The sequence below is a fragment of the Chitinophaga qingshengii genome (genome assembly GCF_014529935.1).
GTDB classification, from domain to species: Bacteria; Bacteroidota; Bacteroidia; order Chitinophagales; family Chitinophagaceae; genus Chitinophaga; species Chitinophaga qingshengii.
In genome coordinates, this window is the sequence record NZ_JACVFC010000001.1 from 807,399 (window position 1) to 865,069 (window position 57,671).

The following is a 57,671-nucleotide window of genomic DNA, read 5'->3' on the forward strand; positions in this document are numbered from 1 at the left end:
GACACATGGCTTCTGATGACCAGCGTATTAATCAACAGTCCTATCATGCGCTGCAAATCCGGATGATCCCGCAAAGACACAGGAGTGCCTACCAGTACATCTTCCTGGCCACTTAAGCGGGACAGAAAGATATTATATGCGGTAAAAAGCCATATAAACAGCGTAGTCTTATGTCTGATAACATCCTGTTTGACCGCTGCGGTTGTATGACGGTCAATATTGAAATAAACTTTGCTGCCTTCATATAGTTTCACCGGTGGACGTGGGAAATCAGCCGGTAGCTGTAACGCAGGTATCTCTCCTTCCAGCTGTGACTCCCAATATTCGCGCTGTTGTACGACCAGGGCGTCCGGCAAATGCCGCTGTTTCCATGAAGTATAATCCCGGTACTGAAGCGTTACCGGCGGAAGTGATACGCCATTGTACAAACGAAGCAGTTCTTCCATCAGCAATGCCATAGCCATGCCATCTGCAATAATATGATGAAGATCCACCACCAGCAGGAATCCGCCCTGTCTCTTTGTAATCAGCGCCACGCGTACCAGCTGAGGCCGATCTAACCGGAATGGTTGAATAAAATGTTTTACCTGTTCATCCGTATTCCCTACAGGCAGTCGGGCCATAGAGAAATTCACTTCCTCAGACACTTCCTGCAGCAACACACCATCCTCCATCACAAATGCCGTTCTCAGCATCTCATGCCTACGAATAAGCGTACGGAAGGCATTCTCCAGCAAGCCGGCATCTATATCTCCTTTCAAGGCTATTACCTGGGAGATATTATATACCACCGCATCGGGGTACATCTGCTGCAGTACATATAGCCGCTGTTGCGCCGCTGTTACAGGATACCTGGCATTTTTTTCACCACCCGCTGTTTCCGGCTGTACCTCCCTTCCATTGTCAAAGAAAGCCGCCATAGAGCGGATATCAGGATACTGGAAAAAATGCACCAGTGGTATACGCATATGAAAGGCTTTATAACACATGCCAACCAGCAGGCTGGCTTTCAGTGAATTTCCCCCCAGTTCAAAGAAATTGGCCGTTGTCCCGATTTTCTCTGCCGGTATTTTTAATACTTCTGCCCAGTAAGACTGCAGCAGCTTCTCCGAATCATTAACTGGTGCGCTATAATGTATATCCTGTACCTGTACGGGTTCAGGGAGCGCTTTCCTGTTTACTTTGCCGTTAGCGGTAAGCGGAATAGTATCCAGCTGAATAAAATAAGCCGGTATCATATAAGCCGGCAATACTTCTCCCAGCCTGTCTTTCAGAAACTGTGCGCTCATTTCTTCATCTGCACAGAAATAAACTGCCAGCGCCTTATCTGTTGAATTAGTTCCATGTACCACTACCACAGCAGCTTTCACTCCTGGTATTTCCAATAGTTGTGATTCAATTTCACCGGTTTCTATCCGGTGCCCGCGAATCTTTACCTGCTGGTCTTTCCGTCCCAGCAATTCCATATTACCATCTGTTTTCCAACGGGCGAGATCCCCTGTTCTGTAGATAATGTCACCCGCAACAAACGGACTTTTAATAAATTTTTCTGAAGTAAGTAATGTATCGTTAAAATAACCGGATGACAAACACGGTCCCCCGATGTATAAGTCGCCTGTAATTCCAAAAGGGCAAACATTCAGGTCTTCATCGAGAATATAGTATCTGGCATTTTGAATGGGTTTTCCATAAGGAATACTTTTCCATTGCGGATCAACCGTATCTATCGGGAAGTAGTTGGACCATACAGTTGCCTCTGTAGCGCCACCCAGGCTTATTACCTGTGCCAGTGGGTATGCCCTGCGAAGCAGGTCCGGCAGGTTAACCGGTATCCAGTCTCCACTAAAGAATACCAAACGCAGCGTGGTTATTTTACCCGGTTCAGGAAGGAAAGAGATGCCTTGCAGAAAGGCCGCCGGAGCAGAATCCCAGAAAGTGATGCTTTCCTTTTCAATGAGAGATATCAGTACAACCGGATCTTTCAGCTCCGCTGCGGTCACGATCCTGATACAACCTCCGGAGGCGAGCAGACCAAAGATATCATAAACAGACAGGTCGAATCCGAGGGAGGTAACAAATAACAAACGCGTTGACTCATTTATTCCGAAATTACCATTTACCCACTCTATCAGGTTAATGACCGGCCTGTGTTTCACCATTACCCCTTTGGGCACGCCGGAAGAACCGGAGGTAAAAATAATATAAGCCAGATCGTCTGCCTTACCAACACAAGCCGGATCGGTAATTGGCTGGCGGTTCATTTCAGCAGCTCCCAGCCAGGTAAACGCAGCCAATACACCGGTACCTTCTGCGGCGTCGGGCACGTACACCAGCGGAGTATGCTCCAACCCTGTTAATACTTCGCCAACAACAGATACCACTCCCCTACTGGTAAAAAGAAATTTCGTCTCCAGCTGTTGTACAATATTACGCAAACGGCTACACGGCAAATCAGGTTCCAGTGGCACATATGCTCCTCCTGCTTTCAGAATGGCCAGTACAGCCATAATCATATATTCTGACCGTTCCATAATAACCGGAACAAAATCTCCCGGTTTTAATCCCCTTGTCATCAGGGAATGAGCCAGTTGGTTAACCCGTTCATTGAGCAGCCGGTAAGTGATATGCAACTGATCTGTTATGACTGCAATCCGGTCTGGCGAATGTCGGGCTGTATGTTCAAACAGCTGGTGTATCAACAGATCCTGTTCATAAATGGCCTCAGTATCATTAAACGTGTCTACCAGCTGCGACCGTTCACTTTCATCCAGTATATCCAGTTGTTTCACCGGGCACCAGGGCGCTTCTGCAGCCGATTCCGCCAGTCTTTGCAGAAAGGAGGCAAAACGTACAACTGTTTCCGCACGGAAAAGCGCTGCACAATACTCCAGTTCACATACCAGGTGGTCCCCTACTTCGGTTACATGCAAGTTCAGATCAAACATCGCTGTTCTGCGATGGAAATGTTCGTCATTACCCAGTTGCAGCCAGTTGTCGACAGCATACCGCTTTTCATTATGGTAGTCGAACATGACGTCGAAAAGCGGATTCCCTGCCATATTACGCTCTACATTCAGCTGATCTATCAGTTCTTCAAAAGAAAATTCCTGGTGATCATATGCATCCAGTAATAATGTTTTGAGCCTGCCTATGAAACCGGTAAAAGTTTCTTCTGCGATCCCCTCACTCCTGATAGCCAGCGTGTTGATAAAACAACCTACCACCCTTTCGAGTTGCATATCATTCCTGCCGGAAACCGGAATTCCCACCACTACATCACGCTGACCGGTGATCCTTTGCAGGAATATTTTGTAAATAGCCAGCATGGCCATAAACAGTGTAGCTCCTTCTTCTGTAGCAATTTTCCGGAGTGCGGCGGTGACAGCTGCCGGTATTTCAAACACTACTGTGGCGCCATCAAACTGCTTTACCGCAGGCCGTTCATAATCGAGCGGCAGATTTAATTTTGGTATTTCGCCACTGAAGCGTTCCAGCCAATAAGCGGCCTTCCGGGAATCAGGCTGCTGCCACGCTGCATAGTCTTTGTATTGGATCGTCTGTTCCTTCAGAGGCTTCTCTGCCAGCAGCGCATTAAAGTCTTCAATTAGTATTTCATTGGAGATACCGTCGGATATAATGTGATGCATTTCCACAAAGAGCAGTGCATCTATTTCTCCTGTATCCAAACAATACATGCGGATAAGAGGAGGTGTGGAAAGCTCAAACGGACGCATTTCACGGTACACCCAATCTTTCAGCGCTGCTTTGTCTATCTTTAGTACCGGTACCGCTATGTTAACAGCCTCCGCTACTTCTACGATCTGTACCAATTCACCATCTTTCAGTTCAAACGAGGTACGGAGTATCTCATGTCGCCTCAATAATTGCCGGAATACGCCGTTCAGTTTTTCTGCATCCGGTTTCCCCTGTAGGCGGTACAATCCATACATATTGTAAGCAGTAATATCTTTATGGATCTGTTGTAACAGGTAGAAGCGTTTCTGTGCAGGAGATGCTTTATAATGAGGTTGCAGTGCTAATGGTAACAACTGTGGCACATCCGATTTTTGCGCGCCTGCTATCAATTTTGCCAATTCTCCCAATGTGGGATTTGCAAATACATCTTTCACCGACAGGCTCACTCCAAATACGTTACGAACCTTGCCCAGCAACTGCATGGCAGATAAAGAATGTCCTCCGGACGCGAAAAAATCAGTTTTCCTGTCGAGGCTTAACAAGCCAACCTGCAACAAATCGGACCAGATGCGTGCCAGCGTTCTTTCATCGGCCGACAGGCGGTCATACTGTGCATCTTCCCGGTCGGCCACTACCATTCCTGCCAGTTTTTTCTTATCAACTTTGTTGTTAGAGGTTAGTGGCAATTCATCCAGTAATATGATATGACGTGGTACCAGGAATGAGGGTGCCGCCTTTTTGAGGAAATCCGCGATTACTTCACGGCTTACGGGCTGGCAAAGTACCACAAATGCGGTCAGTTCATAGTCGCCCTGCTTGTTTTTTGCTGGCACCACAGCAGCCTGTAATATGGCTTCATGCTGCAGGCAAAGGCTTTCCAGCTCCCCGGGCTCTACTCTGAACCCGCGTATCTTTACCTGGTCATCTATCCTGTCGAGGAATACAATTTCACCGCTTCGCTTACGGAACACCCGGTCCCCCGTGCGGTAACATCTTTCTCCGTTGCGGAATACAAACCGTTCCGTTGTCAGTTGTGGCTGGTTTATATAACCGATGCCGATACCGGCTCCGGCAATGTAAAGCTCCCCGGGAATACCCCAGGGTTGTTCGTGTCCATCCCTGCCAATAATTACGGCCTTTGCATTGTACACCGGTTTTCCTATAACCGGTTGCTGCCGGTAACGGTGCCAGTTGCTGCTGGTCAGCATACAAAAAGCCGTTCCAATAGTTGTTTCGGTAGGTCCGTAATGATTCATCACCCGGATACCTGGTTTCACAGCAAACAAAAGATCTATATCACCAGGCTTTATTTTCTCGCCGCCGCACACCAACAGTCTGAGTTGAGCAATACTGCCTGTATTAAAATCAGGATGATGTAACAACGTAGCCAGTAAAGACGGCGTAAGCTTCAGGATGGTGGCGCGCTCATTCTCTAGCGCTGCCAGCAAACATTTGGGATCTGAATAAGTCTCATAATCCGTAAGATGAACACATCCACCGGCGATCAACAGGGGAAATACGCCTGTAAACCCAAGGTCAAATGCCAAAGAGCTAACCACCAGGCTACTGTCGTTATGGCTTACATGGGCCTCCGTTTTGAACCAACCGGCATAATTGAGCAGATTGCCGTGCGATATTACCGTGCCTTTAGGAACGCCGGTAGTGCCCGATGTCGCAATCATATAGGCACCATCTGTATGGTATACAGGCACGCCGGGGTTTTCCGCTATCGGCTTAAAGCGGGAATCAGACAAAGACAGCACAGTAAGGTCATCGTAAACGACACCCGTATCTCCCGGGTCCAGCACGTATGTTACACCGGTCTCCCGAGCCAGCGGCATAAATCTCAGTGGAGGCTGTGTATTATCTATGGGAAAAAAAACTGCACCTGTTTTCAGGATTCCCAGTATGCCGCTGATAACAGCGGTACAGGGTTTTACCAGGACACCAACCCTGTCGCCTTTTTTCACACCCAGCTGGATCAATCTATGGGCAATACCGTTGGCCTGTGCATTCAGTGTTGCATAAGACATACGCTCCTGCCGCCATACCACAGCCAGGTTACCGGGGCGGGCGGCTGCCTGTTCTTCAAATTGGCGGTGATAATTCCCAGTCAACAAAGCGTATTGCTCATAGCCGGCATGCTGCCGTTGCAGCCTGCGCCGGTTATTTTCTGACAACAGCGACATTGATGCCACCGGTATGTCTACATCTGCAATTACCTGATTAATCAAACAGTCTAACCGGTTACTAATGTCATTGATATATGTTTGGGAATAACGATTCCTGTCGAATTTAAATATAATCTGCAACTGATCGCCGGGTACAATCGTGATACTGAATTTATAACTGTTGCGCTCAAAGAAATGTTCCTCTTTCAGCTTCCAATTCCAGTTAACATCTTCATTTACAGACAACAAGCTTTCCAGGTCCTGTTCTGCAGGATAATTTTCAAATACCAGTATGTGATCGATCAGATCATTTTTCTGTGCGGTCCTGCTTTGTATTTTAGCCAGCGCGAAATACTGATGGCTTTCCTGCTGCAACACCTGCTGTTGTCTTTCCTGTAACAGGGTTGAAAAGCGGGTATCCTGCCGATAGTTTATCCGGACAGGAACAGTATTAATAAAAAGGCCCAGCATTTCCTCAATGCCCGGCACTTCAGCGGGTCTGCCGGAAACAACTGCACCAAATACCACGTCACGTGTGTTATTATATTTAGCCAGTAGAATTCCCCACAGGCTCTGGACCAGGGTACTTAATGTGACCTGTTGCTTTGCAGCCAGGTTAGTCATTGCAGTTGTCTGCGCGCGGGATAACCTGTGCGCGACGGCCGACTGCCCCGGTGCAGTGGTATGGATATCCGGCCTGATACCTGCGCCGGTCTCATAACCTTCCAGGTAGTTATCCCAATAGGCCTGCGAAGCCTGTCTGTTTACTGCCGACAACCACTGAATATAACTCCTGTAAGGAGGAGCAGCCGGCAATATAACAGGCTCCCCGGTTGCCAACGCCCGGTAGCAGTGTACAAACTCACGTTGCAGTACCTGAAGGCACCATCCGTCGAGGATAATATGATGAAAACTCCAGATAAGGCGAAACCGCTGTTCATCTATTTTTATAACGGTAAGCCGCAGTAACCTGTCTTTCGAGGGATTAAATCCTTTTGACAGGTCTTTTGCCTGCAGCCGGTTACATTCGGCAGCAGCGGATATATCGTCCATTTCCGGCAATTCTTCATACACCAGCTCTGCTTCCACCGATGCGCTTACCACCAGGCACGGCACCGGATCTGTAATAACATTTGCCCGCAATATCTCATGGCGCTCCATCAACAGTTGCAATGCACGCCTCACCAATGTTATCTGCAGTGTTCCTTCGATCAGGTAGGATGCCTGCTCAAAATAGGCACCGGCCACATCATCATAAAGCGTATGAAACAATATTCCCTCCTGCATGGGTGACAGCGGGTATAACTCCTGAAGGTCATATTGTTTCTGTAAGATCTTCAGTTGTGAAGCGGTGAGCTGCTGATAGGTGAGATCAACCGGCATAAGCATTTTCCGGGCGGCAGTAGTTCCGGTGAGCCGCAAAATTTCCTCCAGCCGCTTGTCGACCCGCTCCAGTAGCTGTCTGATAGCGGCTGCCCCGTAAGCCTTCTTCGGATAGGTAACTGTGATTTCCAGACGACCATTCTTCACCGCGGCTACTATATCCAGCAAGAAGGGCCGTTTACCGGTTACAGATTGGAAACTACCGGCTGGCTCACTGGCCAGCTCAAACAATGGATTGTCCCAATCAGCGTATATCTCCCCGATATAGTTAAACGAAATATCAGGATTAATAGCCGGAATGGCTATATTATTTTCATCAAATCTCCACGATCCATATGCAGCTCCCTTCTCCGGTACACGCCTCAGTATATCTTTCACGGCGGCCAGTTGTTCCAGCGGGTCGGCCAGGAGCGCGGGCACCAACACCGGGTATATACTGGTAAACCAGCCCACGGTTCTGCTGATATCGATATCTATATTAGCAGCACGGCCATGATTTTCCATGGCTATCAAAATCTCGTTCCGCTGGTGTAATACCCCCAGTTCCGCCGCAACAGCCGCGAGGATCATTTCCTCTATAGTAAAACCAGGCTTGGCTTCTGCTCTATTTAACAACGCCTGAGTTGCTGTCGTTCCCAGCGAACAAACAACGTAGTCACTATCCCCCACCAGGTTATCTCCGGCCAACAATTTCTGGGGTAACGCCGGAACATGCCTGGTAGCAAGTGTTTCCCAATAGGTATGTTGTTGGTGTAGCACTGCGGCACTTAACCGCCCGAAGGCTTCTTTCGCCATCCCGTAGGGGGCAGATTTAGGCGGCAACGAAATATTCCTGTCCAACAACAACGCCTGTAAGTCTTCCAACAATATCTTCCAGCTAACGACATCAACAATCAGATGATGTGCCACCAGCAGCAGTCTGTCGCCCGCTTCCAGATGAAACAACCCTATTCTGAATAGCGGGGCCTCTGCGATATTAAAGCGTTGTAATGCAGTGGCAGCGTCTTCGAATGCTTTTGTTTCCTCCGCTGATGCTCTCAGGTCTGTTTCATATACTTTTATGGGAGGCATATTACCCGGATGTAACAGCTCCTGCACTACAGTATCATCCAGTATGGTAAAGGTTGCCCTCAGCATATCATGATGCATCAGCAATTTCTCAAAAGCGTGTTGCAAATCGGGCAGCAGGAGCCGTTTTTTGCTCTTCAGAACAAGTCCCTGGTTATAGTGTCCGCGATCATGCCGGCAGAAAGAGAAGAACCATTGCTGCACCGGCATCAGCGGGAGGCGGCCGATTACCGCTCCCTGTTCATACTGCGGGCCGTTCTGTTTTGCGATCTGTGCCAGTGCGGCGATCGTTGGATATTGAAAGATATCCTTCATCCGGATGCTGATCCCCGCAGCCTGCAGTCTTGATATGATGCGAACCGCTTTAATGGAGTCGCCCCCAATAGCAAAGAAATTCTCTTGTATTCCGTGAACCGGCTTATTGAGTATCTGGCTCCATATTTTCTGCAAACGCTCTTCAACCGTATCATTCGCTCTGCTGTCCAACGTATCTGCAACAGCAGGTGTCACCAATCGTGCAATGGCCAACGCTTTACGATCCAGTTTACCGCTGGCATTTAATGGCAATGCCTCCATCTTCAGGAATGTCGAGGGGACCATATAATACGGCATCACCTGAGACAAATCCGCTGCAATATCCTGATCGGCCGGCAGTTGTGCACCGGTAATACAGGCCGTGAGAGAAGGCATATCTGTGGGACCATCTACTACAACTGCAGCATCCCTGATATAAGACAATTGTTTCAGGTGGGATTCAATCTCCGCTATTTCAATGCGAAATCCCTTCAGTTTAATCTGATGATCAATCCGACCCATGAAATGAATGTTACCGGATAGCCCTTTCCTGGCGTAGTCCCCTGTCCGGTAAAAACGCTGTCCGTTCAGGAAAATGAACTGTTTAGCCGTCAGTTCGGGGTTATTCAGATACCCTTTCGCCAGGCCTGCGCCGGCAATAAGCAGCTCTCCCGGTATCCAGTCAGGCTGCTCACGGTTATTGCTGCCCATGATCACGGTCCGCACACCATGTAAAGGTTTTCCTACAGGTATATCCGTGGTATTATCATGTAACGCCGGCAACTCATAATGTGTAGCATATATCGCTGCCTCCGTAGGCCCGTATACGTTCACCAGTGTGGCCTTGCGGAACAGCTCTCTGAACCGATCCGCCACCGGCCAATACAGTGCTTCACCGGCAAGGAAAATATATTGAAGTGACCGCAGTTTTGCTGCATCATCCACTGTCAGTAGCTCCGTAAAGAGGTTAAACATGGACGGCACAAAATTAATGTGCGTAATATTAAACCGGCTGATGGATGCTATGATAGCATGCGGGTCTTTTTCCCCGTCTTTTTCCAGAACAGCCAGTTTCCCTGTTCCATACATCCAGCCAAATAATTCCGCGACGGAAACGTCAAAGGCAAAGGAAGTTTTAAACAGGAAAACGCCATCTGGCCCCAGCGGATAAGTATACTGCATGGCCGTTAGCGTGTTCATGGCCGCCCCATGGGACACCAACACTCCTTTGGGGATACCGGTAGTACCGGAGGTGTAGATGATATAAGCAGCATCCGTAGGCATAACCCCACCTGTCAGCGAACTGGTATCCGGATCAGCTGTCCGGTACCTTCTGCCTGTGATATCCACGTGTGACGCAGCAGCAGGCAATTTTGCAGTATCGCCGCCTGCTGTTATGACCATCCCGGCGCCGCTGTCTTCCAGCATGTAGGCTATCCTTGCTGCAGGCAGCGCAGGATCTACCGGCAGGTATGCCGCACCTGCTTTCAATATACCCAGGAGAACGATGATCATCTCCGGACAACGGTCCATCATAACAGCCACTACTTTATTGCGACCTATGCCCTGTTTCCGGAGGTAGTTTCCCAGCATATTGCTTTGCTGTTCCAACGCAAGTGCACTCAGTGCCCCCCCATTCCATACCAATGCGGGTAGTCCGGTTTCTCCCTCCGCCAGCCGCTGATACCACAGATCTATCAGTACGCCGGTCGGTACCTGAGCTACCGGAAGCAGCACCTGCGGTGCAACCATTGCAATATCCCTCATACGACGGCTGGGATTAGCAGTAGCTTCATCAATAAACCGTTGCAGGTATCCTGCAAAAGCCGTCACCGATTCTTTTCTGAAAATGGCGGCGTTATACTCCAGTACAATGGATATCCCGCTTTCACGCACACGCGCCTCCAGCAGCATGTCGAACTTAGCATTGGTACTCTTCAAAGTACAGGGTATCACAGACAATTCCGGCAGATCAAAATCAATAGCACCTTCTTCTGTTAATACAAACATCACATCAAACAACGGGTTCCTGGCCGGATCCCTCACTGGTAATACCTGCTCTATCAGTCTTTCAAAGGGATAGTCCTGAAATCGAAATGCCTCCTGCAAAAAAGCTTTTATATTCCTCAATGCGCCTTTAACAGTCGCCGCATCATCCAATGTATGCCGCAACGCCAACGTGTTCACGAACATGCCGATAAGTCCCTGTAATTCCTGCTGGCGACCCGAAACAGGCACTCCTATAATCAGATCCTGTTGTCCCGTAATTCTGCCAAGCCAGGCATAACACATTTCCAGCAATACCATAAACAATGTAGCGCCTTCATCCCTGGCCAGCTGCCTGATATTTTTTACTGTCGCCGGGGCGATATCAAAAGAAACCACATCTCCTGTAAACTGCTGGAACGCAGGCCGGGGGAAATCCAGCGGCATTTGCAACACGGGCAGGTCTCCCTGCATCTGGTCTAACCAGAATGCCTCCTGCAACTGTATCCAGTTGCGATAGGCGGCTGTATGCTGCCATACCGCATAGTCTTTATATTGCAATGGTAATGGAAGCAGTGGAAGGTCTTTATAAAAGGAGATGAATTCCTTTGCCAGAACTTCCTGGGAAAGGCCATCAGAAACAATATGATGAAGATCTACCAGTAACAGCCATTTATTATGTTCCAATTCAAATAATATTGCCCTGATCAAAGGTGCAGCCGACAGATCAAATGGTTGTATGTAAGCGGCCAGCTCCTCCATTACAGTGGCCCCGGCTTTCACTTTAGGTATGCTGAAATGGAATGACTCATGTACCAGCTGCCTTACTTCTTCTCCCTCCATGTAAAAAGAGGTGCGTAATATCTCGTGCCTTTCTATCAACGCTGTGAAAGCGTTTTCAAGCCGGTGTTCATCCAGCTTTCCCTCGAGCCTGAATAACTGCGGCATATTATAGGCGGTACTGCCCGCCGCCAGGTTATGCAGGAGCCACTGTCTTTGCTGGGGAGAAGACAAGGGATAAGCATTGCTCCGCGCAGTCGGCAACACAGGAGGGCAGGCCGTCGTATTCCGCTGCCGAATCAGTGTGGCCTGGGCGCGGATAGTAGGATAAGCGAAAAGATCTCTCAACGAAACTTTCACATCAAACTCCCGCATCAACAGGGAAGCCAGCGTCACGGCATGTAGTGAGTGTCCTCCTGATGCAAAAAAGTGCGTATCGGGCAACAAGGTTACTTTCTCCAGTTGCAGAATAGATGTCCATATGGCAGCGATCTTTCTTTCTGTCTCGTCTGTGAGTTCAGTTGCCGGTACCGGCCGGCTCATCTCCGCAGCAATGTACCGCAGCAATGCCAGATCAGGCTTACCGTCTTTTCCCGGTAGCGGCTGGTCTGTCACGATATACATATCCTGAGAAGTACGCATCACTGCTTCCAGGAAAGATAGTTCAAAAGTACTGTCGGTTTCCAGCCACCAGCAGCTTACTGTACGCGCCTCATCAGGAGGTAACTGCACGATTCTCCGGATACCGCCGCAAGATGCCTGCAGTAACTGTTCCATCTTACCGGATGTACTGGCAGGATACTGTTTTCCAACATAGGCATGCGGGTCATTCAATCCTTTTTCCAGTATGTCGACCAGGTCCTCATGAATCTGTAGAATATCGGCGGCGGAAAACTGATTAGTCTGGAAACGCCAGTCCAGTTCCAGTAATCCGTGAATATCCTTATTGGAAGGATTGATCTGCATGGAAAGCGCATTGGGCTCATAGAACGAATAGTTATGCTCTATCTCGTAATGCGTATCCGGGATACCAGCGATATCAATCAGGAAGATATCTGCCAAATATTCCACGTATTGCCTGGTATGATCTGTGATTTCACGGGCTATCAGGTCGAACGGATACCGCTGGCTTCTGAGATTACCAAACAACGGCACCGAACAATTATTTTTCACCAGCGAAAGAAAAGTACTGTCTTCATCCAATGTTATCCTCACCGGCAGGAACCTCAGGAACATTCCCTGTGTAACGCGTTGTCTTTTTGATGTTCTTCCATGACTTACGCTACCAATCACAAGATCATTGCCACCATACTTCCCGGATACATATATCGCCAACGCCCCCAGGTAAAGCTTGTATAAAGAACTGTTATGCTCCTTACAAAAGAGGTGCATCTTGGTTCTCAGTGAATCCGGTACTGGTAATACCCGGCGGTCTGACCGGGGATCTTCCTCCGCATTTTTCCGCATAGCATTCAAGGGCGACGGGGGCAACGGATAAACAGCCTCCATCCAGTAAGCCCGGTCTGTAGTACATTGTTCCGACGCAAGATACTCTTCTTCATCAGCCAACGTATCCAGGTAAGAAGCATTCGGCGTTTCATCAGGAGTGATATGATTAAGCAGCTGTTGATAAATATCGTCCAATTCCTTATATAAAAGCGAATATGCCCACCCATCGGAAATAATGTGATGCATTTTCAAATAGTATCCGTATTCATTATTCTTAAACCGGATGACTGCAAAATAAAAAAGGTCTTTGTCGATGAGCTCGATATGCGCTTGTGTTTTTTCATTCACCCAGGTATCATAAGCATGATCTGGTGCATCGGTAAAATCAAGGTAATCAGCCTGATAATATTGTGGTGCTGCCACGTATTGAGCGGCCAGCTGTTCGTTTCCGTCGTTTATTTCAACGATCCGCAATCGGAACCCGTCATTTTTCTTCAGTACAATATTAAATGCCTGTTCCATTAGTTCATGGACCAGTTCATATTTGTATTTCACCGTCGCGGCATTGATCTCACATCCAGACTTTACAAATTTCTTCTCATTAAAATATATCATTCGCTGTGAACAGCTAAGAGGCAATAGGGGTTGTTTATAACCGGTATAACTGCGGATAAATGCATTTTCTGTTTTCAGTTTTTCCCATAGTGGCCTTGCATTGTTACTGTTAAAAAGCGTTGCATTGATATGCTCAAACGCTTCCTGATAATATTGTATGTCGGTATCAGTAAGCTGTACAAAAGAAGTAGCCTGCCGGTCCCTCGCTATATCCGCCGCCATGCGCTGTAACCGTTGCCGGTCTGTTTTCCCGTTCCCGAGTAGCGGAAAGGAGGTCATGGTCCTGAACCAAACCGGCACCATGTAACCTGGAAGTTTATCTACCAGGAAAGTGCGCAGCGCTGCCACATCCGGGGTCTCAACCGCCTCCAAAAACGCTCCCAGTACTGTTCTGCCATCCTGCTTAACGGCAAGCACCACTGCATTACCTATCTGCGGGTACAGCAAAATGGCCTGCTCTATTTCAGGTAATTCGATACGCACACCGTTTATCTTTACCTGCTGATCTTTTCTACCGGTAAAAGCGATAGTACCATCCGGCAGCCAGTGACCAGTATCGCCGGTCCTGTATATAACACGATCTTCCCAATAAGGGTCGGGCACAAAGCGCTGACGGGTTGATTCCGGGTCATTGAGGTAACCCTCCGCTACACCTTTCCCCCCAATATATAGCTCCCCGGGGATACCTGCCGGCTGCAACCGCATGTTTTCGTCACAAATGTATATATAGTATCCATCAATAGGGCGGCCGATATTGGCGGCGGTATCCGAATCATTTATCTCATGATATGTTGCACAAATAGTAGTTTCTGTCGGTCCGTAGGTGTTATACAGTTTCACACGTCCCGGCAGCCGGTCCACTTGTTCTTTTCTCAATACATCTCCACCACTTACCAATACCCGAAGATCCGGTAAACTATCAATAGTCTGGTTAATGGTTTCCACGACAGATGGCAACGTGCTTAATAAAGTGATACGCTCTCTTTGCATCAGGCGTACCAGCCCTGTGCCACTCCGGCTCTCTTCCGGAATAATCACCAATGTACCGCCGGTTGCGAGCACCGGAAAAATCTCTTCTATGGCTGTATCAAATGTGAGCGATGCCTGCTGCGCCACACGGTCTGCCGGCGATAGTTCCATCGTCCGGATAAAATTACCGGTATAGTTAGACACCGCGCCGTGCGTTATCACCACTCCGCGCGGCCGCCCTGTGGTGCCACTGGTATACATTACGTAACAGTGATCATCCGCCGCAGCCTGGTACGCGTCTTCACCTGCTTCTGGCAATTCGGGCAATTGCCGCATATGCAATATATGTGGCACTACTGTTTGCAGGCAATCTGCCGCTACTGCATTATATCCCGGCACATCATCTTCCACTATCAAAACTTTAGGGACCACATCTTCCAGCAGCTGGCAAACCCGTTCTGCAGGAAAGCGGGGATTGATCATCACAAATGCACCGCCGGCATGGAGCACTGCCAGCATCCATATTATCGTTTCATCGCTGTGAGAAGCCAGTATACCAATATAATCGCCCGGGCTTACATTCAACTGCTGCGTTAGTATTGATGAAAAGACGGCTACACGTTCGTGCAGCGCTGCATAGGTAATATGATGATCCTTAAAGGTGAGTGCCATTTTGTGCGGCGACTGCCGCGCTTGCCCGGCTATAGTGCGCAGCAGCGGCAACACAGCAACTTCTGCAACGTCGTTGTGTGTTGGTGGCGCACCTGTATTGGCCAGGGTTAGCGTTGTCCTGGGAGCAGTAGCATCCGTCTCCACCAGCCTGTTCAGCAGGCATAAAAAATGCGACGTCAACTGTTCTGTATACTCCGCTGAAAAACGATGATCATTAAAAATAAAATTAAACTTTATGTCGGCGGCATCAACATAAATCGCCAGCGTCAGGTCGTAGTGAGTGCGGGAGAAAAACTCATACCCGGTTATTTCAATCTCCTTTTCACCGGTATCTTCGGGTAAGGGATAATTCTGGAAAACAAGCAGCGTGTCAAAAAGATAATTGGTTTCCGCACAGGCCTGTATATCCGGTAATGGCATCGCGCTATGCCGGGAGTGATTGGCGACGGCAGCGCCGGTAGCCTGCAGGCAGTCGACGATGCTATCACCTGGTCCGGTTTTTAGCCGGAGTGGTAGTGTGTTAATAAACAATCCAACTGTATCCCCAATGGCCGGCAACTCCGGCGGCCGACCGGAAGTAGTGATACCAAATACTACATCGTCTGTATTGTTGTACAACTGCAATAATATTCCCCAGACCGTATATACCAGGGTAGCAAAAGATACCTTATTCCGCCGGGCATAAGCCTGTAAATGATCATATAGCACCTGCCCGGTACTCACCTGTTTCAATACTGGCACACCTGTACTTTGGGTTTGGAGCTGTGGTAACAATTCCCGGAATCCGTAACCATCCAGGTACTGTTTCCAGTATATACCGGCAGCCTGTTTATCGGCCGCCTGCAGCCATTTGATGAAATCTTTAAACGGCGTCTTCTGTGAGCAGGCAGCCCCGGGACTATTATAATAGTAGAAAAATTCACGTATCATGACAGCGCTGCTCCAGCCATCATACAGGATATGGTGGTTGGTAACCACCATTTCCCAGGTATGCCATCCTGTTTTACAAAGTGCCACCACAAAAGGCTGCACCTGCAGATCAACCGCTTTCTTGAGGTCATTTTTGAATATAGCGGTTTCAGCGACGGGGTCATCAGCACCAGTGGCATCAAAATAACGAAGTGCTCCCTGGTACTCCCTGAGAATGATTTGCAAAGGTTCCCTGGCCTCTTCCCAGCGGTAAACGGCGCGCAATATTCCATTACCAGCTATCACCTGCATCCAGGCCTGCTCTACCAGGGAAAAATCCAGCGGACCTTTCATCTGCAGGCTCACCTGCTCCACATATTCATCGCTCATCCCGGTCCTGAGATAATGAAACAGCAATCCCTTCTGAAGAGATGTGAGGGCTATAATATCCTCAATATCCTTTTTATTCAGTTTCATCATTGAAAATCTTAAATCCGTTTATGGAAATAAATACCCACCCCTGCCGGTAAACCGGCAGTATCAGACGCAAGGGGTTAGCCTCTAAAAGAAGTTTGTAATCAGTGTATATGTAAAAATGATTATTCGTCCCTCAGCAGGGATGTCGGATTTTTGGAGGTAGCTTTCAATACTACCCTGCCGGTAACAGCCGCCAGTACTGAAAATATAACAATGAAAGGTGTTATATAAAACCAGATACCCAGGCTTATCCGGGATTCATAATTCTTCAGCCATCCTCTCATAGTAACAAAGCCAATGATTTCTGCAATAACCACGCCCACCACAATTGCCCTTACCAGGTCTTTCAGGATGAGCCACGACAACTGCTTACCGTTGGCGCCAAACACCTTATGAACCGCAAATTCCTTCAAACGCTTCCGGATACTGTTAGACAATACAGACAATAATCCCAATGATGCCAGTGTGATGGCTACAATAGTAAGACTGCCAAAAATGAGCTGAAAATGTTTCTCGGTTGCATATTGCTGGTTGTAGAGGTCCTTTAGCAGCATATCGCCGTAAGGATGCTCAGGGAAAAGGCTTTCATACTTCTGCCTGATCAGCGGTACCACAGACCTTGGGTCTTTCCCACTAACACGAACAGAGAAATACTTGTGGGGAGAATAAGGGTGCATTTTAAAAACTACTGGCGATACTTTCATTTTGGCAGACTCCTGATGATAGTTTTTTAATACGCCTGCAATGCGCAGATTCTTGTTGCGATATCCCACCAGGAAATTACCGATGGCATTCTCCGGTTTGGCAAAACCGAAGAGCTTCACCGCTTCTTCGTTCAGCAAAACAGCATCATCTTCCACTACGCCATTTTCGGTCCGGACGCTATCGCCGGCTACAGGAGCTATCGCTGTGCCGCCAATAGAGGTGCGGTTAACAATATTCTGCCCGGCTATAATCTTTAACTTGTAAACATCTACAAATTTATCATCGATATATGCAAATTTCACCAGCCTGATATCGTTTTTTCGCTGTTGTAATGCCAACTCAAATTCAGAAAAATATCCTTCCCCCGGGTAGTTGGATAGCGTGACACCGTTAACGCCCGCATAGCCCGCCACCTCCTTCATAAAAGATTGCCCCCGCTGGATCACTGCATCGTCCGTACTCTGACGGGTAGGATTTGTTACTAGCAGAATATGGTCCAACTCAATCCCAGGTTCTTTATTCATGAGGTATCTCAATTGCAGAAAGACAGTAGCCGCCCCCAGCAACAGGAAGGTACAAACAGCAAACTGGACCACCAGGAACACCTGTTTCATACTGACTTTAGAAGTAGATCGGCTGATTTTCTTCTTGAATATTTCTATCGGTTTTATAGCAGAAAACAGCAACGCCGGATAAAGGCTACAAATCAGCATGCCTCCCACCAGGAACAGCAACAGGGTAAACCAAAGCTGCGAGGAAAATACATTCCAGAAAGTAAGGTTCAGGTTAAAGGCCGCATTCAGCCTGGATAACAACAACAACGCCACGATAACCGCAAGAACGCAAGACGCCACATTAAACAATGCAGCCTCCAACATAAACTGTGTAACAAGATCCGTACGGGAAGCGCCGAATATTTTCCTCAAACCAAGCTCACGGCCTTTCTCCATTGACTTAGTCAATGAAAGATTAATATAATTAACCCATGCTGTAATGAGAATAAACAGCCCCAAAACGATCAGGAAATAAAGGCTTCTCAGGTCCCCGCCTCCTTCCCATTTCAGATGGGAAGACCTGAGATGAATATCTTTCATTGGCTGAAGAGAAAAAGTTGCTCTTACATCCGGGCCAAAACGTTTTTTCAGGTAGCTGTTGATCTTATCTTCCACTACTTTTCCGTCCGCACCATCATGAAGCACCAGGTAACTGGTAAAACTATAATCGTTATACCAATCATTCATAGAATTCTGTATACGTGCAGGATCAGACACTACAAAATCAAAGTAGATGGAAGAATACGCTGGTAACGGCTGTGCCACGCCGGTCACCATATACATTTTTCCACCATAAGAAAAAGCCTTACCTATTGGATCAGCGTCGCCAAATAACCGATTGGCCATCTTTTCTGTAACAACGGCGCTGAATGGGTTTTTCAGCACTTCAGCAGGATTCCCTTTTTTCAGCCCGAAAGAGAAGACGTTAAAAAAAGAGGTATCAGCAATAGTAACATTGTCAATATAAAATTTCCGGTCCTTATAGATCGCTACATCCCCGCCAATGGGTGCCGTTCTGACGAAATTCCTTATCTCGGGTATCTCCTGCTCCACTGCAGGTGCCATCGGTACCGGTGTTCTGCTGAACTGCATCAGCAGAACCCGATTCCCTTCATCATACAGGTTACAGATCATTCTGTAAGTGTTTGCATGGTTCTTATGAAACCGGTCGTAGCTGAATTCAAATGAAACGTACAAGCCGATAATCAAAAAGATGGTCAGTCCAATGGAAAGCCCCAGGAGATTAATCAGGTAGTTTGCTTTGTTTTTGCTGAAAAATCTCAATATCGTTTTGATATAGCTGATAATCATCTCGTTAGGATTTTGGATAGTACATGAGTTAACGTGAAATCACTATAATATACATCAAATTCTTTGTCACTCGAATAATTTCTCCATATCTGAGTTCTCAAGATCTACCGTATCAAAACGCCTTTCTTTGCCAGGAGCTACAGCCGTTTCCACGGCTATTATGCTTGCTGTTAACAGCGGAATATTTGCTGCAATTTTATAGATCGTTTGATGTAACAGTATATCGGCCAGGGAAATCTGCACACCGGTGCTGTTGAGTTTTGCAACCATCTTCACCGCCTTGATGGAATCTCCGCCCAGCGAAAAGAAATTATCATGTATTCCGGGGGTATCAATGGCCAACACTTCTTCCCATACTTTTACCAGCAGGGCCTCTTCAGAAGTAGTAGCAGCTGTAATCTCCTGCCCGGCAGTAAGCAGTTCTGTCGCTTTTTCCCGTAACGCGGAGATATCAATCTTACCGGTATGGGTCAATTGAAAATGATCTACAGCAATGAGCCACCGCGGCATCATATATGCCGGCAAAACACTGTAAAGCGCTTTGCGGACAGCAGCTTCACTTTCTTCTTTCATAGCAGGCCGATAAAATGCCGCTATTCCCCCGTTGTGCCCGTCTTTTTCCAGGAACAATGCGAACGCTTCTGCAACAGCAGGTAGCCCCTCTATAGTGGCGGCTATTTCATCCAGCTCAATTCTCACACCGTTCATTTTAACCTGGTTGTCTTTCCTTCCAAGAAACGAGATATTTCCATGATCATCCATGACCCCGATATCGCCCGTGCGGTACACTTGCATTCCCACTTCTTCAAGCCAGACAAATTTTTGCGCGGTCAGTTCGGGATTATTCAGATAGCCGTTTGCCAGGCCGCGCCCTCCTATTACGATCTCTCCTGCTCTCCCAACCGGCTGGATATGCATCCCGCTGTCTACAATCCATACCGCCACGTTATCAATCGGACGGCCAATGGGAATGTATTCGCTACAGGGATCTACCAGATGATAGGTAGCACAGACAGTTGTTTCAGAAGGACCGTAGGTATTGTAAGTCCGGATGTCGGATGCAAGACAGGAAACCTGGTCAGGACGTAATTTATCTCCTCCGCTGATAAGTATCCGAAGCGGCAGCAATGCTGCAGACTTGTTCAATTCTTCCACGATGGCAGGCACCGTAGATAAAACGGTGATGCTTTCGGCCAGCAACAGCTGTTCCAGCGCCGCAATGTTACTTCCGCCATCGCGGTAGCAAACAATGGTAGCGCCCTTGACCAGTGCCGGGAAAATTTCTTCGACGATCACATCAAAAGACACGGACGACTGGCAAACGATACGATCGTTGCTGTTGATGCCGAAGTACTCCACAAATGCCTGTACATAGTTACTGAGTGCTTCCCGTCCGATGACTACACCTTTAGGCCTTCCTGTAGAACCAGACGTGTAGATAATATAAGCCGGAGATACCCGCGGCGGCAGCTCCAGCAAAGGTTGGCTGTAGTTGCCGGATAACAACTGCTCAGTAGTCATACAAACTGCTGGTATTTTCTGAAGATATGTTTGCTGTATATCATCCGTAATCACAATTTGTGCCCGGCTGTCTTCCAGCATCCAACTAATCCTTTCCCGCGGCAAAGCGGGATCTATCAGGATATAGGCGGCGCCGCACTTGAGTATTGCCAGCACCGCGAGGATCAACTCTGCGCTGCGCGGAAGGAGAATAGCAACAAGGCTACCGTGTCGCACCTCCTCCCGGACAACCAGGTAGGCCGCCATATTGTCTGTATAAGCCGCCAGTTCTCTGTAGGTCACTATACGGCTACCATCTTTAATGGCTATCGCTTCGGGATAATGCACTGTGCTCCGGTAAATACGCTCAACCAGGTCCGTTATATTGTTTCTCACCGGGCCGCATGTAAGTAGCTTCATATCAGCCAGACCACCAGGGCCGGCAAACAGTGAAAAAAGCGCCACAGGCCGAAGCGGCTCAAGCACCAGCTGGTGTAGCAGATAGTCGTAATATGCCGCCAGTTCTTTTATAGCAGCTTCTGTAAAAACACCTTTATTATAGCGTATATCAATAGTTATTCCCTGGCTGCCGGCAAACACTTCCATGTAAAGATCGCACAAAGAAGTATAATACGGCAAAGCAGCCCTGCTCACTGTCCAGCTCTCCACCGGTGGCGATTCGCACCAGTCGCCATCAAACCGCTGCATCACAAAGGCCGTGTTAAAAAGGCGTTCCCTTGCTGCCGGCACATGGTCAAGTCCATTCAGGACAAATTCAAAAGGATAAAGCTCGTATTGCAAAGCGTTAGCCACTATATCTTTCACCACTTTACAGATGGACGGGAAATTCATATCCGGTGAAAACCGGGAACGCAGGCAGATAGTGTTGGACAATAGCCCCGTGACCATTTCAGCCCCCGGGATACTTCGCTCTGCAACGCTGGAAGTTACCAGCAGCTCTTCCTGCCCTGTATATTTGAAAAGCAATACTTTAAAAGCAGCCAACAGCGTAACATACAAACTCTGGTGATATACGCCGGAGAATTTTACCGCAGCAGCAGTACTGTCTGCTGAAAGCTTTACGGAATAACTTCCCCCGCCGGCCGGTTGTTGCAGCCTGGCGCTTTGATAAAACGGAAAATTTATCGGTATAGCATCTTTTAGTGTAGCCGCCCAGAACTGTCTGGCCTCCTCCATATATGAAATATGCGGAACAGTTTGCCGATAAGCATAATAATCTTTCGCCTGTGGCAATACCTGGTTTACCGTGCTCACATCCGGACCATACTTGTACAATGCAGCCAGCTGCCGGAGCAAAAGCGACATCGACCAGCCATCACCGATAAGATGATGCAGGACCATCAGGAATAAATAATCGTTCTCTCCTGTTTTCCAGAGAAAGAAGCCTGCAAGCGGTCCTTCAGAAAGACAAAAATCGCGGTTCAATGCCACAATAAGCATCTCCTGAACCGAATCGTCATTAGTAAGCTCACGGTACGTAAACGGCACCTGCATTTTCTCTCTGACCTGTTGCATGGCCTGCCCGTTTATTTGTGAAAAAACGGTACGCAAGCATTCGTTGCGTTGCATCATCACATCACAGGCAGTTTGCATGGAGACCACATTCATCTCCCCTGCAATATGATAAGCTACGGCAATGTTAAGTGGATTCTGTTGTGGCTTTAGCTCATGCATGGTCCAGAAACGTTGCTGCCCGGGAGACAGTGGGTACCATTCCTGTTGTGGCGCCGCAATTATCGGACTGTTGTCGGTATGTGAAAGACCCGAAATATAACTGCTTAGCCGGCGGAGATCCGGGTGACTGATGATATGGCTTAGCTGCAGCCGAATGCTGCATTGGCGGTTGACATGTGCAATAAAACGGGTTAATTCCATGCTGTCAATACCATGCGTAAATAGATTATCATCCGGCGCCGGCACTGTCTTAAAAGATTGCCGGGCCAGTTCCAATAACTGGTCCACGGAGCCGTTAGCCTGCGACCGGCTTCCTGCTTCACGCATTTCTCCAGCAAGATAATCCTGTACGAGCCGGAAATGCTGCACCTTGCCGCTGGTGGTTTTAGGGATCTTCCGTACGGGGAGAATAGCAGTAATAATAACCGGCATGACCGCTGCAATACGCTCCCTGACTGCTGATGCCAGCTCTATGAAGCTGTCTGCGTTTCCTTTGTACAAAATAAACAACAACACCTGTTCTTCCAGTGGATTAACCTGTATATAGCCTGCTGCCACTACGCCACCTTTGCTAACCCCCGGTACCTCTCCAGCAATGTTTTCTATATCATGGGGATAATAATTTTGTCCTTTTTGTTTGATGATATTTTTTGACCGGCCTGTCACTATCAACTTTCCCTCATGCACCAGCCCGAGGTCGCCCGTCCTTAACCAGCCATCCGGAGTAAAAGTACTGCCGGTAATATCTGGTACCTGATAATACCCTCCCGTAACATTTAGTCCACAGATCTGTATATGCCCTATTGTATCTTCCGATAAAATAATGTCCTGGTCGTTGCAGATACGAAGCTTACAATCAGGTATCACACTGCCTACCTCTACGAACCCCACGCTGCCCGGCATCGCTTCTTCACGGTACACCACATTATCGCCTACATTCAGCCTGTTCCTGTCGAAAAAATGAACCTTCAGCGGAGTTTCCGGCGCCGGTATTGAAACCGCTACAGAGGCTTCAGCTAATCCATATACCGGCATCATGGCTGTTTTCTTCAGGCCATATACCTGCATAGCGTCGCAAAACTCACGACAGAGCCGGTAATCAATAGGCTCTGCTCCATTATAAATAACCCGGACCGCAGACAGATCCCAGGTATATTGTTTTGCCGGATCAAATGCTGCCAGCAGGTACTGGTAACCAAAATTGGGAGAATACAGGATACTGGCTCCATACTCGCTGGCCTTTTCCATCCATATTAACGGACGACGTATATACACCGGCGTAGGTATAATTACCTGGGATATCCCCGCCATTATGCCCACCAGGTGTACGCCGATAAGCCCCATATCATGGGTAAGCGGCATCCAACTCAACAGGCTGTCGGCAGTACTGATATGTGACGAGAGGATGATATCCTTTACATTGCTCAGCAGGTTCCGATGGGTTAGCATTACCCCTTTGGGCGCCCCGGTAGATCCGGACGAAAATTGCAGGTAAGCGATATCATCCCTTTGTATACCAGGTTCGGGTTGCGCCATAGCCCCATCCATTGTCATCTCCGCAGGATACAGGCAACGGCCGGCCATTTCTTCCCATATTTCCAGGTATGCGGTATTAACGCAAAAAGTCCTTAATCTTTCCGCGTCTTCAACACTCATCATTAACAGGGGATCTTTTAGTGTTTTCCATACCTGTACAATTTTCAGCTTGTGCATATCAGCTGTTCCCATAGCAAGAGGAACCGGGATGATTCCTCCTGCTATGCAGGCCCAGAATCCCGTCAGGAACTGTTGCGGATCATCAGCAATCAAAATGATCTCCTGTCCTTTCCGTACGCCACGTTGCCGTAGCGCATACAATAATGTCAATGCCTGTTGATACAGGGTCACATAAGAAACAAATTTGTCGCCCGCGCCGCTGCGTACCAACACGATACCCCGAGAGGTGTCAGCAGATAAATTTTCGAGTAATGCCAACAGATTATTCATGCACACCTATCTTTAACCGCTAACAACTTTTACAAATACATATGATGATATTGAGGATCGGTCATAGCAACCAATATCCTACGTTCTCCTTCATATGCTGCCCGGCCATGCGCCATCAGCATATTATCTACCAACAACACGTCACCTTTCTGCCAGAGAAAAGACACCTTTAATTGTTCAAAACACGACCGGATTTCATCGATTACCGCTTCTTCTATCTCTTCGCCATCTCCATAATAAGAAAGGAAACTGAAATCCTCCTTGTCCATCACCGTGAGTATTTCCTCCACAAACTGCGGATCCAAGCTAAGGATATTATAAAAAAAAGCATGGTTAAACCAGGATTCATCGCCCGTTTGTGGATGAATGCGTATGGCTGGCGCATAGTATTTCAGCTGAAGCCGGTTATCATCTTTCCAGTTAAACACAATATCTTTCTGTTTGCAGTACGCCTCCACCACACTCCGGTCTGTAGTCTGAAATACCACATCCCAGTTTAGTCCCATCATACCACCCAGGTTTCTAACGTACAGTACCCCTTTTTCCCTGAACTTCTTTTTTGTGCTTTTGCTGAGCATCGCCAACATCCGGCGGCTGTCAGCAATCGGTGTTTCTCCGCCACGGGCACTGGGTATATCACAATAGAAATACAGTTTAAGTGGCCATGACCTTGAGTAAGAATTTTCATTATGCATGTTGATCACCTGATCTGCCGGATGATCTGTAGACGTGTAAATTTTCTTTTCCACTTCATGTCTTGGGGACGAGCGCTCTTTGTAATCGATCATCTCACCTCCAAAAGCAGCAACAAATTTGTTGAAATCTTGTACCTGGTGTAATGGGAAATCCCTGAAAAGAATAGCACCAAAGCGATGGAGATCTTTCTGCACCATCGCCTTATGATCCTCCGCCCAACGGAAAGGATCAATACCTGTTTCCAGGGGTTTTATCACCAGCGGGTAATCCAATCCATGCAGATCGTAGCGCTCTACCCTGGCTGCATATTCTTGAAACATGAAGGATGTTTGCATAATTGTATTCCTTAATTAGTTTGAATAATATCCTGCAGGTTAATGACCTGTTGCGGGAAGTACGACAGCGGCATCGGCAGGCCATTCACTTCCGGATACAGCCAGTGCGCCAGCTACCGCCGCTTTTATGACCCGCGTCATAAAACCATAGTTGACGGTTTCCTGTTTATCGGCTGATGAATGATAATGACGATTCCTGCTGCCGGCTCCGTCTCCGATAAAGATGGCGGGAATGCCAGCAAACCAGAACGCAGCATGATCGCTGTCTGCCAGGCTGCCGGCCTGCAAACCATCCCCGGGCAACGACAATGACATCACTTTGAGTTCAGGAACGAATGCGCGTGCAGCACGGGTATACACATCTGATAGTGGTACAGATTTTTCGTTGGCGGCAATCAGTACAAAATTGCCACGGAACTGATCTTCCGACAATAATTTGTATTGTTGGGGAAATAACTGCTGATATATTTCCGGTACCTGCTGACTTTTCGGCTCTTCAGAACTATACCCAATCATATCAAAATTGACTACGCCGTCTATCTTTTCCGGGTATTGTTTTCCTTTTCCAAAAACAAATAGCTGACTGCCCAGCAACCCTTCTTCTTCCAGGTCGAAGGCGGCAAAGAGAATATTTTTCTCTGTTTGTATTGCCGATAATATCCGGGCCATTTCCATCAGGGCTGCGATACCGGAAGCATTGTCATCTGCACCGGGAGAATCAGAAATGCTGTCATAATGCGCGCAGAACACGATCGTGCCGGCATTTGCGTGACGGCTTTTTTTCAGGGCCAACACATTTCTGATATGAAAACTGGTAGTTGTGTCTGGCGTTACCGGGGCAGCCCCTCCCTTCAGCAGGCTCACTTCCTGCCGGGTTAGGATAGTATCCTGGAAAGAAGATTCCAGGCCATTCCTGGTGAAATGTTGTATGAGCAGCGATCTAACGGTTCCCAGGTGCCGCATCCCTTTTTGACTACGGTTACGCACACCACATATTTGCCGGTGAAAATAACGGATGCTATCCTGGCTGATAGTAGCAACCAGCCTCACTATACCGGTTGAATCGGGTAACCCGGGGGGAGTTTTTACCGTTTTCACCTTACCGGCGACAAATAATACTGCCAGTGTCCTGGTGGAAGGAAGAAGAAACATCACCAGCAAACCGACGGTAAGAATGTATGTCTTCATGTACTTAATTTTTCTTCTTGTCCATCAGGTCATCATATTCTGCATCACTGAGCGGTATCAGGTATCCCTCTCCCTCCATAGTAGTCAGATCAATGTCTGCCACACATTTCACCTTGTTATAATTGAGGGTTATTCCGCCTTCTACATGCGCTTTTCCCTTGCTATTGCTGAAGTCGGCCATGGAAAAATCGCACCGGTTGCTTTTAAGCTTAATACCCAACTCTGTTCCTGTTTCTTTGAAAAGTATATGGACATATCCTAAATCTATTCTTTCTTTCAGCGCGCCGGCAGACTTGTCGGGCCGGTTTACCTGTACCGGGTGTTTACCCGTAGATAATTTTTCTACTAATTCTTTCATGATAATATTAATTCTGGTTAAAAAATCTGATAACTAAAATCCGATGTTTAATTACCGACATCCATTTGTTCAAGTGTTGCCTGTATCCGCGGAAGGGAAAAGGGAACGTCTGCAGACCAGGTCCAGTAGCGCTCATAGTACTGGTTATCAGCAGCACTGTAAGCATAGGCGGTAATTGCGCGCTCCCATTCCATGGATACCTGGGAGCGATAGCAACGGATAGCGTTCAGTTTCACTTCAAAGTCGATCGCGGCGACCGTTGACTTCATTCCCAGTGAATGCAGTACATCGTGTAAAACTGCATACCGCAGATGTTGGTAGCTCATATAAGGCATGTCTTCATAAAAACCGATCTTATATCCAAGTGACAGCAATTCGATACCAATATTTCGTGTTGCCAGATGATCTGTATGTCCCAACCCCAATGGAAAAAAGCACCACACATCCGGGTCCGCGAAAGCCATTATTTTTTGCTTTAGCTGTGCAATCATCTCCGCATCAGGCTGCAGGCCTTTACGGACGGCCGCATCCGCATAGTCGAGGTAGCTGCAGCTATAAGGAATGATTTGTTGTGCCGCAGCTTCTTCTTTTTTTCTTAGGGAGGTCACGAGGTGTGCATCAGGCTGCAACCCTGCGTTGGCTGATATACTACCCGATACCCAGCTACTGAAGGAAAAAACGTACAATATTTCTATGCAGATGTGCTGTTCCAGCCATTGCGACAGTAAACCGCCCATGCTCAATACCGCGTCATCTATGTGCGGAGAAATAACCTGGTATTTCATGCTATGCTATTGTTTATCAGACGGGTAATAATCTCAACGCCCGCGCCAGCCTCTTCACGGCGTCGGAACTCGCGGCTCATACTATCCAGTTGCTCCCTGATATCTTCATTCATCAATATGTCCGTCATCAGATGGGCTATTTCCGGCGCTTTCAGCATATCAATCCGGCCGCTGGCACCAAGCCGATGAAAGATGATCCGTTCACTGTTCAGCACTTGTTCTGCGGTAATGGGGAATATGACCATAGGCACCCGGAACGAAATACATTCCTTAATGGCTCCCAATCCGCCGTGAATCAGCGCCAATGCACTATGCTCCAGCAGTTCAGGCATAGGTAACCAATTAAGTATGGTCACATTATCAGTAACGCCGGCAGCGCACTGCGCAGGATCAGCTTCCCGGCCAATACCGAGGAAAAGGTGCCATTCTTCCGCTTCCGGCAACTTCATTACCTCCAGCATTCTGGCAATGAATAGCTCGTTCATCTGGCGATACATGCTCACTTGGGAACCAAAAGAAGCCAGTATGATTTTTTTTCCGGCGGGTACTCGTAGCCGCTGCCGCGAAAGTGTTACCTGCCGTACAGATGGCTCTATGTGGAATACATTACCGGGAAATTCCATCCCCGGAAAGTCGAGTATCTCCGGGCAGGTGATCAACTCAGGTATCTGCTGTAACGGCGCTGCCAACTCCTGCAGGGAGTTCGCCTCCACTCCTGTCGATAACAACCCGGTGATCATCTCGTCCAGTACTCCCGGAGAAGACGCGGCTATCTTCATAACCGTTTCCAGGCAGTTATTGAATGGCGACTTAAACGGTTCGCGCAAAAAACTGGTAATCATTATCTGCGGCAGCCGGTATTTGTAATGTAGCAACAGTGCCTCCACCGGTAGGAAAAAACTTATAATGAGCAAATCAGGGCATCTTCTTTGGATGATTTCATCCAGTTCCCCCTGCAACAAGGGAAGCAGATGCAGGCAGGCAATGCTATCATTCACCTCGCCGCCATAACTGGTTGAAAATCGCCATCCATAAGGATATATTTCCCGGAACACCACTTCGCTTTCAAAACCGTATTCGTCCAGGTAAGCCTTGTTATCTTCTATGGTAAGATAAATAACCTCATATCCATGATCCTCGAGGCGTTGTGCCAGTCCTATGGTCGGAAATATATGCCCTTCGTCAAGATCCGGCAAAAACAGGATGGTCGCAGCCATTATTTCAGTACAATTTTTTCTTTCCAGTATTTCTCTGTACTACAGCGTTTGGCGGGTTCTTCGCCATCCATTGGCAGATATATCAGTACTTTCTGTTTGGCCGACCGCATAAATGAGTACAGGCGGCGGCTCTGTTCTTCCTCTCCGAAATGGTGGTGCAGGCTCTTTTTCAGATCGTCCGTTTCACCAATGAACCTGCAATTGGCAGGTCTGCCATTCACCCTTGCACAGATGGCATACACTGCAGGTATGGCAGGTATGTCAGATAAATTTTCCTTTCCGGCGATAAGGCTTCCGGCAGAAGCCATTACCATGGACCTGATATCCTCGCTGATATACATAGGGAAAAAAGAATGTAGTTCCGTATCCATCTGGTCAGACTATTACGTTGTGTGGTTAATTTTTTCCTTTCTCCTCACTACTGAATGTAATCCTGTATTGCAGGTTCGATAATTTCCGTTCTTCATTCAACCGGAAGCTAAAGTCATTGTACCGGCCTATTTCAGACCATACCGCACTTTCTTTCCCCACAACAGGCGTTACAAAGAAAATAGCCGCGCTCCGCCTGGTAAGCAGGTTCTCGTATGGCAGTTCCCATTCGTTAACCAGCCCCTGGTTTTTCAGCGTATCCAGATGTTCTTTTACTTCGATAATGTCAGCAACATGCATAAAATATTGGTTTTAATAGTTTGTGAGTGATGGTTGATGAACGGGAACAGGAGCATAAATGGAGTGCAGGATGGCCTTCTGGGCATGCAGCCTGTTTTCCGCTTCGTCGTAGATCACTGAGCGTGGACCGTCTACCACTTCAGCGAGCGTTTGCTCTCCCCGTATAACAGGCAAACAATCCATGTAAATGGCGTCTTTGTTTGCCCTCTCAAAATGTTTATTACTGATACGCCAGTCGTCCTGCACACGCCTGCGGGCAGCCAGATCATCTTCCACGCTCATATTAATAGCTTTCCAGCTTTTAACATAAATAACGTCGGCGCCTTCAGTTGCCTCCATAAGGTCATTGGTGAAGCTGATGGAAGCCTTTGATTCGGCTGCCATTTTCTGTGTAAAACGGATGTATTCCTCATCCAGGTCAAAACCTTCCGGATAAGCAAATACCATATTCATACCCAGCAGGCTTCCTGCAACCATCATGGAATGCGGTACCCCGAGAGATTTCTGTCTTTCCGTATATCCCCAGCTAAATACCAGTTTTTTCTTTTTAAACCCAGGCCCGAACTTCTCCCTCATGGTCAGCAGGTCGGCAATTACCTGGCAGGGATGGTCTTTATCATCCAATGCGTTGAGTACCGGGATGGACGCATTATCGGCCAGTGTTTGCAAAGCGCTTCTCCCCTCGCCGTAGTTTTTCATATTATACATCCGTACAATAATGCCATCCAGGAAACGGCTCATTACCTGGCCGGTATCTGTCAGGCTTTCGTGGTTAACCAATTGCAGCTGATCCGCATTCAGGTATTCCGCATGACCACCCATTTGGCGAACAGCAACCTGAAAAGACAAGCGGGTCCTTGTAGAGGCAATGCTGAAAAGCAATCCGAAAGTTTTACCTGAGAGTGCATCAGAAACATCTATGTCGCCGGCCTTTATTTTAGCTGCAAGAGCAATCAGGTTATCCAGGTCGGATGCTGTGAGATGTCTGAGGTCAATAAAATCTTGTCCCTTTAAGCTCATATAAAAGGTTTTATTTGATTAAACATGTACGCCTTCACCTATTGACAATGCTCTTTTATAATAATAGTCTGCAATAGCTACATCAAAGACAGCCATTCCCATCGGGTTGAAGAAGATAGGCTTTCCGCTCTTCAGCAGCGTCCAGTCACTGACAATAGAGGCGAGTGGTAGGGTATCGCTTTCGGAAAGCTCTTTCTCCCGGTACATTCGCTCTATATCCGTATTCTCCCGGCACACTTCTGTCCAATCGTCCACTACAATGTTTTCCGAAAAATGCCGGCACATTACCGGTTGATAATCGCGCAGGGATACATTCAGATGCAGCGATCCCGGCTTAGGTGGCAGGTTTATATAGGCTTCAGCGGATACCGTACAGGTAATAAAAATATCCGCATCAGTATATGCCTCCTCCCAACGGTTTACCGCGCGAAGTTTCCCGTCATGTTCAGGTCTTCTGTCGCTTGCAACATCATACACTACGCAATCGGCCAGTTTATCGCCCAGTAGATGACGGGCCATATCATAGTGATATCTGCCAATTGGTCCCCATCCTGTGATTCCCAGCTTAAATCTCTTTTTATTACTCGCGTTGAGATAACCGCGAAGCATTAATCCACTAACCGCAGCCACCCTCAATGTGCTTAGCAATGACGCATTGGCCACCATCACTGGCCGGCCTGTTGCCGCTTCATTCAGGATCATGATGCTGTGCGCACGGGGTAGGTCTTTCTCTACATTTCCCGGGAAACTGGCGATCCACTTAATGCCTGCCACATCGATATCGCCGCCTACATAAGCAGGCATTGCGATGATCCTGTTACGTGGCTCACCATAACGCAGATAGGGCTTTACCGGCTGTGCATATTGCCTGCTATGCAAACAGGTACAGGCATAACCAACAACATCAATTAGTGCATCCCAGTCAATCCCAATTGATTCTATATGTGATTCATTCAGAAAAAGCATAAGTATTGTTTTCTTATCAGACAACAGCAGTTTCCCTGACAACGGCCGACGTCGCCCCCCAGTTGCGTTCACACCACTCTTTATTATATATTGTATTGATATACTTCTCTCCTTTGTCCGGAAAGATAGCCATCACATTAACTTCTCTATCTGGAACATTCTGCCGGAAAAATTCGTTGACGGCATACATAATAGCACCAGATGATCCTCCTGTCAGCAAGTGATAATCACGGAGCATCCGGTAACACATATCCACTGCATCTGTTTCCCTAACCAGTACTTTATCATCTATAATCGCCTGCTTCAGTATTTCCGGGCGCATACTGGACCCCATACCAGGTATATAACGTTTACAGGGCGAATTAGTAAAGATCATGGAGCCAACACTGTCTACCGCTATCACTTGTACACCAGGATAATATTTTTTCATGCGCTGGGATAATCCGGCAATTGTCCCTCCGGAACTGACACCGATAAAGATGTAATCCAGTGATCCAAATTCCGAGCAGATCTCCCCTCCGATAGTCTCATAATATGCCTGGGCATTAAGTGGGTTCTGATACTGGTTTATCCAGTAAATGTTGGACGTACTATTCACAATTTCATTTACCTTACTGATCCTGGCAGCCAGGAAGTTGCCAAATTTATCCGGTGTTTCGACCTTCACAATATTTGCATTGAAGGAACGAAGCAAAAACTCATTCACAGGAGCTATATTGGGATCTACAACACAAGTAAACCGTAGCCCGAACATATCTGTATATGCAGCCAATGCTACGCCGAAATTTCCCGACGAAGATTCGATGATCATCGTTTCCTGGTCAATGACGCCATTAGACAAACATTCACTGAGCACATAATGTGCTGCCCGGTCCTTGATGCTTCCCGTAGGATTATAACATTCCAGTTTAGCATACAGCTGTACATTAGGCTGACCATTGAGGGGTAGCTTAACGACAGGCGTATTTCCAACATGCCTGAGCACATTTTGTTGTATCATACAAAAAAGGATTAAAGTAAGAGAGAGCTGCAAGCCATTAAAAGAAAATGGCCTTAAATAGGAACAACTATATGACTTGAGATGTCAATTGAAACATTACGTTGGAGAACTTGTATTTCGATAACGAGCCTGGAGCGGCCATTTTTCCGTATCATCAATCCTTCTATACCTGCAAAGGGACCATCTTCCACCCTTACCGCCATCCCGGAAATATAAATAGGATCGCCTGTTACCTCCGGTTGAGAATCGATTACTCTTCTCAGGGCCTCTATCAACTCCGAAGATACTGTAGCAGGTTTTCCTTCAAAAGAGATATATCGGACCACCTCTCTTATCTTCAATATGCCATATCTGTCCCCCGGTACCGAGTGTACGAAAATGTAGTTGGGAAACATAGGGACTTCCAGTTTCTTTCTTCTGTCTTTCCACACTCGCACCTCTTTTTGCAGGGGCAGAAACGATTCCACTCCCATATTGTTCAAGATGCTGTGTACTTTTTTTTCTGTTCGGGGAAGTGTATAAGCAACGAACCAGCGCTTATTTTTTTCGGGTGAGTGCATATGTGAGTGCATATGGAAGTGGACTAGGTTAAACTTATATTAGGGCACTATATCTCAGCCAAGCTGGCAGCTATTCTGTTAGCATACTGATATTAAATGTGGAATTTTCGTTGTTCTTACTAACGTTGAGAATTATACCGATCAAAACGGATGGAATTTTAGACTATATATTTATTTATGGCATTTATGGCTATTCAAAGAATAACGGCGTACGCATTCAACTCAACCGATCCGCTGCAATCAATTAGGAAAACAAACAACAGCATTACATAAACAGCTGCAATATTTGTTTTAAATGTGTGACACTGGCTCGCCAGTTCAAGCGCTGCACAGACTCTTGTAATGACATATTAAATAAGTTCCGGTAATTATCTGAGGGATTTTCCTGTAAACGGGATATACAGGTGCAGGCATCCTCTACAAAATCTTCAAGATTAAATAAATAGCCGTTTACACCATCTTTCACAATGGTTGTCAGGCCTTCTATTCTCGTTCCTATCACAGGAATACCATACGCATTCGCTTCACATAATACTATTCCAAAGGGTTCTGAGAAGGCTGGATGCAGTAAAAAATGTGTGCTCTTTAATATTTCGTGAAATAATGAAAGCTGCTCCGGAACTGCCTTGTCAACAATCCCGATAGTTCTTACAAATGGAGCGTTGACGATATCAGGAATATCTGGATTAGCCCCTACTATGGTCAATATGGAAGGAATACCTCTGTCGTTCAGTGCCGCAACCAAACCAAATGCAAGCGTCAGGCCTTTTCGTTTCCAGTCCTTACCAATAAAAGTAAAATGAATATTCGGTGAATCCAAACGGGTATTCAGTGCCAAACGAAGCAGATCTTCAGACGGAGGCTCATAAATATTTGCGCCAAATGGCACTACCCTGATTTTGCTTTCGGGTATCTGGTAACGGCTAATGCAGGCTTCCGCCACATAGTCAGATGAGAATACCAGCAAAGCTGCTTTGTCCAGTGAGGCTTTATCCCACAGATAAAGATTATAATAATTCTTCTTAAAATCTTCAAACCGAAAATCATCATAATATCCGTGCAGAAATGTACCCCATATACTATCATGCCATAGTACCAGTGGTATGGAATGGTTATAAAATGGAACTACTGAGTTGCCACCTTGACAAATTACATAGTCGTAATTTTTTACCTCCGACCGAAGGAAAGTCACCAGGCGATTGCTTATAGGTCTCAACGCCGATTCCAGCCCATCATTGTAAACTTTCCTATATAGCTCCGGTTCTTCAAAAGCATTGTAATGCACAATCTCGAATTGATTTGCCATCTCACGTGCCATAAAAAATGGAGTACCTGAAAATGCATTAATATCCGTCGGATTTTGATGGTTAACCAATAGTATTCTCATAGAAAAGAATTAACATTCCTGGGCATTAACATAGGTACTTACTTTATTTACCTGACAGCATTTACCTGACAGCCCTAGTTAAAAACAAATGGCACAGAAAAATGCTCCTCTATCAGTGATAAAGACGCATCATAATTTTATCGGTCATAGGAAATAAAAATACACTAGCCTCAATTGCTCATGGCTAAATACGGCTTCGCCGAAGTAAGCTACAGTTACAAGTCAAACAATAATTATTATACGGAAACTAAACAATGCGAATAAGTCATCTAAAAGGCATCAAATAAGGCTGTTGATTTGGAGTTTTTAATTGGTTAAAAACAAACTCAGAATAAAAATAACTATTTTTTTTAAAAATCAAAAAAAATTATCGCGCTTGAGAAATTCAATCCTGATACTGAAATTACTACATTTGACTGCTACATTTTGAGTTTATAAAGCCAATCTTCCAGTGTGAGGATTAGCAAGATAGTGTGTCACTACTTCATTACTTCTGATTGCAAGAAATACACCTTACCCCTTCTTTATGAAAAGGAAGTCCGTGCTTCATCCTATCATGAAAGGTAACAAGTGAAATGTGCAGTACCGCAGCGATTTCTTTACGTGAAAGCAGCAGCTCTGAGACTGTAATATCTTCTAAAATCGGGTTACGGACTGTCCCAATATATTCCGCCAATTTATGAGGCATTTCTATCCTCTGCTGCCACATTTCTGCACCGTGCACTCACCCTCCCTTTATCGCAGAGATCCCGTAGAAGTCAATTGAAGAATGAAACCCTTGCTCCCAAAAAGGATAAACATCAGGAGATAAATTTTTCACCTTTCTAAATAGGAACTCTTTAAACTTTTCTAAACTGCATGGCAAGCTTCTGTTTGTCTCACTTTTATTCTTCTCAACAAACTCTTCATAGAAGCCAACAAAATTTGCTTTAAAGCGGTGAGATGGTATATTAGGTGTTCCGGCGCTATTTACTGTAATAGTGCTTTGATCTTCAATATTGCTAACTGTTCCTTGTTGAAGTTCTTTTCTATCTGATCCTTCGCCTTGGCGCAGGTAAATATTCCAGAGGCTTTGCGCCGCCCGGGGCCCTTGCCCCACTCAAAGTAATACCATGGCCCGTGAGGGTTTGGTTGAAATCGTAATATTCATAACTGTTCGCCAATGTGTTCGCCGTTTGTTCGCCGCAAACGGTGTGAAAAGGTGAAAAAAAGGGTTAATATGCGACAGTTGCGAAAATAGAAAAAGCCCGTAAACACTACAAATGTAAGCATTTACGGGCTTTAGTCTGTGCCCAGAACAGGAATCGAACCTGCACTCCGTTGCCGAAACAAGATTTTGAGTCTAGCGCGTCTACCAATTCCGCCATCTGGGCAATCTTTTACAAGACCTTTCCGCGTCAAGCGGGATGCAAATGTAGAAAATCTTTTTTTAATCCGCAAAATATATTTTTAAAAATATGCGCGTATAACCTTCCCGGTTACAACGACATTAAAAATTACAGTAAATTCAAAGATGGAAAAAAGGATTTTAATAGGGCTCATCCGGGAAGAAAAACAACCGCACGATAACCGCGTGGCATTCACACCCCGGCAATGCCAGTGGATCATGGAACACTTTCCGCAGGTACAGGTACTCGTTCAACCCTCTCCCCACCGCTGTTTCCGGGATGAGGAATACCGCAAGGCTGGCATCCCCCTGCAGGAAGACCTCAGCAGCTGCCAGCTATTACTGGGTATTAAAGAAGTGCCGCCGGAATTTCTGATCCCGGGCAAGACCTACCTTTTTTTCAGTCATACCAAGAAAAAACAACCGCATAACCAACATATGCTGCAGGTGATCCTGGAGAAAAACATCACGCTGATCGACTACGAATGCCTGGTACACCCCGATGGTCAGCGTATCCTCGGCTTCGGTTTCTTCGCGGGCGTGGTAGGCGCACATAACGGATTGCAGGCTCTGGGCCGTAAAACCGGCGCATTTGCGTTTAAACCGGTACATACCTGCCACGATTTCCAGGAACTGATCACGCATTATTTCGGCGTGAAACTACCGCCGATGAAGATCGTGCTGACCGGCTCCGGCCGCGTAGCTGCCGGCGTACTGGAAATCATGGGACTGCTCGGTATCAAATACATACCACCGGAGGAATACCTGGTCAATCAATATGCTTACCCGGTATATACCCAACTGAAAGCAGGTGAACTCTATCTGCGCAGAAACGATAAAACCTATAGCCGGGCCGACTTCCACGCGCACCCTGAAAACTACGAATGCCGCTTCCTCCCCTATGTGACCGTCAGCGATATACTCATGAACGGCATCTATTGGGACCACAACATCCCGCAGTTATTCCAGGCGGCCGATCTGAAAAAGGACAACTTCCGCATCAAAGTGATCGCAGATATTACGGATGATACGCACGGTTCTGTGCCCTGCAACCTGGGCGATAGTACCATAGAAGATCCCGTATATGGCGTGATAAAGGAAACGATGCAGCAAACGGCGCCCTATCTGCCGGACACCGTGGATATGATGTGCGTCAGCAATCTGCCCAACGAACTACCCCGGGATGCCTCCCAGTACTTCGGCGACCAGATCATGAAATATGTTTTTGAGGAATTACTGAATGGTCACAGCAGCATGATTGAAAATGCGACCATCGCGGCCAACGGCATGCTAACGCACCATTTTGCCTACCTGGAGGATTATGTGCACCCGCTATAATTTCAGGTAATAAGGACGCAGTAAAGCTTCAAAGTCGGGGGTGTAATGATGATGCTCATCATAAATGCTCAAGTCGGAGACTACCGTCTCTCCTGCTGTTTTACTGAAGATGCCCACCGTGCGGAAATATCCGTGTTTAACACTTTGTTTTACCTGTAGTGCTTTCCGGAGATGATAACCTTTTGCTTCCGCCATCTCCCGGAACACTTCGAACTGCACATAGGGCAGCAATACGGAACACTCCCCTCCCGGCGCCAACTGCTGGTCTATGGCGGCCAACAACTCATCGTAAGCCAGGTTGGTAGCATGCATGGCCTGATCTTTCTGCGCATGCCCGCTCTTTAATGCCGCTTCATAAAAAGGTGGATTGGTAACGATAAAATCAAACGGCACGCCACCTGTCATTTTTCGTACGTCCTGCTCCGTTAGTTGTAACCGCTCCGCCCATGGCGATGCCTGGAAATTAGCCGCCGCCTGTTTCGCCGCTGCGGGGTCCAGCTCTACTGCAGTAACGGGCACGGCTATCTGCTGTGCTATCATCAGGCTCAGCAAACCGGTACCGGCGCCGATATCCAGTATAGCCGACACCGTTATAGCGCCGGAAGCCAGGTACTGCGCCGTAAAAGCGCCTTGTATACAGGCGTCTGTACACACTTTCATGGCGCAGTGCTCCTGGTCTATATTAAATTGTTTGAATCGGAAATACGTATTCCCCATATGGTTATCACTCCATCACAATTGATAAATTCGGCATCCGCAGGTTACGATGTATAGACACTGGCTTCGCCTGTCTTACTTCTATAGCCTGCTCTTTTCCGCCACCGCCCAGCTGTTGCGACAACGGCTGTATGTACATTTCCTGTGGCACCTGCCGGTGAATACCCCAGGACGATGTTTTGGCGAAACGGCTGTAATACTTCACCACCAACTGGTTTTTGCCGGCTTTTAAGGGCAGCAGCAATACTTCCTGCTGTGTACCACCACGCTCGGGATTATTATATACCGCCTGCTCTTCACCGTTCAAATATACGGCAATCCCATCACCACTGCTAAAGCCTACGAGATAGTCCCCGGCAGCCGGAGCAGTGATCTCCTGCAATACGTACCAGCCCAGGTTACGGTCGCCCGGCATGGTCTGTATGACATCGTTTTTCCAGTCGGTCCGCAGCTCCCATGGTTTACCGGAACGGGCGGATAAAGGTTTGGTAAGATCTATATGGTGAAGATCGCCGTGGGTACCGTTTATGCCGGAACGGTAAGGACCGGAATAATACATCGGTCCCCATTGCAGCGAGGCGGCATTATTGTTCAATGCCTTTACGGTACCACTGTTCAATACTACTTCCTGTGCTGCGCCGTTGATGGTCAGCTGCACGGTTTTGCCTTTCTCGGCGGCACTGTATACAACGCTCATTTTCACCGGCCGCGCCCCGGTAAAAGCCCAACGGTCTCCAACCTGGCTGCGGTAGTAACTATCGTAATCCACACCGGAAAAGCTATACAGCGGAACGGCGTTATGCCGGTTCAATGCTACCGGGTTTTTCAGCTGATGCAACGGGGTAATATGCACCCCGCCTTTACAGCTCAGTGCCAATACCTGCACGGACTGGGCTGGTAGTTGAAAACCAGCAGGCAATTGTATCACAGTTGCGCCATCGCGACGGCTAACTTTACAGGACAGTTTTTTATTGCCTTCCAGCAAGGTCACCTGCGATACGGCGCTGGTCAGCCCCGGCAGTACGATCGCTCCGTTGGCGGGTGTCTGCAACAGGTGCAGATACAACTTGCCGGGCTTGGTGGTTACCTCGCCCCAGGTGAAAGTGGTATCAAATGGATTGGCCTGTGCGCCGTAAATGGCTTCGCCGTTCTGTTGTAACCACTGACCGTTACGCAGCAGTACGTCCTTTTCAAAATCCACGACGGAACCGTCACCACGCGGACCGATATTCAATAAATAGTTACCGCCACGGCTCACCACTTTAATTAAGCCCAATAATTTCTCATGTGCTTTCTCTGCAGCCGGACCATGCTGCTGCCAGGAACGGTAACCCCAGGTTTCATCATATACGGATGCCGGCGTTTGCCAGGCAGATGCAATTTTATAATCAGGATACTGGTTATCTCCCATCACACAAAAATCGCCTGCATCGTTACCCAAACGGCCACTCACCATACAACCGGGCTGCAGCCGGTGGACAATCTCCGCCAGCTCCTGGCTTTGTGTGGCGGTCAATGATCCCATGTCAAACCAGATCTCTGAAACCGGACCGTAGTTGGTCATCAGCTCGGTCACCTGTTTCTTATTAAACTGATGATGTTCGGGGGTAATAGGATCACTGTTGCTGCTGGAAATAGGATAAGCCTGCGGATAATGCCAGTCTATCAACGAAAAATACAACCCAAACTTCAACCCCTGACGCTGACAAGCCTCCGCCAGTTCCTTCAGCACGTCGCGTTTAAACGGCGTAGCATCTACCACATTATAATCGGTATAGGCGGAATGAAACATACAAAAACCATCATGGTGCTTGGAGGTCATCACCACCGATTTCATCCCTGCTGCTTTAGCCAGTAATACGATGGAATCCGCATTCCAGTGCTCCGGGTTAAAACGTTTGGCTACATCGCCGTATACATCGCTGTAAATACCGGCATGCGACTGAATCTGTTCACTATATCCACGGGTGACCGGCTTGCCTTCCCATACGCCGCCCAGCGTAGAATAAATAGCACCCCAGTGGATAAACATGGAATACTTCTGGTTCTTCCAGCTGTGCTGCAAAACAGTGTCCTGCGCATAACCGGCAACGGTCAGGGATAATGCCCACAAAAAAACAATGACTTTCTTCATATGACTAACGTGTACTTTCGTTAACTATCTGCGCTAAAGCTAAATCGTTTAACTTCAGTAAAGGGATAGCATCTTATCTTTTTATAGTGGTAAATAAACGGAATCGCCTTCCACAGCACTATCGTGCCATGGAAGCCACTACCTGCTGTTATCTCCGCTGCTAAAATGCCGCTCTGGCTGTAGGCACAGCATCCAGCGAGGCAAAGGCGCCGGCCTGGTATTTATAATACGCTGCAATAGCGATCATACCGGCATTATCGGTACAGTATTCAAATTTGGGAATAAAGGTGCGCCAGCCGTATTGTTCACCGTACTCCTGCAAAGCCTTACGCAAACCGCTGTTGGCGCTTACCCCGCCGGCAATGGCCACATCGCGGACACCGGTTTCTTTGGTGGCTTTTACTACTTTGTTGAGCAGGATGCTGATAATACGTTGTTGAATGGAGGCGCAGATATCCGGCAGGTTGTTTTGGATAAACGCCGGGTCCTGCTGCTGGTTTTCCTGCAGGAAATAGAGAATGGCCGTTTTCAGACCGCTGAAACTGAAATTCAGCTCCGGGATACGCGGCTCAGGGAATTTGAACCGGCCAGGATCGCCCGTTTGGGCGTATTTGTCGATCAGCGGGCCGCCGGGATAAGGTAGCCCCAGTAACTTGGCGCTTTTATCAAATGCTTCCCCGGCGGCATCATCCAGCGTCTCCCCGATCACCCGCATGCTCAGCGGGCTTTCACAAAGCACAATCTGGGTATGGCCTCCGGAAACAGTCAGACAGAGAAAAGGAAAATCAGGTTTGGGATCGTCAATAAAATTGGCCAATACGTGCGCCTGCATATGATGCACCCCTATCAACGGCTTATTGAGAGCCATAGCCATGGACTTGGCGAAACAGCTCCCCACCAGCAACGACCCGATCAATCCGGGCGATTGGGTAAAGGCAATAGCACTCAGCTCTTCCGGCTTCACGCCGGCTGTCCGCAAGGCAATATCCACTACCGGCACAATGTTTTCCTGGTGCGCCCGGGAGGCCAGCTCAGGAATCACCCCACCGTATTGTTCATGTACTTTCTGATTGGCTATATGGTTGGACAGCACCTTACCGTCTACCAGCACGGCTGCACCGGTATCGTCACAGGAAGATTCTATCGCTAGTATTTTTATTGACATAAGCGGCAAAAATAAATAAAAAAGGCGGGAATACTCCCGCCTCTTCGTATGTACTTACTATCCATTATTTCATCTCCTGCATGCATTCTATGCGCACTGTCCGCCCTCCCATACAAGCGGTGGCCCGGTCTTTCAGCTCCATAAAATCAAACTTCACCACCTGGCCGGCTTTCAGGGTAAAACCCGGGATGGCAAACTCCACCGGTAACAAAGTGCTGCCATCTTTCATTTCAATCACCAGCCCACAACCGTCTATACCGCTCAAATCCTTTACCACACCGGTATACCGGCAACTACTGGCCGGAGGGGATGTCTTGCATGCTGCAAATATAAACAGAACCACGCATAGGGACACTGTTTTCATACCAGATTATTTGAGGGATGATCATTAATTGCTCCGGATGGCCACTACCGGGTCCAGCTTGCTGGCAAAATAGGCCGGTATAAAGCCCGCCAGCACACCTACCCCCGCTGAGATGGACAGCCCCATGATAATATTGGTCAGGGACAAGTACATCTGGAACGTACTGATCAAATTTATGACAATTGTACAGAGATATACCAGCACCAGCCCTAAAGTTCCCCCAATCAGGCATAATAATACGGCTTCCATGAGAAATTCTGCCAGGATAATGCCCCTTCTGGCCCCAATGGCCTTCTTCAGACCGATAATACCCGTCCTTTCCTTTACAGATACAAACATAATATTGGCAATCCCAAAGGCGCCTACCACCAGGGAGAAAAATGCAATAAAAGCACCGCCCATATTGATGGCGGCAAAGATGGAGTTCAGGCTCTCACTGGCAGAACTGATCTCGTTCAGGGCAAAATCGTCCTCCTCTTTGGGCCTCAACCGGTGCGCCGCCCGGAGAATCCCCCGGAGCTCATCCCGCAGCTGCCCCATAGACACGTTCGGCCTCGCCTTCACCTGGATATACGGGTCCGCATAACGCCGCTCATCTACCAGGGTACGCGCAAAACGATAAGGCAACATAATCGCGTTGTCATAATTCGCACCCCCAATCATACTTTCGCCTTTCTTTTTCAGCACCCCGATGATTTTCACTTCCCGGCCCATAATACGCACCGTTTTGCCGATGGCCTGCTCGGGTGAGGGAAACAGTCCTTCCCATATGGTAGCCCCCAGTATCGCGACATTGCTGCCGCTATTGCTCTCCGTATTGGCGAAAAAACGGCCATTCAGGATCTGTACCTGCTGTATCTTGTCGAAATCATTGCTGACAGCCATCACGTTCACCCCCTCCATATAATCGTCCCCATATTCTACCTTTTTGTTGGAGACATCAAAGTTGAACGAAACGTAACTGGCACTCTGCGCCTTGTCCTGGATGGCACGGAAGTCTTTATTGTATTCCGGTACCGGCCGGTTCATGTATTTCCACCAGGGATAATCACCCTTGCCTCCCCAGGGCCATTTCTGGACGTAAATAACGTCCTCTCCCAACTGACTGAGGTCACTCCGTACGTTCCGTTCCAGGCTGTTGGTAAGCGTCAGAACGGCGATAATACAGAAGATACCAATGGTAATGCCCAACAGGGATAAAAATGTACGCAGCTTATTCACCCGCAGCTCATCTACAGCCATCTTTAAACTGGTCGCTAATATTTTCAGGGTAGCTATCATATTTCAAATTTAGCGGATTTATAGCCACCTTCCTCACCAATAAACACGAAATATAGCCGGAAAAAAAATTTAGTTACCTTTGCAGCCATTTTTTGGTTATATATGAAGTACGTTAACGAAATCAATAAAAGAAAATCCTTTGCTATCATCGCCCACCCGGATGCCGGTAAAACCACGCTGACAGAAAAATTCCTCCTGTTCGGCGGCGCTATCCAAACGGCCGGTGCAGTGAAATCCAATAAAATCAAGAAGCACACTACTTCCGACTTCATGGAAATTGAACGGCAAAGAGGTATCTCCGTGGCCACTTCCGTTATGACCTTCGAATACCGCGATATCCTGGTTAACCTCCTCGATACCCCCGGTCACAAGGACTTCGCGGAAGATACCTACCGTACCCTCACCGCGGTGGATTCCGTAGTACTGGTCATCGACTGCGTAAAAGGGGTGGAAGAACAAACGGAAAGACTCATGGAGGTATGCCGCATGCGCGATACGCCCGTGATCATCTTCGTCAATAAAATGGACCGCGACGGTAAATACCCCTTCGACCTGCTCGATGAACTGGAAGAAAAACTCAGTATCCGCGTAAGGCCCCTCAGCTGGCCTATCAATATGGGCAAGGACTTCAAAGGCGTATACAACCTGTACGACAAAAGTTTTGTGGCCTTCCAGCCCAATAAAAAAGCGACGGATGAAGACGTGGTAGCCCTCCCCGACCTCAGCAGCAGCTTCGTAGATGAACACTTCGATGCCAACGACGCTTCACAACTGCGCGGCGACGTGGAACTGATCGAAGGCGTATACGATACCTTCAATAAGGAAGAATACCTCGAGGGCAAACTGGCGCCCGTGTTCTTCGGTAGTGCGGTAAACAACTTCGGTGTAAAAGACCTGCTGGATACTTTCGTAGACATCGCGCCTACACCCCGTAACCGCGAAACCAATACCCGCGAAATCGATGTGCATGAAGACAAATTCAGCGGATTTATCTTTAAAATCCACGCCAACCTCGATCCGCGCCACCGCGACCGTATTGCTTTCCTCCGCGTTTGCTCCGGTAAATTTGAAAGAAATAAATTCTATCATCACGTACGCCTCGATAAGGATGTGCGCTTCAGCAACCCTTACAGCTTCCTGGCCCGTGAAAAAAATATCGTGGACGATGCCTACCCCGGCGACGTGGTAGGTTTGTTCGATACCGGTAACTTCAAAATCGGCGATACCCTCACCGAAGGCGAAAACTTCTATATTACCGGCATCCCCAGCTTCTCCCCTGAACTGTTTAAGGAACTGGTCAATAAAGACCCGATGAAAACCAAACAGCTCGAAAAAGGTATACGCCAGCTGACAGATGAAGGCGTAGCCCAGCTGTTCACCCAACACGGCGGTAACCGCAAAATCATCGGTTGCGTGGGCGACCTCCAGTTCGAAGTAATCCAATACCGCCTCCTGCAGGAATATGGCGCCGCCGCCCAGTTCAATACCCTGCCTTTCTATAAGGCCTGCTGGATCACCGGTCCCAAAGACAAAATCGAGGACTTTATCCGCTTCAAATCCGCCAATATCGTGGAAGACAAAGACGGACATCTGGTGTACCTGGCCCAGTCCGAATGGTACCTCAATACCGAAAGAACCAACAACCCGGATATCCAGTTCAACTTCACTTCCGAAATACACAAATAATTTACGGATTTAGAGATTTACGGATTTACGAATTTGTACGAAGATAAAAGCGAAGACCTGAGCAAATATATATCGCTCAGGTCTTCGCTTTTTATAAATCCCGAAATTCGTAAATCCGTAAATCTCTACATCCATAAATCTTTATTCCGCCCGCTGATACGGGAAGATATACTGCTCCACCGTACCGTCCCGTTTCCCTTCTACTTTGGCGTCGAGGTGTTCTTCGTCTTTAAAGCGATAGGTCACTTTCTGCGGAAAATCATTCGCCAGGTCTTCCGCCACAAAGCCGATGGGTTTCAGCACCCGCAGCTTCAGGCGGATGGATGAGGTTTCCTCACGGCCTTCATAGGCCGGAATAAAGAAGATATCGTTGCCTTGCCGCACCAGGGCTACCGATTGCTGCAAGGAGCTGTCGGTGCCGGTTACGCGCCAGGTCTTGCCGCTCCAGGTGGAATCGTTGGTACGGGCCCATGTTTCCACCACCGCCCCCCTTCGTGTTTTCATGATCCAGGTGCCCCGTAGTTTCTCGAGCATCCTGAAATCAGCAGGACGTACCTGCGCGGCAGCGCCAACGCTGTCCGCCAGCAGTAACAATAGCACCAGGCTACTGCTCCACCACAGCTTCTTCGCCATAGATCTGGTGTTTATATTTGAGAGAAGGCGACGCCATAAAAGGCCCTATTTGCAGGTCTTTCCAGAGGGCGTCCACTTTTTGAATGGTCGCATCGTCTGCCACAATGATATTGGGCCAGTCCCGCTCGAAGTTGTCCAGCAGCCTGGTTTTTAACGTACCGTCCATACCGATGGCGCCGATGTAGCGGCCATTTTCGGCAGCGGGTTTGCGGATTACAAAGCTGTCACGCTTAGGGTCCATATTATTACAGAAACGCCACAGTGCAGAAGCCAGGTCGGTCACATCTACGGTGTGTTCCACATACAATACCATTTTGATACCTGCCAGTGCCGGCAGGGTATACAGCTGTTCGTTCAGCTCCCGCACATGGAAGGGACGGTTTTTCTGCACCGATACCAGGATGCAGGGAATGTCCATCGCCAGCAGGCTGCTGTTGATACCCTTTATCTCGGGGAACTGCTGCATGATGGCGGCACTGTCCAGTGTTTTAGGTGCGGCTTCCTGCAGGAAGGTGTTGTCCGTTTCTTCTTCGTATTTCCGGGTGCCGTCTATACACATCTTACCGCCGAAGCCCATTTTGGAGCAGGAATGGTCCAGCACGTCCATCGGGCCCTGGCTCAGGTAAATATCGGTAGCCGGGTTAAGGTTGCGGAATACGTACTGCGCCAGCTTCTTATAATCGGTGATACTTTCGCCTTCATCACTTACCACCAGGATTTTGTTGAACATCATCTGTCCGGCGCCCCACATAGCATTCATCACTTTCTGTGCCTGTCCGGCGTAATCCTTTTTGATCTGTGAAATCACCAGGTTATGGAATACGCCTTCCACGGGCATTTCCATATCGATGATTTCCGGTACCAGCGTCATTTTGATCGGCGCCAGGAAAATACGTTCGGTTGCTTTACCGATCCAGGCATCTTCCTGCGGCGGAATACCTACTATCGTAGACGGATATACGGCATCTTTACGATGGGTGATAGCGGTTACATGGAAACGCGGATACCAGTCGGCCAGTGAATAATAACCGGTATGGTCGCCAAAAGGCCCTTCCCATATCAGTTCTTCTGCGGGATCTACATATCCTTCTATCACAAAATCGGCATCAGCAGGCACCTCTATTTCGGGCTGGGAAATACATTTTACCAGTTCTACTTTTTTCTTCCGGAGAAAACCCGCCAGCATGTACTCATCCACATTTTCAGGGAGAGGTGCGGTGGCTGAGTAGGTATATACCGGGTCGCCGCCCAGTACCACTGCTACGGGCATACGCTTATTCAGTTTTTTATACTCCATGAAGTGTTTGGCAGACACCTTGTGTTTATGCCAGTGCATACCGGTCATGTCTTTTTCAAACACCTGCATGCGGTACATGCCTACGTTGCGGCTGCCGGTCAGCGGGTCTTTGGTATGAATAACGGGAAGTGTTATGAAAGGGCCGCCATCTTTAGGCCAGCAGGTAAGTACCGGCAGTTTTCCCAGGTCGGGATTGGTCATCACCACTTCCTGGCAGGCGCCTTTACCGCCCACTACTTTGGGCATCCAGGAGGCAAATTGGCCCAGTTTGGGCAGCATAGACAACTTGTCGAGGATGCTTTCCTTAGGTTTGGACAGCAGCTTAAACAGGTCTTCTATTTCGCGGGACACATCATCGAGTTCCTGTACGCCCAGGGCCATGCACATACGTTTGTAGCTACCCATGGAGTTGATCAGTACAGGAAAATCATAACCGGTATTTTCAAACAGCAGGGCTTTGCCACCACCGGGCATTTTGCTGACCCTGTCCGTGATTTCCGCGATTTCCAGCTTTGGATCTACATATGTACTGATGCGCAGCAGTTCGCCTTCCTGTTCCAGCTTCTCTATAAAGTGCCTGAGATTTTTATATGCCATTGTTAATTTATCTAATGAACCAATTAACAAAAGTAAACATACCGCACCGCAATAAAAAATGCCCCCCGGTATAATACCGGGAGGCACCTCATTTATCTGATCTCAGTTATCAATTGACAATAGTTACACCCGCATGAAATACGGCTCTGGGCCTGGGTGCGTAGTATGGTCTTGGCGGTGGTGGCGGAACGGGTACGGGTACCGGGTAATAAGCCGGTTCTACGTATACTACCCTTCTTCTCGGACGGTAGTAGTCATCATCCCAACGGCGGCAATCCCTGTCTCTGTCTCTCCATTGTTTGCGTTCCCATTTGTCGTAATGTTTGTCATGTCCGTGGCCCCAGCCTCTTCCGCGGTCCCAGCCTCTCTGGGCGTAGGTGGTAGCTACGGTACCACCCAGGAGCAGCATAATCAGCAGTACTTTTTTCATGTTTCGGTTTTTTTAAGATCGGTTGGCAAAATAAATGTTGCAGTGTGCTGTATTACAGGCTATACAGGGTAGCGACGGAATTAGCGGCGTATTGAGCGCCAGGATATCCGGCATAACTGTAGTATCTGTGTTTATGATGTTTGTATTTTTTATAATGTCTGCGGTGTGGAGGCATGGGTGGCCTGTGCGGATGATGCACATGCGGATGCCTCGGCGGCCGTGGTGGTGGAAAAGGGGGCCTTGGTGGCAACGGCGGATGTGGTAAGTGCCTTGGAGCCGGCGGCCTGGGTGGAAGCGGAGGTGCCGGTGGCCGATGTTGTGCTAAAAGAGTCATCGTGCCCGCCAATATCATCACTGCCGCTAAGTATATTATTTTCTTCATGACACTTTGATTTTAACTTTTAACAGGAGAATGCATACCAGCTTATTTTGACAGGGTAGTGTTTCATTACTCTCTCCGCGATTTCTGAACCATGCTGCAGCTACTTTAAGCTGGTGCCTGCGATTCTTTACCTGTTTAAACAAATAAATTCAACAACTATGCCAATAAAACCAATCCCTTTACCACAAAAGAAATCCCGGCTTTGAAGGGCCGGGATACAATTTATAAATGGACTTTATTGGGGGTTGAAAGTCGATGAGGGAAAGCAAACTTTATACCAATAACTGTTACCTGAACACCGGACATCTTGTCGCTTTCACTTTTCCCCAGCCATTGTTATTACCTCCACCCAGACGGTAGGTAATGGTAAAGCCGGTGAATCCATACCAGTCTTTATATTTACTGGAACCACGTATGGTGCCATCGGCAGGATACACACCCGGTGTTTGTTTGCCACTCAGTTCATCACCCCGGAAAGCCATATCTACGGCTTTCTGGCCACGATAAGCCAGCAAGGTGTTCTTATCTACATAGTTAGTGCTTAGATCATCCAGATAATCGGTGGTGGTGGGTCGCAGGCCCACTTCAAAGCCCAGGGTCCACTTATCGTTCAGGATAGCTTTCACGCCGGCGCCCATGGGGAAAGACCAGGCAAAGAGGTCATAAGGCTGGCGTTGCGGATATTGTGGAAGCCCCTGCCCTTCTGTACCCAGAGGACGCAGGCGTACCTGGTTGCCGGAGGCGTCTTTGGCTGTAGGGTCAAAACCAAAGCCACCTACGCCGATAAACACATAAGGCGTAAACCCTTTCTCATCCAGGTCCAGGAAATTGACTTCAGCGATCAGGCTACCTTCAAAGATGTTGCTTTTAAAGCTGAGATTACGGGCTACCAGCAAAGGATTCGCATTCGTGCTGTCAGCGCCGGCTGCAATGCCCCAGGTGAAGCCAGCCCTGAGCGACAGGTACCGGTTGATGTCCTTTCTAACCAGCAAGCCCAGTGCCGGCCGGGTGTACTTCATGTCTACCTTTTGCTGAACAAGATCACCACTGTAATTGGAAATACCGGCAAAAGCACCTACATGCCAATCCTGCGCGAAACTAAAAAAGGGTACTGCCATGGATAACAACAGTATTCCGGCAAATTGTCTGAATTTCAAAGTATTTTGGTTTTTAGAGGTTAGTCCTTTATTAAACGCTCTGATTAACAGTTTTATTTGGTGAAGTCCCTGCTAAAAATAAAGTCCTTCTCCGGTGAATCAACCATTAAAGATGTAAAAATAAACTAATAAACCAATTAAGTAATACGCTGTTGACAACTAATCCGAAAAAACGGCTCAGCAACGGATATACGACCAGCCCTCTGACTGCCTTTCTACCAGGTGTGCCACCGCTGCCGGCACTACTTCCACAAAAGGAAACAGCTGCTCCGGGGTTAACTGCTTACCGTTGATCGTATTCTGGCATATCAGCCAGCGGACGGACCGGCCATGCAGGTCTTTTACCTTGCCGGCAAACGGATTGCCTGCCGCAAACAACAACGGATAGGCGTCGCCGTGAACGGCTACTTCTACGGTTATACCGGCCTGCCGCTCATGATAATATTGTAACAGATTGTGAAGCTGACCTAATAATGCTTTCTGTGCCTCCGGAGTACCGGCAGTAATCTGAAAAATAACTTGCATGAAAACAAACCTACTGAAATACAGGTAAATACAAACAAAAAAATGCTGTGGGTAACAGCATCACCCGGGGTTCATATCATCGTTGTCCTCCGGCCGGGAGGCACCGGAATGTTTATTGCCCCGCCCCGGCGAAACAGTATTGCCCTCCAAAAGGGCCTTGTATTTACGGGACGCTTCGCGCAGCTGAAATACCAGCGTGGCCGACCGGATCTCCTGTTGATGCAGGTTCACTTCCGCTACCAACAAGGCTTTACGCTGACGTACCATTACCATCCAGCATACTGACAGTAATGCAGCCAGCAGGAAAAACATAGGTATCAGGATAAACAGCACCCAGGCCATACCACTACCGGCAGCCTGTACCGGCGGTGGATCCTGCTGCAAGGCGCCCCGGCTGGCACAACCCCACACCAGGATCGACAACATAAAAAATCGGATGGAAAATGAGAAACGCAATGTCTTTTAATCGTGGTTACCTGAAAATGGCCTATCATTAAAATTATCGAATCAACCGGACAAAAAATTGTCCATTCTGGCTTTTTTTTAATCCTCCACGGGGGAAAAACAAGAAAAATAATTCATATATGATCATTCCACATGAACTAATGCCACCTAAAAAACATAACATCATTAAATAATATGACTTTTAATAAGATCACCTTGCTGCGCACTGTGTCTTATAATCTCTTCATTATAAATCATTTCTATAATTGGTAAAGTTTTTCTCAAAAAAACAAACGTGTTACCATCAAAAAAAATTAACTTGGAAGATAAGTATAATACATCCGTGCCCGTTTTTAATCAGGACTTAGCAATCACCGATCCCGTGAAGTAACCAAAAATCGAGTATGTCAAAAACTGCTGTTATCACCAAACAACAATTGGAGCATCTTGCCTTGCAGGGATTGTCTTACGCCGACGATCATGTCGGCGATACATTCAGCATCAAAGATGTATCCGAACGCCTCGGTATCTCCTACTCCTATTTTTATCACAACTTTGCAGACTACATGGGAGAACCCTTCTGGCACTATGTTAAACGCCACCGCCTGGAACTGTCCGCCGGCCTGTTACGCCACAGCGGCCACTCCATCGGCATCATCAGCGATCTTTGCGGATACGCTACCACCGCAGCTTTTAGCAAGGCTTTCAAACAACACTTTAAGGAAAGTCCCAAAGAATTCCGCCGCATCGCAGAGCTACCCAACGAAAAAAGAACCATTCAAATCATCGAAACAATTACCACCAGCGCCGGCACAGACATCTTCGGAAATTTCTTCCGGTACGACCGCGGCGAAAGAGTACAACTACCCGATTCTATGTTGTACTACTCCCTGCTGTCCCGCGGCCAGAATCCCATCGGTGAAATGATCGTTAAAATGAACCAGTATTATACTGCCTTCTCGAGAATACTGGCTCAAATGGAAATATCTACCGCCAACATCATTACCGGCACCCTCGATTCGGTACCGGTAACCGATTATGAAAAAATATCCATCTACGCCGGTGTTAGTATACCACTGCACACCGCCGCTGCACATGAATACATGAATAACAACTACGGCTACCTTATGCGCAAACGCATACCCGGCGGTACATACCTCCGGCTGCCCGTCCCCATGGACTTTGCTACTGCCGGTATCCCAATGTATAATTTCATCAATCAGAATTGTAAGGAAGGGAACTTTAAAATGAGCGGTAACCATTTCTTTATGGTGCTCAATGGCTCCACTGCCTGCGAAATCTACATCCCGCTACTGCGAAAACATTATTAAATACGATCAACAGCGAGGCCCGGACAACATGGTTGCCCGGGCCTTGCTGTTTTATAACCGTTCCTTATTTGGTAAACAGTGCACGGAAACAATTGGCGCTGGTGGTATCTCCTTTGGGATCTTTACGGCGACCGTAAAACTCATCCAGGAAAGATCCGGCATCAGACCATACGGTCTGCATCATGCCCTGGTAACGGGGTTTCATCTCGGGAGTAGCGGTGCGGCGGAAATCATACATATCCTTCAGCTGTGCCACGGCATTGTCTGGCCTGCGCCAGGGACAGGTAATGACCGACAAACCTTTGGAGGCAAAATACACCGGCGTTTTATCAGGACGCTCGTAATGCCAGTCGCAGATGATCACGTCTTTAGGCACCAGGTCAATAGCCCGGTGGGTATTATTCATACTGGCTTCCCACATGCCCATACCGGTTAGTTTACCATCCAGTAAACGATCGCCCCACATCCATAAGGTACGGTCTTTCTCTGCCAGGTGGTTACGGATTTTCCATACTTCACCGGCATACAGCTCGGCTTTATCACGGCCACCGCAACGGGGGCATTTGTCCTCCCCGATGTAAAATACCTCATCCATACCGGCATGGAAGGCGGTAGATTCAAAAGCATCGCAGATCTCATCTACCAGCGCAAACACCACTTTGTGTACACCCGGATGCAGGGGACAATAACTTTTACAATACAGGCCATCCGCATTAGGCCATTCATATTTGGCCGGCATTTTAACCCAGGGTGTTTCATCGAAATCCGGGTATACCTTCAGCAGGTTCATAGTAGTGCCAGCCCAGGACTGATGCCCCAGCAGGTTGATTTGCGGGATCAGCTGGATACCCAGCTGCCGGCATACCTTCACCAGCTCTTTTACCTGGGCTTTGGTCAGCGGGTTGGGATCGCGCAGCTCCGGATGGGAGGTAAACTCATAGTTAAAATCTACCCGCAGCACCAGCGTATTGATATGACGCGGCGCCAACTCCTCGCGGATAAATTTCAGAAAAGCCGGCAAACCGGCAGCACTGGGAGCGCCAATACAAAAGCCCCGTACAGGTAAGGTGTCTTTCGGTAAAGCGCTTGAAGGAGATGCATACAGAATAGTGCCGCATAACAGCAGCAACAGCATGGTCAATAGTTTTTTCATAAAGGGTGTTTTTCCAACGTTTGCAACAAAATAACAAATGCGCCGCTTTTTCTATAGTGAAATCGGGCATTAGATAATTTTACATGCAAAAACATATGATTTTTAATAAATTTGATGCAAAAGCAAATCCATGACCGAGTTCAAGCTCCCTTTTAACGCCAGGCTCACGTTTACCCTGTTATCGCTTATCTTAATGATATATATCGCGCATATGGCCAGCGAAATCATTATCCCGCTGCTGTTTGCGTTCCTCATCTCTATTATGCTGCTACCCGTCGCCCACTTCCTGGAAAAATACCGGGTACCCAGGGGATTGGCAGCGGCGATAGCGGTGCTGCTGTTTATCGTCGTCGTACTGTTGATTATGCTCCTGATGGGCACGCAAATGCAGTCGTTCATCGCCGATTTCCCGGAATTGGAAAAGAAACTGATGGTCACCATCACTTCCCTGCAGGACTGGGTAGATCATAAGTTCCATATCGATTCCAATGCACAAATCAATTACCTGCAAAAAGCTGCATTGGGTACGTTGGGAACCGCCACCAGCTTCATCAGCCAGACATTCCTCTCCTTGTCTTCCCTGATCATCTTCGTGGTGTTTGTATTGCTGTACTCTTTTTTCATGCTGTTTTACCGGAAACTGCTCATCACCTTCCTGGTAAGGCTCTTCCAGGATAAACACCGGGAAACACTGCTCAGCGTGCTCGCCCGTACCCGCTTTATCATCAAAAGCTATGTAGGCGGCCTCATGATAGAAATGGTGGTGGTAGCCATACTCAACACCACTGTCTTCCTGATACTGGGTATCAAATACGCTATCCTGCTGGGTGTAATGGCTGCTATCTTCAATATCATCCCTTATATCGGCATCTTCACGGCACTCATTATCAGCATGCTGGTCACCCTTACTACGGGAACGCCTATATCAGCTTTACAGGTAGGTATCGCCCTGTTCCTCGTTCACCTGCTGGACAGTAACGTGCTCCTCCCCCGTATCGTGGGCTCCAAGGTAAAAATCAACGCCCTTGTCACTATCATCGGCGTGGTACTGGGTAATATGTTATGGGGCATCCCCGGCATGTTCCTGGCGATCCCTATCATCGCTATTATCAAAATCGTGTGTGAGAGTGTGGATTATATGAACCCCTGGGCTATTCTTTTGGGAGATGAACAAAAGGAAAAGACCGAAAAAGTTAACCAGATAGCCGACCAGGAAGGCCAACCAGGCGTAGATGACATCACCGAAACGCCGGAACCACCTAAAAAATAAAAATATCCTCCATACAGAAAAGCCGCGAGAGATCACATCTCCGCGGCTTTTTCCATTTTATAAGACAACCAACTATTACGCTTCTGCCTTTCTCAACATCCTGCGGTACACCCAATAAAACACTATCGGGAAAATAAACAGGTTGAACATAGTGTCTGTAATCAAACCGCCGATCACTACACGGGCCAGCGGGCGGGCTGTTTCAGAACCAATACCATGGCTCATCGCAGCGGGCAGCAAACCAATGGCCGCCATCATGGCTGTCATGATCACGGGCCTTATACGCGATTCCACCCCTTCCCGGATAGACTGCGCCAGCAACGCATCGGAATACTGGTGCATTCCCCGGATATTCGTTTTGAACTTGGTCAGCAAAATCACCCCGTTCTGCACACAAATACCAAACAAGGCAATGAAACCAATACCTGCGGAAATACTGAAGTTGATACCCGTCAGCCACAACGAAAAAATACCGCCGATGATCGCAAAAGGCACGTTGTTCAATACCAGCAAGGCATCTTTCATCTTCCCAAATAAAATAAAGAGGAACAGGAAAATCAGCAGTAAACTGATAGGCACCACCTGCATCAGCCTTTTGGTCGCACGCTCCTGGTTTTCAAAGTCACCGGCCCACTCCAGGAAATAATTTTTCGGCAATGTTACCTGTTCGTTTACTTTTCGCTGCGCTTCCGCAATGGTGCTGCCCAGGTCGCGGCCACGTACGGAGAACTTGATCGCGCCATAACGCTGGTGTTTATCCCGGTAGATCATACTCGGACCAATAATATGACTGATATCGGCAATCTCTTTCAGCGGAATTTTATTGCCCCGCAAAGTGGGAATGGTCAGGTTACCGATAGCGACCTCATTTTCGCGGAAGCTCTCCGGATAACGGATACGCAGGTCGAAGTTCCGTTCGCCTTCATATATCTTGGTGGCGGCTTTACCTCCGATCGCCATTTCGATAACAGAGTTGGCATCTTCTGTGGTAACGCCATAAAGGGCCATCTTCTGCTGGTTCAGGTTAATACGCAGTTCCGGCTGACCGATATTCCGCAAAATTCCCAGGTCCTCAATACCATCTACGGTCTTGAGTATTTTCTCAATTTGTTCTTCATGTTTCTCTACTACCTTAAAATCATCTCCAAAAAGCTTTACTACAATAGAACCTTTTACCCCCGATACCGCCTCTTCCACATTGTCCATAATGGGCTGGGAGAAGTTGAGCGTAACGCCGGGCGTGCCTTCCAGCTTCTTGTTCATCCGGCGGATCAATTCCTCTTTGGAGATACCGCTCTTCCATTCATCCTGCGGATAGATGTCCACATGGAATTCTATATTATAAAAACCCGTGGCATCTGTACCGTCATTCGGGCGACCGGTTTGCGACATCACCTGTCTTACTTCCGGGAATGTCCGGATCTTTTTACGCATCTCATCCGCTACCTTCACGGATTCTTCCAACGACGTGCTAAGCGGGCCTGTAGCACGGATGTAGATAGCGCCTTCATTCAGCTGTGGCAGAAACTCCGTTCCCAGGAAACGGAAACAGTAAAGGCCAACTACCAGCACCACGATGGAGATAGTAAATACTTTCGCCCGGTGATGGAAAGTATAATTAAAGAAGCGGGAAGTGATACGGTGTACAAACTCCAGGAAGAAGTTATGTTTCTCCCGCACATTTTTCCGCAGCAGCATACTCGCCATGGCCGGTACCAGCGTGAAAGTAAGTATCAGCGCTCCCAGCAACGCGAAGCCCAGCGTCCAGGCCAGCGGAGAGAACATTTTGCCTTCTACTTTTTCAAAAGTAAATATGGGCAGCAAACCGGTAATGATAATCAGCTTAGCGAAGAAGATGCCCTTACCGTTTTCCATACAGGCTTTGCGGATCATACCCAGTTTACTCAACTTGTTGAACCGCTCCATGCCCACCTGGTGGGCTTTCCTGTCCAGCACCACAAATATTCCCTCCATCATCACCACGGCCCCGTCTATAATAATACCGAAGTCGATAGCCCCCATGGAAAGCAGGTTGGCGCTCATTCCTTTTAAACGCAGACAGATGAAGGCAAACAACAATGCCAGTGGTATCACCACCGATACGATAATGGTGGTACGCCAGTCGGCCATAAAAAGGAAAACGATCACCGTCACGAAGATGATGCCTTCGATCATGTTGTGCAACACCGTATGCGTAGAGAAATCAATCAGGTCTTCCCGGTTGTAGAATGTTTTGATTTTTACATCGTCCGGCAGGATGCGGCCATTGAGTTCTTCAATTTTTTTCTTCAGCTCTACAATCACATTAGCGGGGTTCTCCCCTTTACGCATCACCACAATACCTTCCACCACATCATGGTCCCGGTCGCGGCCCACCTGGCCCAGGCGGGGCAGCGCGGACACCGCCACATCGGCTACATCCTTTACCAGGATGGGCGTACCGCCGATATGATCTACAATAACGTTTTTAATTTCCTCTACGTTGTTGAGTACCCCGATACCACGTACCACGTATGCTTGCGCGTTTTTTACGATCACATCGCCGCCTACGTTGATATTGCTTTTAGACAGCGCCTGGTACATTTCCTGGGCGGTAATACTGTACTGTACAGCCTTGTCAGGGTTCATAGTAACCTGGTAGATCTTTACTTCTCCACCAAAGCTCACAATGTCTGCCACACCGGGTACGGCCAGCAGGTTACGTTCCACTACCCAGTCCTGCAATGTTTTCAGCTGCTCGATATTGAGTTTGCTGCTTTCCAGCGTGTAGCGGTATATTTCGCCGGTAGGCCCGTAGGGCGGTTCTATCTCCGGGTCTACCCCTTCCGGCAGACTGGCAGAGGCGATATTATTATTAATCTGCTGACGGGCGAAGGTATCGTCTACATCGTCATCAAAAATTACTTTTATCACGGATAGCCCGAACAGCGAGGAGGAACGGATATGTGTTTTTTTCTGCGCCCGGTTCATCGCAATTTCAATGGGACGGGTCACGAACTTCTCTACTTCTTCGGCGCTGCGGCCTTGCCACTGGGTGATGATGGTAACCGTAGTATTGGTCACGTCCGGGAAGGCATCTACGCCGATCTGTTTGAAGCTGACATAACCCGCCACGGCCATAATACCGGCAGCGAAGAAGATGAAAAATTTATTCTTTAGGGAGAAAGCGAGTATCTGCTTAATGAATCTGTTCATAATGCTGGCCTTTAGGGTTTACTGCTGATCGGTCAGCGTGTCGTAAATAAATACCTGGCGGGATGCGATAATACGTTCCCCTTCTTTCAACCCGGAGGCGATAAAAGCGCGTCCTTCCACATTTTTAGCCACCTGTACTTCACGGATAGCAACACCTGGTTTGGTATTGGTGAGCACCAGCACATAATACTTATCGTGGTCAAAGATGATACCGCGGGATGGAATGCTCACCAGGTTGGAATCCACATGGCGCTTAGCTTTGGCACGGACAAACATCTCCGGTTTCAGGAAAAAACCGGGATTATCTACCACCACCCTGGCTTTCATCACTTTGGTTTCAGGGTCCAGCACATTATAAATTTTGTCGATTTTGCCGGTAAACATTTTGTCGGGATAAGACAAGGTGGTCATTGTTACCTGGTCTCCCTCCCGGATACCGGATATATCCGATTCAAACACGTTGATCATAGCCCATACGTTGTTGAGGTCGGCCACCACAAAGATGGGATCTGAATTATCAGTCCGCCACTGCATGTTCTCCGCTGCTTTTTTGGCGATCACAAATCCCGGTACGGGCGCCTTTACCATGTAACTGGTATGATGGGCGCCACCGTTTATTTCCAGTACGGCGCTGGATTTGTTATAAGCCGCAACCGCCTTATCGTAGTTGCTTTTAGCCTCTTCGTATTCTTTCTGGGAGTTAAGGCCGCTCTTATAGAAAGACTCCGCCACTTCCATGTTGCGTTTGGCGGTGGCCATATCACTGGCGGTTATACGCTGATCG

General features: G+C 47.9%; 34 protein-coding genes and 1 tRNA gene (2 of these 35 cut by a window edge). 4 read left to right on the forward strand and 31 right to left on the reverse strand.

The genetic code is table 11. The features are described 5' to 3' along the window. From ICL07_RS02755 to ICL07_RS02835, 17 genes are all read right to left on the reverse strand, one after another. A protein-coding gene (locus ICL07_RS02755; protein ID WP_188086415.1) for a non-ribosomal peptide synthetase crosses the window boundary here: on the reverse strand, positions 1-16,472 show its 5' portion. Its footprint begins 3,568 nt before the window's first position; the window shows 16,472 of its 20,040 coding nt (coding positions 1-16,472); the start codon lies at positions 16,470-16,472; the stop codon falls past the left edge of the window. Between the two features lie 119 nt (positions 16,473-16,591). After that, a complete protein-coding gene (locus ICL07_RS02760; RefSeq protein WP_188086416.1) occupies positions 16,592-19,039 on the reverse strand; it encodes an ABC transporter permease in 2,448 nt (815 codons plus the stop codon). 66 nt (positions 19,040-19,105) lie between these two features. After that, on the reverse strand, positions 19,106-24,220 hold the full coding sequence (locus tag ICL07_RS02765) for a non-ribosomal peptide synthetase (RefSeq protein ID WP_188086417.1): 5,115 nt from the start codon (positions 24,218-24,220) through the stop codon (positions 19,106-19,108). 29 nt (positions 24,221-24,249) lie between these two features. After that, positions 24,250-25,236 carry a TauD/TfdA family dioxygenase gene (locus ICL07_RS02770; RefSeq protein WP_188086418.1) on the reverse strand — a complete coding sequence of 329 codons (987 nt, stop codon included), beginning with the start codon at positions 25,234-25,236 and terminating at the stop codon, positions 24,250-24,252. Positions 25,237-25,290: 54 nt separating this feature from the next. Then, positions 25,291-26,439: a M28 family metallopeptidase gene (locus ICL07_RS02775; RefSeq protein ID WP_188086419.1), complete on the reverse strand. Its 1,149-nt coding sequence runs from the start codon at positions 26,437-26,439 to the stop codon at positions 25,291-25,293. 4 nt (positions 26,440-26,443) lie between these two features. Then, a complete protein-coding gene (locus ICL07_RS02780) occupies positions 26,444-26,797 on the reverse strand; it encodes an MbtH domain protein (RefSeq protein ID WP_188086420.1) in 354 nt (117 codons plus the stop codon). 47 nt (positions 26,798-26,844) lie between these two features. Further along, positions 26,845-27,582, reverse strand: a complete 738-nt coding sequence (locus ICL07_RS02785; RefSeq protein ID WP_188086421.1) for a PIG-L deacetylase family protein — start codon at positions 27,580-27,582, stop codon at positions 26,845-26,847. Next, positions 27,579-28,799: a glycosyltransferase gene (locus ICL07_RS02790; protein WP_188086422.1), complete on the reverse strand. Its 1,221-nt coding sequence runs from the start codon at positions 28,797-28,799 to the stop codon at positions 27,579-27,581. Before ICL07_RS02790 ends, ICL07_RS02785 begins: the two co-directional genes overlap by 4 nt. After that, the gene (locus ICL07_RS02795; protein WP_188086423.1) at positions 28,799-29,170 is read right to left on the reverse strand and encodes a hypothetical protein; all 372 of its coding nucleotides are present in this window, start codon (positions 29,168-29,170) and stop codon (positions 28,799-28,801) included. The genes ICL07_RS02790 and ICL07_RS02795 overlap by 1 nt, the downstream gene beginning before the upstream one ends. A 25-nt stretch (positions 29,171-29,195) precedes the next feature. Then, positions 29,196-29,468: a hypothetical protein gene (locus ICL07_RS02800; RefSeq protein WP_188086424.1), complete on the reverse strand. Its 273-nt coding sequence runs from the start codon at positions 29,466-29,468 to the stop codon at positions 29,196-29,198. A 12-nt stretch (positions 29,469-29,480) separates the two neighbouring features. After that, positions 29,481-30,488: an ornithine carbamoyltransferase gene (locus ICL07_RS02805; RefSeq protein ID WP_188086425.1), complete on the reverse strand. Its 1,008-nt coding sequence runs from the start codon at positions 30,486-30,488 to the stop codon at positions 29,481-29,483. An 18-nt stretch (positions 30,489-30,506) separates the two neighbouring features. Further along, complete coding sequence (locus ICL07_RS02810) at positions 30,507-31,454, reverse strand: 2,3-diaminopropionate biosynthesis protein SbnB (protein WP_188086426.1); 948 nt, start codon at positions 31,452-31,454, stop codon at positions 30,507-30,509. A gap of 16 nt (positions 31,455-31,470) precedes the next feature. Beyond that, positions 31,471-32,454, reverse strand: a complete 984-nt coding sequence (sbnA, locus tag ICL07_RS02815) for a 2,3-diaminopropionate biosynthesis protein SbnA (protein ID WP_223151732.1) — start codon at positions 32,452-32,454, stop codon at positions 31,471-31,473. 53 nt (positions 32,455-32,507) lie between these two features. Next, the gene (locus ICL07_RS02820) at positions 32,508-33,026 is read right to left on the reverse strand and encodes a UpxY family transcription antiterminator (protein WP_188086427.1); all 519 of its coding nucleotides are present in this window, start codon (positions 33,024-33,026) and stop codon (positions 32,508-32,510) included. Between the two features lie 253 nt (positions 33,027-33,279). Continuing rightward, positions 33,280-34,401 carry a glycosyltransferase family 4 protein gene (locus ICL07_RS02825; RefSeq protein ID WP_188086428.1) on the reverse strand — a complete coding sequence of 374 codons (1,122 nt, stop codon included), beginning with the start codon at positions 34,399-34,401 and terminating at the stop codon, positions 33,280-33,282. A gap of 724 nt (positions 34,402-35,125) precedes the next feature. Beyond that, positions 35,126-35,500, reverse strand: a complete 375-nt coding sequence (locus ICL07_RS02830; protein WP_188086429.1) for a hypothetical protein — start codon at positions 35,498-35,500, stop codon at positions 35,126-35,128. 190 nt (positions 35,501-35,690) lie between these two features. Next, positions 35,691-35,774 (reverse strand) — tRNA-Leu (locus ICL07_RS02835). 140 nt (positions 35,775-35,914) lie between these two features. Between ICL07_RS02835 and ICL07_RS02840 the strand changes: the two genes are divergently transcribed. Continuing rightward, entirely contained in the window at positions 35,915-37,126 is a 1,212-nt protein-coding gene (locus ICL07_RS02840; RefSeq protein ID WP_188086430.1) for an NAD(P)-dependent oxidoreductase, read from the forward strand. Here ICL07_RS02840 and ICL07_RS02845 read toward each other — a convergent pair. The 5 genes from ICL07_RS02845 to ICL07_RS02865 all read right to left on the reverse strand — a co-directional run bounded on the left by ICL07_RS02845 (position 37,121) and on the right by ICL07_RS02865 (position 42,787). Continuing rightward, positions 37,121-37,843 (reverse strand): tRNA1(Val) (adenine(37)-N6)-methyltransferase, encoded by a 723-nt coding sequence (locus tag ICL07_RS02845; protein WP_188086431.1) that lies wholly within the window; start codon positions 37,841-37,843, stop codon positions 37,121-37,123. The two genes, ICL07_RS02840 and ICL07_RS02845, sit on opposite strands and share 6 nt — an antisense overlap. Before the next feature lie 7 nt (positions 37,844-37,850). Next, positions 37,851-39,977, reverse strand: coding sequence for an alpha-L-fucosidase (locus ICL07_RS02850; protein ID WP_188086432.1), 2,127 nt, complete (start codon positions 39,975-39,977; stop codon positions 37,851-37,853). 160 nt (positions 39,978-40,137) lie between these two features. Then, a complete protein-coding gene (gene tsaD / locus ICL07_RS02855) occupies positions 40,138-41,142 on the reverse strand; it encodes a tRNA (adenosine(37)-N6)-threonylcarbamoyltransferase complex transferase subunit TsaD (RefSeq protein ID WP_188086433.1) in 1,005 nt (334 codons plus the stop codon). Positions 41,143-41,206: 64 nt separating this feature from the next. Next, positions 41,207-41,506, reverse strand: a complete 300-nt coding sequence (locus ICL07_RS02860) for a hypothetical protein (RefSeq protein WP_188086434.1) — start codon at positions 41,504-41,506, stop codon at positions 41,207-41,209. A gap of 24 nt (positions 41,507-41,530) precedes the next feature. Further along, positions 41,531-42,787 (reverse strand): ABC transporter permease, encoded by a 1,257-nt coding sequence (locus ICL07_RS02865; protein ID WP_188086435.1) that lies wholly within the window; start codon positions 42,785-42,787, stop codon positions 41,531-41,533. 102 nt (positions 42,788-42,889) lie between these two features. Between ICL07_RS02865 and ICL07_RS02870 the strand changes: the two genes are divergently transcribed. Beyond that, positions 42,890-44,473, forward strand: coding sequence for a peptide chain release factor 3 (locus ICL07_RS02870; protein WP_188086436.1), 1,584 nt, complete (start codon positions 42,890-42,892; stop codon positions 44,471-44,473). 141 nt (positions 44,474-44,614) lie between these two features. Here ICL07_RS02870 and ICL07_RS02875 read toward each other — a convergent pair whose 3' ends face one another. The 6 genes from ICL07_RS02875 to ICL07_RS02900 form a co-directional block, all read right to left on the reverse strand. Next, entirely contained in the window at positions 44,615-45,106 is a 492-nt protein-coding gene (locus ICL07_RS02875; protein ID WP_188086437.1) for a DUF6265 family protein, read from the reverse strand. After that, positions 45,078-47,000: a menaquinone biosynthesis decarboxylase gene (locus ICL07_RS02880; protein WP_188086438.1), complete on the reverse strand. Its 1,923-nt coding sequence runs from the start codon at positions 46,998-47,000 to the stop codon at positions 45,078-45,080. Before ICL07_RS02880 ends, ICL07_RS02875 begins: the two co-directional genes overlap by 29 nt. Positions 47,001-47,109: 109 nt before the next feature. After that, positions 47,110-47,430: a hypothetical protein gene (locus tag ICL07_RS02885; protein WP_188086439.1), complete on the reverse strand. Its 321-nt coding sequence runs from the start codon at positions 47,428-47,430 to the stop codon at positions 47,110-47,112. Positions 47,431-48,099: 669 nt separating this feature from the next. Then, a complete protein-coding gene (porG, locus tag ICL07_RS02890) occupies positions 48,100-48,969 on the reverse strand; it encodes a type IX secretion system protein PorG (RefSeq protein WP_188086440.1) in 870 nt (289 codons plus the stop codon). 177 nt (positions 48,970-49,146) lie between these two features. After that, positions 49,147-49,494 carry a DsrE family protein gene (locus tag ICL07_RS02895; RefSeq protein WP_188086441.1) on the reverse strand — a complete coding sequence of 116 codons (348 nt, stop codon included), beginning with the start codon at positions 49,492-49,494 and terminating at the stop codon, positions 49,147-49,149. Positions 49,495-49,554: 60 nt separating this feature from the next. Next, entirely contained in the window at positions 49,555-49,920 is a 366-nt protein-coding gene (locus ICL07_RS02900) for a hypothetical protein (RefSeq protein WP_188086442.1), read from the reverse strand. A 422-nt stretch (positions 49,921-50,342) separates the two neighbouring features. Here ICL07_RS02900 and ICL07_RS02905 point away from each other — a divergent pair, with 422 nt between their 5' ends. After that, positions 50,343-51,269, forward strand: a complete 927-nt coding sequence (locus tag ICL07_RS02905; protein ID WP_188086443.1) for a helix-turn-helix transcriptional regulator — start codon at positions 50,343-50,345, stop codon at positions 51,267-51,269. A gap of 64 nt (positions 51,270-51,333) precedes the next feature. Here the strand turns inward: ICL07_RS02905 and ICL07_RS02910 are convergent, their stop codons facing one another. After that, positions 51,334-52,422: a family 20 glycosylhydrolase gene (locus tag ICL07_RS02910; RefSeq protein WP_188086444.1), complete on the reverse strand. Its 1,089-nt coding sequence runs from the start codon at positions 52,420-52,422 to the stop codon at positions 51,334-51,336. A gap of 130 nt (positions 52,423-52,552) precedes the next feature. Between ICL07_RS02910 and ICL07_RS02915 the strand changes: the two genes are divergently transcribed. Next, positions 52,553-53,692, forward strand: a complete 1,140-nt coding sequence (locus ICL07_RS02915; protein WP_188086445.1) for an AI-2E family transporter — start codon at positions 52,553-52,555, stop codon at positions 53,690-53,692. 75 nt (positions 53,693-53,767) lie between these two features. On the opposite strand, the gene ICL07_RS02920 is transcribed toward ICL07_RS02915, so the two are convergent. Together ICL07_RS02920 and ICL07_RS02925 are read right to left on the reverse strand one after the other, a co-directional pair. Beyond that, on the reverse strand, positions 53,768-56,887 hold the full coding sequence (locus ICL07_RS02920) for an efflux RND transporter permease subunit (RefSeq protein ID WP_188086446.1): 3,120 nt from the start codon (positions 56,885-56,887) through the stop codon (positions 53,768-53,770). A gap of 18 nt (positions 56,888-56,905) precedes the next feature. Beyond that, positions 56,906-57,671: the 3' portion of an efflux RND transporter periplasmic adaptor subunit gene (locus ICL07_RS02925; protein ID WP_188086447.1), read on the reverse strand. Its footprint extends 347 nt past the window's final position; 766 of the gene's 1,113 nt are visible here — the last part of the coding sequence; its start codon lies off the right edge, out of view; the stop codon is at positions 56,906-56,908.

Coding starts and splice junctions, on each gene's coding strand:
- ICL07_RS02880 (WP_188086438.1), bottom strand. CDS start 47,000: ATGGCATATAAAAATCTCAGGCACTTTATAGAGAAGCTGGAACAGGAA.
- ICL07_RS02920 (WP_188086446.1), bottom strand. CDS start 56,887: ATGAACAGATTCATTAAGCAGATACTCGCTTTCTCCCTAAAGAATAAA.
- ICL07_RS02840 (WP_188086430.1), top strand. CDS start 35,915: ATGGAAAAAAGGATTTTAATAGGGCTCATCCGGGAAGAAAAACAACCG.
- ICL07_RS02785 (WP_188086421.1), bottom strand. CDS start 27,582: ATGAAATACCAGGTTATTTCTCCGCACATAGATGACGCGGTATTGAGC.
- ICL07_RS02770 (WP_188086418.1), bottom strand. CDS start 25,236: ATGTTTCAAGAATATGCAGCCAGGGTAGAGCGCTACGATCTGCATGGA.
- ICL07_RS02810 (WP_188086426.1), bottom strand. CDS start 31,454: ATGCTTTTTCTGAATGAATCACATATAGAATCAATTGGGATTGACTGG.
- ICL07_RS02780 (WP_188086420.1), bottom strand. CDS start 26,797: ATGAAAGAATTAGTAGAAAAATTATCTACGGGTAAACACCCGGTACAG.
- ICL07_RS02820 (WP_188086427.1), bottom strand. CDS start 33,026: ATGCACTCACATATGCACTCACCCGAAAAAAATAAGCGCTGGTTCGTT.
- tsaD (WP_188086433.1), bottom strand. CDS start 41,142: ATGTCAATAAAAATACTAGCGATAGAATCTTCCTGTGACGATACCGGT.
- ICL07_RS02850 (WP_188086432.1), bottom strand. CDS start 39,977: ATGAAGAAAGTCATTGTTTTTTTGTGGGCATTATCCCTGACCGTTGCC.
- ICL07_RS02870 (WP_188086436.1), top strand. CDS start 42,890: ATGAAGTACGTTAACGAAATCAATAAAAGAAAATCCTTTGCTATCATC.
- ICL07_RS02760 (WP_188086416.1), bottom strand. CDS start 19,039: ATGATTATCAGCTATATCAAAACGATATTGAGATTTTTCAGCAAAAAC.
- ICL07_RS02905 (WP_188086443.1), top strand. CDS start 50,343: ATGTCAAAAACTGCTGTTATCACCAAACAACAATTGGAGCATCTTGCC.
- ICL07_RS02860 (WP_188086434.1), bottom strand. CDS start 41,506: ATGAAAACAGTGTCCCTATGCGTGGTTCTGTTTATATTTGCAGCATGC.
- ICL07_RS02885 (WP_188086439.1), bottom strand. CDS start 47,430: ATGAAAAAAGTACTGCTGATTATGCTGCTCCTGGGTGGTACCGTAGCT.
- ICL07_RS02845 (WP_188086431.1), bottom strand. CDS start 37,843: ATGGGGAATACGTATTTCCGATTCAAACAATTTAATATAGACCAGGAG.
- ICL07_RS02895 (WP_188086441.1), bottom strand. CDS start 49,494: ATGCAAGTTATTTTTCAGATTACTGCCGGTACTCCGGAGGCACAGAAA.
- ICL07_RS02795 (WP_188086423.1), bottom strand. CDS start 29,170: ATGGATACGGAACTACATTCTTTTTTCCCTATGTATATCAGCGAGGAT.
- ICL07_RS02865 (WP_188086435.1), bottom strand. CDS start 42,787: ATGATAGCTACCCTGAAAATATTAGCGACCAGTTTAAAGATGGCTGTA.
- ICL07_RS02915 (WP_188086445.1), top strand. CDS start 52,553: ATGACCGAGTTCAAGCTCCCTTTTAACGCCAGGCTCACGTTTACCCTG.
- ICL07_RS02800 (WP_188086424.1), bottom strand. CDS start 29,468: ATGCATGTTGCTGACATTATCGAAGTAAAAGAACATCTGGATACGCTG.
- ICL07_RS02900 (WP_188086442.1), bottom strand. CDS start 49,920: ATGTTGTCGATCCTGGTGTGGGGTTGTGCCAGCCGGGGCGCCTTGCAG.
- ICL07_RS02805 (WP_188086425.1), bottom strand. CDS start 30,488: ATGAGCTTAAAGGGACAAGATTTTATTGACCTCAGACATCTCACAGCA.
- ICL07_RS02775 (WP_188086419.1), bottom strand. CDS start 26,439: ATGAAGACATACATTCTTACCGTCGGTTTGCTGGTGATGTTTCTTCTT.
- ICL07_RS02790 (WP_188086422.1), bottom strand. CDS start 28,799: ATGGCTGCGACCATCCTGTTTTTGCCGGATCTTGACGAAGGGCATATA.
- ICL07_RS02765 (WP_188086417.1), bottom strand. CDS start 24,220: ATGAATAATCTGTTGGCATTACTCGAAAATTTATCTGCTGACACCTCT.
- ICL07_RS02875 (WP_188086437.1), bottom strand. CDS start 45,106: ATGGCGAAGAAGCTGTGGTGGAGCAGTAGCCTGGTGCTATTGTTACTG.
- ICL07_RS02825 (WP_188086428.1), bottom strand. CDS start 34,401: ATGAGAATACTATTGGTTAACCATCAAAATCCGACGGATATTAATGCA.
- ICL07_RS02910 (WP_188086444.1), bottom strand. CDS start 52,422: ATGAAAAAACTATTGACCATGCTGTTGCTGCTGTTATGCGGCACTATT.
- sbnA (WP_223151732.1), bottom strand. CDS start 32,454: ATGATACAACAAAATGTGCTCAGGCATGTTGGAAATACGCCTGTCGTT.